The sequence below is a fragment of the Chloroflexota bacterium genome (genome assembly GCA_016219275.1).
Taxonomy (GTDB): Bacteria; Chloroflexota; Anaerolineae; order UBA4142; family UBA4142; genus JACRBM01.
On sequence record JACRBM010000052.1, the window covers coordinates 1 to 57,671 of the forward strand.

Here is a 57,671-nt window from a genome sequence, read left to right on the forward strand (position 1 = left end):
ACAGCCTCGCTCCGCCCACAAAAGGATGCGGGCGGACATGTGCTTTTATTAAGCCGGACACAGTTCTGGAGAGTACCGCGCGTCTACTTTGCAAACCCAGGAGTGTCTTAACGAACATTCACGAAAACTCACAGATACGGTGAAATAAAAAACCTGGGAGGTTGTGACCTTCCAGGTTTTGATTTATGCCGCTTGATCGAGCGAGCGCTCTTTGAGATAGCCGTCTACTTCGGCGCGCGCTTTTTGGAACGCTTTGATCAATCCGTCGTCCGCGCCCTTGTACGAGCCAACCGTGCGCTTGGCGCACGCCGCGCAACCCATCAGCGCCTTGTAGCGATCGGGGTTGCAATCGAGGCAATCACATTGACGAATCATCATCAACGAAAACGCCAGACTATCGGGATGATCCTCCGGCAAAATGGCGACGCGTTTGACGAGTTCGCGCCATTTGCCATTGCGAACGCTCGAAAGCGTTCCAACACTTTTATGCGGAAACAAAATCTCGGCACGCATAAAATCCTTCCTTTCTATTTTTGTGCGAAAACTTTTCGCGATAATTCAAATCCGGCGGCAAGCAAGCATACCCCCGATTCTGTTTGGTCCGTCATCTGTCTCGCGCGATCCGAAAATCGCGCGGTCACGATTGCGTTGCGCGGTGTTGCCGCGCGTCGGCATCGTCACTGCGACGGGAATCAACTGCGGTCCCCGTCGTAAACGACGGGGCTAAGCGAGCCAATCCCACCCGCCTTGCTCCCGATTGGACATTCACCCAGCCGCCGCCGTCTCCGACGACGCTGGTAGGCTCTTACCCCACCGTTTCAGCCCTTACCGCACGCGAACGCGCGGCGGGAATACTTGCTGTTGCAGTTGTCGTCACGCGCCCTCGCTTGCTCCTTCCCTGTCGAAGACAGGAGAGGTTGGGTGGGGGTGTGTGCCCTCACTTGCTGTTTCGTGAGGCAATCTCGTTCGATCAAGATCGAACTGGGAGTCGGGAAGTTCCTCTCATTTGTAAATGAGCGACGGACTGCTTGCTTGCCGAGCAAGAAAAAATGAGCCGGCAGGGAATCGAACCCTGAACCCACAGCTTAAAAGGCTGTTGCTCTGCCAATTGAGCTACCGGCCCACCTCATACTTACAAAATATTAACACCCGTCGGGCAAGAAAAAAGGCGTGAATCAAAGTGCTTCACGCCTCAATGGGTGAAGACAAATTTCAAAGTTTACTCGCTCAACATTTGTTGTTTCATATCCACTCGAATGCGTCGCTATATTACCACAGGTCAACCGCGCTTGTCAAGCGTTTTTTCAGAAAAATTTCCAAATGATTGAATTCGCCACGTCTCGCCAAAAACTCTTGTTATCGGCTCTGAACGCGGCTGACATATCGCTATCAATGTCAATGCGTTCGTCAATCATCATCGAAGCAAACCACCGGCAAGCGCAATGGCTGGCGAGGGGAACACTCCGAGCGCGATCACGAGCGCGAGCGCGATGACGAGCGCGAGCGTCACGAGCGGCGCAACACGCACCGCACCCCACCCTTCCGCCGGCTCGCTCATGTACATCTGCACGACCGGGCGCAAATAAAAGTACGCCGAAATCAAACTATTGAGCACGCCGACGACCGCGAGCCACGCATAATTATTTTGCACCGCCGCGCCGAAAATCAAAAACTTGCCGACGAAACCACCGAACGGCGGAAAGCCCGCGAGCGACAACATGAACATCGCCATCGCCGCGGCGATGAAGGGATGCGACCGCGCCGCGCCGGCAAATTCGGACACGTTGAGTCGTTCGCGTGCGCCGTCGCTCAACGCGATGACCGCGCCGAACGCACCCAGGTTCGTCGCCGTGTACGCAAGCAGGTAGAACAACGCGGACGACGCGCCGCTTTCACCCATCGCGACGAGCGCGATCAAAATATAACCGGCGTGCGCGATGCTCGAGTACGCGAGCATTCGCTTGATGTTCGATTGCAGCAACGCCGCGACATTGCCGAGCGTCATCGTCAGCACCGCGATGACCGCGAGCACCGTGCGCCAATCCGCGGCGAATGCGGGCAACGCGACGAGGAACGCGCGAAAGAACGCGCCGAACGCCGCCGCTTTGACCGCGACGCTCATGAACGCGGTCACGGTCGTCGGCGCGCCTTCGTACACATCCGGCGTCCACCAGTGGAACGGCACGAGCGCAACCTTGAACGCGAATCCGACGAGGATCAATCCCGCGCCGAGCAACAACAAATCGCTGACGCCACTTTTGGCAATCTGTGCGAGATTCGTCGAGCCAGTCGCGCCGAACACCATCGCGATGCCGTACAAGAAAAACGCGGACGAGAACGCGCCGAGCAAAAAGTACTTGAGACCGGCTTCAAGCGAACTTTTGTTTTCGCGTTTGAACGCGGCGAGTAAGTAGAGCGGCAGAGACAACAATTCGAGCGCAAGGAAAATAACGATGAGGTCAGTCGCGGTCGCCATCAAAATCATGCCGCTGACCGAAAAGAGCAAGAGCGCATAGTACTCGCCCTGCGCGAACTGATCCATCGCGAGCAAGATGCTAATCGCCGCGCCAATGAGAATCGTCAGCGTGAGGAACACGCCAAAGTTGTCCGCGACGACCATATTGCGGAACGCGCTCGTATTCGCGCCCCACAATCCCCACGCGACAATCGCCGCGATGCCAAGCCCCAGCAAACTCAAATAGCCGAGCACACGTTTTTGCCCGGACGCGGTGAACAGCTCGCCAAGCAAAACAATAATCGCGGTGAGGACGACGACGAGCGCCGGCGCAATGATACGAAAATTCAGTTCGGGAATCGTGAGCGACACAAATCACCTTTGAGTTTCGCAGAGAAGCAGAGGTGCGGGGGAGCAGGGGCGATTATTCTCCCCTGCTCCTCTGCACCCTTGCACCCTTGCGCTATCATTTCAGCATTCCTAGCAAATTTGAGACACTTGCCTGCATCGGATCCAAGAACGTCTTGGGATACATGCCGATCCAAACGATAAAGACGACGAGCGCGGCAAGCAACGCGATTTCGCGCGGCGACAAATCTTGCAGCGATTTATTTTCGTCGTGTGTGATCGGACCATTCATCGCGCGTTGGTACATCCACAGCAAATAGATCGCGGAGAGCACGACGCCGGTCGCGGCGAACGTCGCGTACCACACGTTCGCCTGGAACGCGCCGACGAGAATCAGAAACTCGCCGACGAATCCGTTCAAGCCGGGCAAGCCGACTGACGAGAACATGACGACGAGGAAGAACGCGGCGTAGATCGGCATCACCTTCGCCACACCGCCAAAGTCCGCGATGAGCCGCGTGTGCCGCCGTTCGTACAACATGCCGACAAGCAAGAACAGCGCGCCGGTCGAAAGACCGTGATTGACCATTTGTAAAATACCGCCGCTAATGCCTTGCGCGTTCAGCGCGAACAGACCCAGCATCACGAAACCCAGGTGCGACACGCTCGAAAACGCGACCAAGGACTTGATGTCTTTTTGCACGATGGACACAACCGCGCCGTAAATAATGCCGATGAGCGCGAGCACGATGATGTACGGCGCAAAACTTTTCGCGGCTTCGGGGAAAAGTGGCATGTTGAAACGGATAAATCCGTACGTCCCCATCTTCAACAAAACGCCAGCAAGAATCACGCTACCCGCGGTTGGCGCTTCGACGTGCGCGTCGGGCAGCCAGGTGTGGAAGGGCCACATCGGCACCTTGATCGCGAATGCGAGCGCGAACGCGAGAAACAGAATGGGTTGCAAGCCGAGCGGCACCGGCGTTTTCTGAATCGCGTCGAGCGCGAACGTGAGCGTGCCGGTCGCATCGCGATGTGCGAACGCGAGCACCAAGATCGCGACGAGCATCAGCGTCGAGCCGAACATCGTGAACAAGACAAATTTGATTGCGGCGTAGACGCGGCGTCCGTGTCCCCAAATGCCAATGAGCAACGCCATCGGGATGAGCGTGATCTCCCAGAACACGTAGAACAGGAACAGGTCGAGCGCAACGAACACGCCGATGATCGCGGCTTCGAGAATCAGGAACAGAACGTGGTACTCTTTGACGCGTTCGGTGATGCCGTTCCACGAGCCGCCGACCGCGATGACCATCAAGAACGTCGTCAGCACGACGAGCAAGATGCTCAACCCGTCCACGCCGACGTACCACGAAATTCCGAGTTGCGGAATCCACGCCGCGCGCTCGACGAATTGCATGTCCGAAATACTGCGAAAGGACGCGAATAACGCGACGCTTACTGCGAACGTGACGAGCGTGGTGACGAGCGCGATCCAGCGAACCGCGCGCTCATTGCCGCGCGGGACGAAGAGCAAAACCAACGCGCCGACGAGCGGAAGAAGGATGAGAAGGGAGAGATAGTTGAATGTCATAATCAATCAGTCGGTAACCAGTCTGGAGAACCAGTTTTGTTCATCTGCCAGCCAAATCGTTTTTTTGTCATGACGAGATTCATTTTCGCGATCCAAATCCCATTGGGATGGATTGGCGATGATGTATTCGCGAATACGATTCAAATCAAGTTCATCGCGAATAAGGTGTTCGTAATAATTGCGTTGTCAAATGGATACGCCCGCGCACATGCCGAATTTTATTGATTCGGCGCGTGGCAACCGATTTGAAATTGCCAACCATCGCGCCCAACGAACCGCGTTCGACACCGCGAGGTAGGGGCGAGGCATTGCCCAAAGGTGATTGTAAGGATAGGCAGGTTGCCATAGGCAAGGTTGATTCTTCAATCGAAATTGATTGCGGCAATGCCTCGCCCCTACCGAATTATCGCAACATCAACCACCCGATCACAATCACCGTACCAATCAACATCAGCAACGCGTATGCGCGCGCGTAACCGGTTTGCCAGCCACGCAGAACCTGGCTCAACGATGCAGTCGCGCGACCCAGCCCATTCGCAAAGCCGTCAATGATTTGTACGTCCACAAATTGCCACAACAACATCGCGAGCCGGCGACCCGGCTCGACAAAAATCGCGCTGTAGATTTCATCCACCCAGTACTTGTTCCACAGCAAATTGTAAACGCCGCCGAATTGTTTCGCGAGATTGACCGGAATTTCCGGCTTGACGATGTAGAACCAGTACGCCGTCGCGATGCCGATCAAGCCGACTGCGACCGACGCGCCCATCAACATCCACTCGGTTGACACGGACAGATGCAAATCGTGCGGCGCGAACACCGGCTCGAAATATCCTTCGAGTAAATTCGTGCCCATCACTTTCGGCATGCCGACAAAACCGCCAAGCACCGCAAGCGCCGCGAGAATCGCGAGCGGCGCGGTCATTGTCGCGGGCGATTCGTGCGGACCATGCCACGCGCTTTGCGCGCCATGACCGTGTTCGAGTTTACCACCCGGCTTCCATCGCGCCGATGTGCGGAATGTCAGGAAGAACGCGCGGAAAATGTAGAACGCGGTAAGTCCGGCTGTGATTAGACCGATCACCCACAATGCGATGTGCCCCGTGCCAAACGCGCTCGCAAGAATTTCGTCCTTGCTGAAAAAGCCGGAGAGCAATGGAAAACCGGCAATCGCCAACGCGCCCGCGCCAAACGTCGCGTACGTCCACGGCATCTTTTTCGACAAGCCGCCGAGTTGGCGCATATCAATCACGTTGTTCATCGCGTGCATCACACTGCCCGCCGCGAGGAACAGCAACGCTTTGAAGAACGCGTGCGTCATCAAGTGAAACACGCCCGCGCCGTACGCGCCGATGCCGACCGCGAGGAACATGTACCCGAGTTGCGAAATCGTCGAGTACGCGAGCACGCGTTTCAAGTCCATCTGTACGAGCGCGATCGTCGCCGCAAAGATCGCGGTGAGCGCACCCGTCCACGCCACAATCTCGGACGATATCGGTGCGAGTTCGAACAACGCGCTCGACCGCGCGACCATGTAAACACCCGCGGTGACCATCGTCGCCGCGTGGATGAGCGCGCTGACCGGCGTAGGACCTTCCATCGCGTCCGGCAACCAAACGTACAGCGGCAACTGCGCCGACTTGCCGACCGCGCCCGCGAACAGGAGCAAGGTAATGATGGTGATTGGTAATTGGTAATTGGGGAGGTGCGGGGCAAGCGAAAAAACATCGGCAAAGTTGAGCGTTCCAAATGTGACAAAGATCAACAACACACCCAGCCCGAAACCAAAATCGCCGATGCGCGTGGTGACGAATGCTTTTTTGCCCGCCGCCGCCGCGCTCGGTTTCGTGAACCAGAACGAGATGAGCAGGAACGAGCACAAGCCGACGAGTTCCCAGCCGACGTACATCAGCAAATAGTTGCTACCGAGAACCAGCATCAACATCGAGAACACGAACAGATTCAGGTACGTAAAGAATCGTCCGTAATTCTCATCGTGTTCCATGTAGCCCATCGAGTAGACGTGGATGAGAAAACCGACGCCGGTGACGACGAGGAGCATCAGCGCGGAGAGCGGGTCGAGCAGGAACGCGACATCAATCTTGAACTCGCCGACCGGAATCCACGAATAGACCGGCACATTGATGACGCGGTCGTGTTCGGGCAGCGCTTGCATCGCGAAAAACGCGAGGAGCGAGACGACGAACGACGCGCCAACCGCGCCAACCGCGATCACGCTGACAAGCCAGCGCGGCAGTTTGCGACTGAAGATTGCATTGATAGTTGCGCCCGCGAGTGGCAGTGCGGGCACGAGCCAGAGATAGTTGATCAAGTGGTTGATTCCTTATGTGGTCACTGTGAAATTCTATTACACTTTGATAAACTATGCATTGAAACCTATACCGATCAAAATCCTGTTCAAGGAAAAATCGTACTACTCATACGTTTGATCAAATCAATAGCGACTGAAATCACGGCAGGAATTAATGGTGATATGACAAGAGCAAAAAAACGCCTGGGAGCATCAGCATTGAATGGCCAAATAGGAAACTTATTTATCGTCTTTTGTGTTTCTTCAAGCTGTTTAATCTTCCTTAAATGTGGTTCCAATCGATCGGGATTCTCAGCACGAAGACTGATTAATTGATTGAAAACCTGAACATATTCTTTTGAAATATTTGTAAGTAAGTTGTTTCGATATTTTACCATTGCCACATGTGCTGACCAAAGTGGCAGGAAGAAAAATATTGGAGAAAGCACCAAGTATAGTATTAGAGCAATTACCGCCACGTAATCGCTAATACCGATTAATCGAAAAGCGTTCTGCGTGACAAAATTAGCAGAAAGTCCCAAACCTAGCATCCCAATCAGATACCCTAATTTTGCGACGAACTGCCCAACCGAGCCGAGTCCACCAGCATCATCCGGGCTAAACGGTTGAACAACAATTTCTTGATTTCTAAACAATGCATTCAAAACCAAGATGATCATTGCGAGATCAATTACAAACATCGTAATTGCATAAGCCGCAACAAAAAGAAAGGGAACGCGGATCCAAACAATTGTAGGACTAACAGTAACCCAGCTCGAAAATGTATTTTTTGCAAAAACTGTGAAGGTCAACACAAACCATACACAAAATATTACAGCGATAGACACCGAAGTAATAACTGTCCAAACTCCTTGGAAGCGTGTTTTACAATTATTTAGAATAGATTTGGTAAAGTTTGGGTTTGAAAAAACTTGTACTGTGACTAGTTCGCCAAACAAGGAGTCGCCCGCAGTTTGTATCCATCTGAAATAACCAATTACTACTGGAATCACGAGAAAATCGTTGAACCAAGCACCAGGCTCAGATCCAAGACCTTGGCTTTTCATGCTAGGAAACCATGCGTCTTGGTTTAGTGCTATTGAAATGTTGATAACGACATTGATTATTGACAACGACAAAACAACACCTATAGGCCCCAATCGAATTTGATCGAGGAATCTAGTAAGCCAATCGCCGTTACTTAACTTTGGAACCATATGCGATATCTCTTTCAGAAATCAGGACACTAATTGCAATATAGCGCAAAAATCCGACATGATACAATCGCATTTGCAATGCACACCTAGCTATACAACATCACCCAGTAACCCCTGTCACTTTCTCGCCACCATCCGCAACACCATCGGACTGGAATACGGAATCAGCCAGATGAACCAAACAACAACACTAAATTTGTGCAAGTCCTTGATCCATCGTTCGTCTTTTCTTGCCAACACGATGCCCAGGCGTCGCAGACCAGTCGGGTTACGGCAGATGCTCCAAATCATCCAAATCTTTGTGCCGACCACTTGCCTTCTTGTTCTGTTTCAATTTGGGCAGGCTGATCAAACTGACGCGAACGCCATCCAGCACAGCAACAACACGACTTGCATAACATTCATCGAAACTTACACCGGAAATGTTTGTGGTCAATTCGAGTCGTATCGGCGGAACACCCATCCGCACAATTTTATCTTGCAGAAACAGTTCCGGTGAAAGGTCGGGTGAACCAAATCCAAATTTACGCAAAACCGCGACCAATTTTTTGGCGTTCTCTGGATCGGAGGCGACAAAGACATCCAAGTCTTTGGTCGCGCGCGGGTAGCCGTGATAACCAACCGCGTACCCACCGATGACAAGGTACTTAACTTTTTTCGCGTTCAGCAACTTCAAGAACTCTTGAAAGTCGCTTGGTAGCGAGATTGCCATAGTTCATTCGCCGTAATTCTTCCATATAGCGCAAGCGCGCTTGCGGAGTTTGCGAATGCCAATAACGTTTGTCGTCGGAATCGTCAAAGTTGGACAAAACAGACCACGCGCGTTTATCAATCGTACGTTCAAGATTCGTTTTTGCTTTTTGTGTTCTAACTTTTTTCTTCATGCGTTAACACAACGTAATCTTATGCCGGCATGCCGCATCGCCCATCGCGCGGCAAGCGATCTCTTCGATCTTGAACTCTGCACTCTCTAAAACCGATTATGCTTTCGCCGCGCTATGTTTGCTCGGCTTGGAGACCTTGGTCAATTGAATGACTAGACGCAGGGCGTCGTTGACCGCTTTTTCATCAGGAAATGCTTTGGCAATGTCCGGTTCGAGCAAAACGAGATTCGTTCCCGCACGATAGCGCGCCGCGTATTTGCCGCGCACACTTCCTTTGAGCAATTCCCGCACGTCATATTCGGGACAGAGTTCATCGTCCTTCGATGCTCTGTTTTTTTTCTTCATCCTCTAACCCAACGTCACCTTATGCCGACACACCGCATCGCCCATCGCGTGGCAGGCAATCTCTTCGACCTTGAAGTCTTCGCAGTCCAGAATCCACGCGAGCAAACCGTGCAGGAACCCAGCCGTCGTGTAACACGCCGGCGTTCCGCTCTGCATCCCCATGCAATTGCCGCACGTCGCGTCTTCCCAGAAAAACGTGTTGCCCTCTTCACGCACGTGAATCGTCGTGCTCAACTGCTCGCTGTACGTCTTCGCCGCCGTGTCGAGCGTCAACTTGACCTTGCGATTCAGCGACAAGAACTTGGTCGCGACCTTGGTCGCGTTCGCCAGCATCGCGTTTTCCTCGATCGCGCTTTTCGCGCGCCCGCGTCCGACGCGATTCAAAATCGCGCGCGCGCCGCGTTTGCCGTAGAGATCGAACAACGCGCGATTGATCTGTCCCATGTACGCGAGTTCGTGCCCGCCATGTGCCGTATCACTATTTGGATAATTGTCAATGTACTGCGTGAGATTTGCCGAGCGTAACAACGGCGTCATACCTTGCTTGCCCACCACGTCCTCGACGCCCAGAAGGACGACGCGAAATGCCTTGTTCATTAGTTCTTTTTCTGCGAGCACCCCGAACCTTTCAGAACGCTTCTACTCCTCAGGATTCAGCGTAATGCGATATTTACATGCTGCTGCGCCTTTCGCGCAACATTCCACTTCTTCGATGGTTTCCGTGCCGCCCGTCGCGCGTTGCAAGACGCGATGCAGAAAACCGATCATCGCGAAACAAACCGGTGCGCTATTCTGCCAACCGATACAATATGGGCAATGCTCAACTTGGACGTACCACTGATCGCGATCTTTCGTCGTGCGTACAACGACATCCAATTGATCTTGCAACGCGCGCCCCGAGCGTTCGAGCACCATCGTCACACGTTGCGCGAGCGGCATCAGCTTCATCGCCGCGCGCGCGACGACGACCAATGCCGCGCTTTCTTCCAAACCGCGACTCGCCTGCGCGCGTCCCACACGTTGCATGATCGCACGCGCGCCGCGCGCACCGTAAATATCGAACAATGCCTGGGACACCTGGCTGAAATAACGGAGCAGGTACCCGTTACGTTCTTCTGTGCTCGGCGGATAGTTGCCGACGTACTGCGCCAGCCCGCTGCGTCGCAAAAGCATTTCCGTTCCGTGCGTGCCGATCACATCATCCAGACCCATCAAAAAAGTCCGGAACGCTTTGGCGGTCGCTTGCGGCTCTGCGCTTATCGTACTCAAATCGCGGCTAGCCCTTTAGCTCGTTGACCTGGTCGACGTCCACGTTGGCGCGCGAGCGGAACAACGCGACGATGATCGCAAGCCCTACCGCGACTTCGGCGGCGGCAACGGTCAGGACGAGAAACACGAACACCTGACCGTCGAGGTTTTGCAAATAGCGCGAGAACGCGACGAACGCGAGATTCGCCGCGTTGAGCATCAACTCGATACTCATAAACATGATGAGCGGATTGCGGCGCACGAGCACGCCGACCGCGCCGAGCGAAAACAAAATCGCGCTAAGAATGATGAAATGATTGACTGTCATTTTTTTGAGGTTGGAGGTTGGAAATTAGAAGTTGGAGATTGGAGGTTGGAAATTGGAAGTGAGACTCGTGCGTCTAATTTCCAATTTCCAATTTCCAATTTCTAACTTCTAGATTTTTTCGCCAGCACGACGACGCCGACAATCGCCGCAAGCAATAAAACCGATGTCAACTCGAACGGCAAGATGAAATCGGTGAACAACGCCGCCCCAATCGCTTCCACATTGCCGACCTGCGCGAGGTACTCGGGCGTGAATGTGCCGCGCGTCGTGGGCAACACCGCCGATGCGCCGGCGACGACCAATAGCAGGACGAGTGCAATACCGAACACGCCGGCGAGCGCGGGTTGTCGTTCGAGCGCGCCCGCGCCTTGATCCAAGCCCGGACTGAGCAACATGATCACGAACACGAACAGGATCAGAATCGCGCCGGCGTAAACCATCACTTGCGCGGCGGCGATGAACGGCGCGCTGAGCAAGACGTACAGCGCCGCGAGCGACACGAACACGACGGCGAGACTGAGCGCGCTGTGCACCGGGTTCCGCAGAGAAATCACGCCGAGCGCGGCAACAACCGCGAGAGCGGCAAACAGGTAAAAGACGATGGCATCCATTTATTTTTTCGCTTGATGAATTGCGTTCGCGATTTCGTTACAATGCGTCGTTTCGTGACTGTAAATGATGACGAGCAAATCCTTCAATTTCACTTCGCCGAAAACCGGATGCTCGCCCTGCAAATCCATTTGCGCTTGCGTTACGGTTTCCAAAAACGCGAGCATCTCGTTGAGCGTCACATCGAGTTCCGCGCGAATCTGCGCGAGCGTCTGCTCTTTGCGCTTGGCGACTTGGCGCGCGTTGTAGGTATCGTTGTCGTACCCTGCCGGCAATTTTGGATCTTCGCCGCGCGCTGCGCGTTGCGCGATGCCAAACATGCCGCGATTCGCGCCGGCGAGATGCGCGACTGCGTCCTTCACCGACCACTCTGACGTCACCGTGATCGCGATGGCTTGCTCGTCGGTCAGCGGCGCAAGCGTGCGCTCCAAGATCGTGTGGGCTTCTTTCAATTTGCTTACAAGGGGGTCGAGATCTTTCAGCATCGTCACTGAATCCTTTCGTAGCGCAAGTTTGAAACTCGCGTTACTTGCCGATCAACACCAACACAATTGCCGTCACCGCGATGTTGGCGAGCGCGAGCGGGAACAACACCTTCCAACCAAAGCGCATCAATTGATCGTAGCGAAAACGCGGCAACGTTCCACGAACCCACATGAACAAAAAGATGAACGCCATGATCTTGATGAACAACCAATGCACGCCAGGGAAAATGCCGAACGGACCTTGATAGCCGCCGAGAAACATCGTCGAAGCGATCGCGCTGACGGTGAGCATGTGAATGTACTCTGCCATGTAAAACAGCGCGAATTTCAGCGACGAGTACTCGGTCTGGTACCCGGCGACGAGTTCAGTCTCGGCTTCGGGTAGATCGAACGGCAAACGATTCGTTTCCGCGAACGCGCAGATCACATAGATCACGAACGCGACCGGTTGCACGAACACGAACCACCACGGATTTTGTTGCTCGACGATTTTCGAAAGACTGAGCGTTTGCGAAATCATCAACACGCCGACCAGCGACAAGCCGAGCGCGATTTCGTAACTGATCATCTGCGCGGTCGAGCGCAATCCGCCGAGCAAGGAGTATTTGTTGTTCGCGCCCCAGCCGCCGAGCACGACACCGTACACACTCAGCGAGCCAATCGCGAGCAAGTACAACACCGCCACGTTCACGTCCGCGATTTGGAAAACGACCTTGTATCCGAAAATTTCCGCCGGCGGATGGAGCGGAATGACCGCCCACGCGAGCAACGCCGTGCCGACCGCAATCGCCGGCGCGATGATGTAAACAACCTTGTCCGCCTGCGCGGGAATAAAGTCTTCTTTGAAAATCATCTTGACCGCGTCGGCAATCGGTTGGAGAACTGCGATCGGTCCGATGCGCCCCACGCGATTCGGTCCCACGCGCGATTGGATGTGCGCGACGACGTACCGCTCCATCAACGTGAGGTACGCAAACAGCGTCAACAATACGATGATGACGACGAGCGATTTGACGAGCGCCTCGATGATCAATATCAACAGTGGATCAAGCGTCACAACAACCTCATACTCCCGCCCCTGCGCAAGCGGAGGCGGGTTGGGGAGGGGGTCACATGTTCTTCAACTCTTCCAAAATTTCGTCCAGCTTTTCGATACTCAAGTCCTGGAAATGTTTCTCGCCGTCCACGAGCATCACCGGCGCGTGATCGCAACCACCCAGGCATTCCGCATCGCGCAGCGTGATCTTGCCGTCGGCGGTCGTTTGTCCGGCTTTGCAACCCAGTTTGTGCTCGATGTGTTCCAGCATTTCATCCGCGCCGCGCAACGCGCACGGCAAATCGGTGCAGAACATGACGGTGTGTTCGCCTTTGGGTTCGCGCGCGTACATCGTATAAAACGTCGCGACCGAACTGGCTTCAGTTCGCGAGACGCCGACAATCGCGGCGATGTCATCGAGCACCGCGTCCGGCAAATGCCCCACTTCGCGTTGCGCGAGGTGCAACGCCGGCATCAACGCCGAACGTTTATCCGGATATTTCGTTGTCAGTTTCAGAATCTCATTACGCGCTTTTTCAGAGAGCATTGCTTTCCTCGTTGATTTTCCAACTTCCAACTTCCAATATCTAATTTCCAAAATCTAATCCCAATCGAACCCGCCCTTGCGCCAGATGTAGAAATAACCGACGAGCAAGATTAAAATAAAAACTCCCATTTCAATCAAACCGAACAATTGGAGCTGGCGAAAGAGCACCGCCCAGGGATAAAAGAAAATAATCTCGATGTCAAACAGGATGAACAACACAGCGGTGAGGAAATACTTGATCGAAACACGCCGCTTGGCGGAACCGAACGGCGGCATACCTGATTCGTACGGCGCGTATTTTTCACGAGTTGGGCGCAATGGACCGACAAGACCGGAGAGGGTCAACGCGATCGCGGTGAACGCAATCACGACGACGACCATCACGAGGATCGGTAGGAAATCAATTGGCATGCGTGACCTATGATATCAGAGGGATTAGACAACTTCGTGAATCATATTACAAATCGCTATCTTTGTCAAAAAAATATCGCCTGGTCGAGCCATCGCGTCATGAGGCAGTGAGTTGTTGCGTGAACAACCAACTCACACATCGCACCCAGAAATTTACCCTGGTCGTTTGAAATCAGATGCGATTGTCCTATCCTGACCGGCTTGAATAAAGACGCGCATCTGTGCTATACTCTTGTGCGATTCAGGAGGAGAAGAAATGATTCAGCCCACTCTAGCGCGTATCCGGATTTTCGTACTTATTTTTTCGTTTGCGCTCGCGGCGGCAGTGACGGCGTGCAGTGCGGCAAAACCAACCGTCATCATCTCGTCGCCGCCCAGCGGCAGTCAGTACAACGAAGGCGACGAAATCAAAGTGCAATCCACCGCGACCGATTCGTCGGGCGTAGACCGCGTCGAGTTGATCGTGGACGGCATCCCCCTCCGCACCGATCCATCGCCCAGCCCGCAGGTATCGTTCACCGTGATTCAATCGTGGAAAGCGACCCAGGGTGCGCACGTCATCAGCGTACGCGCGTATAACAAATCCGGCGGCGTCAGCGATGTCGCCGCGATTTCGCTTAACGTCGCGCCGGCAACTGTCGCGCAAAGCAACACGCCAACACCGATTCCGTCTCTGCCTATCCCAACCGTGCCTCCTCCGCCAGTGCCCGGCATTACACCGACCGTCACGCCGACCGGCGCGCCGAGCGGTACGTGCGTCAACAACGCGGCGTTCATCGCAGACGTGACGATTCCGGATGGAATGACGATTGCCGCGGGGCAGACCTTCAACAAGACTTGGCGCTTGAGTAACAATGGCACGTGCACTTGGACCGCGTACGAATTTACCTTTGTCAGCGGCGAAGCGATGACGGCGGGGACGATTATCGCTGTGCCGAGTCTTGCGCCGGGCGGCACCGTAGATGTGACCGTGCCCATGACCGCACCCGCCGCGCCTGGTCCGCATTCCGGCAACTGGCGAATGCGCTCGAACACCGGCGCGACCTTTGGCACGACGGTGCGCGTTCTCATCAGCGTGCCCGGCGCGGTTGTTCCAACGGCTGTACCACCGACGAACACCCCGCCACCCTCCGGGTGTACCGGCGCACCGGTCATCGCGTCTTTCAGCGCGACCGCAACGACGATCACCGTCGGTAATTCAACGACACTGCAATGGGGCGCGGTGACGAACGCCGATTCCGTCGAAATTGACCATAGCATCGGCGGCGTAGCGAGTCCGGGCAATCTAGTCGTTTCGCCCGCGACGACAACGACGTACACGATGACCGCGCGTTGCGGTGCGACGACCGCCATTCGCCAAGTCACAATCACGGTGAATCCGCTTGCGCCTCCAGCCGCGCCAGCAATGACGTCACCCTCTGATGGTAAAGTCTTTCGCGTTTTTCCACGCGTTGCTTCATTTTCCTGGAATTCGGTTGCGTTTCCGGGTGGCGTCAGTTACACCATCGAAATCCAAAAGAACACCGGTTCTTGGGTGGCTCATGTGACCGCCGGCAGTCTCGGTGCGACCAACTACTCGATGGCGGCGTTTCCCGGCGATAACCAAGGGCGATGGCGCGTGTGGGCAACTAGCCCAACCGCCGGCGCGGGCACGAAAAGTGATTGGCGGTATTTTTCATTCAATACCAGCGCCAGTCAATATGCCGGAACTTGGCTAAATGACGATGCGGCAACCAGCGGCATCACGAAAGTCATTATCACTTCCGCCGGACAAACGCTGACGGTCCACCCGTACGGCAAATGCCACCCGAGCGACTGTGATTGGGGAACCGCCAACAAAACGCTCAACACATCGGTCGAGCCGATCACCGTTTCGGGATTTTCAAGCGCCGGAAGTAATAGCATCACCATTACGCTCAATAACGATGCCGGAACTAGTTTGCGCGTGGTCTACAACAACCTCGGCATAACCTATTATTTCCACAAATAATCGCCGGCGACCGATTGGCGCAAGGATTTTCATAGAAACTCTTTGATCTTTTTTCGCCCAAGGTATTGAAAACGCGCGAGATGTGTGCTATACTCTCGCGCGAAATTCTTAACGTTGTCCAAGTGGACGCAGGCTTGGAAAGGGGGTGACCACAGCCCAATTGATCAAATCCATCGCTTGGAGTAATCTTTGGCACTTGTGCGTTCAGTTTCCGTCCAAACATCCCCAAATCCCAAGGAGGATCCGATGAGCAATCCACTCGACCTTTTGCTAGGACTCGCTTCGCCTTTGCTACTCGCCGCGCCGAAAAAAGCCGCCGCGAAAAAAGCCGCGAAGAAACCAGCGAAAAAAGCCGCCGCGAAAAAAGCGGCGCCGAAGAAAAAAGTCGCGGCTAAAGCCAAAAAACCAGCCGCACCAGTCGCCGCCGTTGCGCCCGTTGCTCCCGCTGAACCTGCGCCGATGCCAGCCGCACCGGCTCCCGCGCCTGCTCCCGTCGCACCAGTCAAGCCGTGACCAAGTTGACCCGTTGCTTGTGGCAGGCGTTGCTCGTCGGCGCGACGCCGTTGGCATTGGCGGTCGTTAAGGGCAAAGCGCGAAAGAGCAAAAAGCCGGTAAAGGCAAAATCGCCCGCGCGTCGCGCAAAACCCGCGCGCCCTTCACGCAAACCCACACGCACAAAAACGCCGGCGCGACCCGTCAAAATCTCTGCCAAGCCACTGGCAAAGCGCGCACCCGTCGCGCCAGCAAAACCGACCGCGTCCAAACCAGCGCCGCCGGTAGTTACGCCATCGGCAAAAGACGAGTCGCTCCCCAAACCCATCGCGCCCAGTGGGCGCGCGATCTTGCTTTCGCCCGAGGGCGGCAAGTTTGCCGATAGCGTCAACCCGCGTTTCCGTTGGCTTTCCGTCGGCGGCGCGACGCGCTATCAAGTCGAGTGGAGCGACAAACCGGACTTGGAAGACAGTCACGCGATCACCTCGATCGCGACCGAAGCCTTTGTCCCGGTCGAAAAGCCGCTCGCCCTAGGCATTACCTACTTTTGGCGCGTGCGCGGCGGCAACGAAGGTGGTTGGGGACCGTGGTCGAGCACCGCTTCCTTCCGCGTCCTCGAATCCACCGAGTAAGCGTTTGCGCGCCGCCGCTCTTTGCGCGAGGCATTCATGTCGCGACATTGAATGCCTCGCGCTTTTTTTGCCCAAAAGAAATTCTTTACAAAAGATGCCAACTTGCCTATAATAGCGTCGCAAAAATTCCGGACCAAAATCAGAATCAGCGGAGGATGAACGAATGACGCGCATTCGTTGCCGCGATCGGCAATGCACTTTTAACAAGAGCGGATTGTGTACGGCGGACGAAATCGAATACGAGCCGGATGCCGGCTGTCTGACGATGGAACCACGCGAGGAGTCGGACGAAGAGGAACGCGATGAGTGGGAAGGCGCTGAAGGCGAAGACTGGGAAGAGGACGACGACTGGGAAGAAGACGAGGACGACTGGGAAGAAGACGAAGACGAAGAAGTCGAGCTTGAAGACGACGACTCGCCGCGCCCCGCCACCAAGAAAAAACCAGGACGCCGCTAGCATGAGCCAGCCGCGCGACGCGGGCATCGTAATCCGTCCGCTCAAAACCTGGGACGAATTCCTCGCCGCCGAAGAACTGCAACGCATCGTTTGGAAAATGTCGGATTGGCGCGATGCCGTGCCCGGCAATCTGTTGATCGCCGCGCAGAAAAACGGCGGACTCTCGCTTGGCGCGTTCGACGGCGACGCGCTCGTCGGGTTCACGTTCAGTTTTCTCGCGCGCGAAACCGCGCGCGGCATGAACCAGCTCAAACACCACTCGCACATGCTCGCCGTGTTGCCCGAGTACCAAGCGCGCAAGATCGGCGCGCGCCTCAAGTGGGCGCAACGCGAGCATGTCCTCGCCCAAGGCATTGACCTCATTACCTGGACGTACGATCCCCTGCTCGCGCTCAACGCGCGACTCAACCTCGTCCATCTCGGCGCGATTGCGTGCCAGTATCTACCGAACGCGTACGGCGAAATGACCGACGGCTTGAACGCCGGCTTGACCTCGGATCGTTTCCAAGTCGAATGGTGGCTCAACGCGCCGCGCGTGTGCGCGCGCCAAGACGCACCGCCGCCGCGCACCGATTGGCGCGACGCGCTCCACCACGCGCAACTGGTCTTTGATCTCGCGTTCGATGAAAACAACTTGCCGCGCATCGCGCACGTCAACGACTTGCGCGACGAGACCCTGCTCGTCGAAATCCCTGCCGACCTCGCCGCCGTGAAAGCGTTCGCGCTCGACCTCGCGCGCGAATGGCGCACACACACGCGCCAGGTTTTGCAAGATGCGTTTGCCGGCGACTGGGTCGCGACCGATTTTGTCACCAGCCGCGAAGGCGCACGCGCGGCGTATGTGCTTACCCGCGCCCACCGCGACCCGCAGGATTTGTGACCGCCCACGGGTCTGACGCGATTGACACCATCGCGACGCGCCCGTATAATCGTACCCACAGCATGCAGTCCTGACGCACGCGGGCGGACTCTTCGATAGGGCATTGGGCGACTGCCGCCGATGCCTTTTTTTGTTGACCTGTCCAAAACGAGAATCCGAAATGATTGCCGGTGATCCATCGCTTAAACAATTCGTGACGCTAACGCGTTGGCAACGCGTGATCGCGTTGGGCATTGGCGCGCTCGCCGCCGCCGCGCTCGCCGCGATCTTTGCGTTTCAACCTGCCGTCGAACCGCTCCATCTCGCCGCCGGTCAAGCCAGCCCGCAAACGATCCTCGCGCCGGACCGCCTCAGCTTTCCAAGCGAAATTCAAACGCGCGACGCGCACCTCAAGGCGCAAGCCCAGGTCAAAGATGTGTACGACGCGCCCGACGCGCGGCTGGCACGCGAACAAGTGCGCCTCGCCAGCCGGCTGTTCGATCACGTCGAATCCGTGCGCCTGGATTCGTACAACCCCTCCGATCGCAAGCTCGCGTGGATCGCGACCATCCCAGGTCTGGGCGTGCCATCGTCCATCGTCAGCCGCACCTTGATGCTCGACGATGCCGCGTATCGGCGCGTCGTCAACGAAACGCTCTACGTGCTCGATGTGACGATGCGCGAAGAAATTCGACCCGGCGACGTGCCGACCCAGACCGCCAAACTTGCTTCGCGCGTGAGTCTCGCATTGCCCACCGACCAAGCCGAGGCGGTGACGCAATGGGCAAAGAGCTTTATCATTCCGAATAGTTTCTACAACGCGCAAAAGACGGAAGAAGAACGCGCGCTCGCGCGCGCCCGCGTCGGCACGATCACGCGCACGCTCGAAAAAGGCGAAGCGATTGTGCGCCAAGGCGAAATCGTTACGCCGCTCGCGTTCGAGGCGATCTCCGAAACCGATTTGTTGAATACCACGACGACGCCGGCGGACTATCTCGGTCCCGCGGCGTTCGCGCTCATTCTCGTCGCGTTGCTTGCCATGTATCTCGCGCGTTTGCGTCCGGCAGTCATCAAACAAACGCGCGCGTTGTGGCTCATCGCGTTCTTGGTCGTGCTCTTTGCGCTCGTCGCGCGCATCGTCGCGCAAAATCCGACCTTGCTCTATCTCTACCCGGTCAGCGCCGCGGCGATGTTGTTAGCCGTCCTGGTGGATGCGCCCGTTGCGCTCGGCGCGGCATGGGCGCTCGCGTTGACCGTCGGTTTCTTTGCGCCCGAACCGTTTGCCGTCGCCGCGTACGCGCTCGCCGGCAGTACGATCGCCGCGCTCAGTCTGGGTCGCATCGAACGACTGCAAACGTTTTTGTGGAGCGGCGCGTACGTCGCGCTCACGAACGCCGCAGTGACTGCCGCGTTTCTCGTCATGGATCGCAATCTCAATTGGACGGAATGGAGCATCGCGTTGTTGTTCGCGCTCAGCAACGGCGCGCTGTCCGGTTTGTTCGCGCTCGGCAGTTTGTTTTTGCTGGGCAAACTCTTCGCCATCACGACGCCGCTCGAATTGATTGACCTGGCACGCCCCACGCATCCGTTGTTGCAAAAATTATTGATGCAAGCGCCTGGCACGTATCATCACAGTTTAATCGTGAGCCATCTCGCCGAGCAAGCCGCGCATCGCATCGGCGCGGACGCGTTGCTCGTGCGCGTCGGCGCGTACTATCACGATGTCGGCAAAACATTCGCGCCGCCCTCGTTCGTCGAGAATCAACTCGACGGCGTCAACATCCATACCACGCTCGAACCGCAAGCGAGCGCGTCGATGGTCATCAACCATGTGCAGAACGGCATCGCGCTCGCCAAAAAATACGGGTTGCCGGCGCGCATTCGCGATTTCATCCCGCAACATCACGGCACGACGCTAGCCGCCTATTTTTATCGCATGGCGCTTAAAGCGAACGGCGGCGCGACGATCAACGAGAACGATTATCGCTACCCCGGACCCAAACCGCAATCGCGCGAAGCCGCGATCTTGATGCTCGCCGACGGCGTCGAAGCGACTGCACGCGCGGAACGTCCGCACTCGGCGGAGCAAATTCGCGCGATCATTGACCGCATCGTCAACGAGCGTTTGCGCGATGGGCAACTCGATGAGAGCGACCTCACGCTGCGCGATATCGTTCAAGTCAAGGAAGCGTTCTTTGGCGTTTTGCAAGGATTGTTTCATCCGCGCGTCAAATATCCCGAACCCCCGCCGGAAAATATCGAGCAAACGCTGGATCGAGCATGACCAAGTAATTGGTAAATGATACATGGAAATTACGATTCGATTGCATCGGAAATTTTCATCGCGCGTGGATCGCGCACGCGTCAAGAAAATCGCGCGGAAAACGTTGCGCGCGGAAAAGGCGAATGCGGCATTGACGATCTACGTCACGACCAACGCCGAGATGCGCGCGCTCAATCGCGATTTCCACGCGACCGACGCGCCGACCGATGTCTTGTCGTTTCCGGCGGATGGGCGTTCTGTTGAACGTTCCTATATTGGCGACATCGCGATTTCGTACGATACCGCGCGCGTGCAGGCGCGCGACGCGGGCTGGCGCATCGCGGACGAACTCGATTTGCTCGCCGTGCACGGCATTCTGCATCTGCTCGGCTACGACGATCTGACGCCGCGCAAACGCGCGCGGATGTGGAAGCGCCAAAAAGCAATCCTGGGACGCGTGGCAGGCGATGAGTAACTCGATCACCATTCGAATCGCAACCTCCGCCGACAATGAGTTGCTCGCCGAAATCGGCGCGCAAACTTTTTACGCCACTTTCGCAGTGGACAATACGCCTGCCGATATGCAGGCGTATCTCGCCGCGTCATTCAGCCCGGACATTCAAGCCCGCGAGTTGGCAGACCCGCAATCCATTTTTCTGATTGCAGAAATTGATGGCGATACAGTGGGTTACGCGCAATTGCGCCAGAACCATATACCGTCCTGCGTCACCGGCGCGCGTCCGATTGAAATCGGACGACTCTACGCGCGGAAACAATGGCACGGGCGCGGCGTGGGCGCGGCGTTGATGCGCGCGTGTCTCGCGCACGCCACGCGACAAAATTCCGATACGCTCTGGCTCGACGTGTGGGAACACAATCCGCGCGCGATTGCGTTTTATCGCGCCTGGGGTTTTACCCAGGTCGGCACGCAGGCATTTCAACTCGGTGATGATCTGCAAAACGATTTCGTGATGCAAAGACCCGTCACCCCCACGGCTTTTCAAAAGTCGCTTGACTCACTTACAACCTAACCCCCTGCCCCCTTCCCTATAAGGGAAGGGGGCAGGGGGATGGGTCTGCAACTGACTTTTGAAAAACCGTGCCATCACCCCTAACTCGGACAAGCCGAAACCGAACAAGCCAATTTAGGACGCGGATTCACGCGGATTTTCGCGGATAAGAAAAATAATCCGCGTTCATCCGCGTTTATCCGCGTCCTAAGAATTCCTGTTTTTTGCTCAAGCAGTTCACTCGTAAAGCGCGATAAATCTTGCTCCACGGAGAACAACCATGAACTACAACGTCAACGAAATTCGTTCGCACTTTCCTTCGCTCCAATCGGGAGCGATTTTCTTCGACAACCCCGGCGGCACTCAGGTTCCGCAACCGGTGATTGACGCGGTGAGCGAGTACTACCAGACTGCGAACGCGAACACGCACGGCGCGTTTGCGACTTCGCAAAAGAGCGACGCGCTGCTCGCCGAGGCGCACGCCGCGCTCGCCGATTTTCTCAACGCGCATTCGCCAGACGAAATCGTGTTCGGCGCGAACATGACGACGCTCACGTTCAGCATTGCGCGCGCGCTCGGTCGCCTGCTCGACCCCGGCGACGAGATCATCATCACGCACCTCGATCACGACGCGGACATTTCGCCGTGGCTCGCACTCGAAGAACGCGGCGCGGTGATTCGCTGGGTGGACATTCACCCGGACGATTGCACGCTCGATATGAGCGAATTCGAAAAGCACCTCAGCACCAAAACAAAAATCGTCGCGGTCGGCGGCGCGTCGAATGCGGTCGGCACGATCAACGACTTGAGAACGATCATCCCGCTCGCGCACATGGCGGGCGCAATTGCGTTCGTGGATGCGGTGGCGTTTGCGCCGCACGCGCCGATTGACGTGCAGACGCTAGACTGCGATTTGCTCGCGTGTTCGGCGTATAAATTTTACGGACCGCACGTCGGTGTGTTGTACGGCAAGTACGATTTACTCGACGAACTGCAAGCGTACAAAGTTCGTCCCGCCGACAATCAACCACCGCACAAATTCGAGACCGGCACGTTGAATCACGAAGGCATTGCTGGGTCGCTCGCGGCGATCAACTATCTCGCGTCGGTCGGCGAAGAGTACGGCGGCGCGTTTACCGCGCAGTACAAATCATTCGCGGGACGACGATTACATCTCAAAACGGCGATGAGCGCGATCCGCGCGTACGAGATGGAGGTGTTCAAACGATTGATGCGCGGTCTGCGCGTATTGCCCGGCATTCAAATGTACGGCATCACCGATTTTGCGCGCTTTGATTATCGCACGCCGACGGTCGCGTTCACGCTCGACGGGCGCACGCCGCGCGAGATTGCCGAAATCCTGGGTCGGGAAAACATTTGCGTGTGGGACGGCAACTATTACGCGCTCGCGTTGATGGAGCGCCTGGGGCTTGAAGAACGCGGCGGCGCGGTGCGTGTGGGTCTGGGGCAATACAACACGGTGGAAGAAGTGGACACGTTTTTGGATGTGATGAGGAAAATGTGCGCCGCCAAATAATCCTCCTGATATTCGGCTTGCTCCTAGCCGCATGTAGTACACCTGATCCAATCAGCGATGCTGATGCCAAGTGGCAATCGAAGAAAACCACCAGCTATCGGATTGAGGTCCGCGAAGCAAGCTTTTGGCACATCCAAACAAATATCATCACAGTCAAGAATGACCAGGTCGTCAATCAAGCCGCAAGTTGCGACAAGGCGATTTTGGAAACGACGAAATGCCAGGTGCGTCCGATTCAGGCGAGCGAGTACACCGTGCTTGGCATGTTTGCGCGCGCGAAAAAGTACATGCAGGGCGACTCCGCGCCGTTCACCAAAATCACATACGACGAGACCTGGGGCTTTCCCAGTTTGATCGTCTACAACAACACCAGGGTCACCGATTCCGGCGTGTCGTATCAGGTGCTCAAATTCGAGACACTCCCGTGATAGTGCCGCGCCACGCTTGACCGATTCGTACTTTCGTTTTAGACTAGAGCCGCCGAAGAAATTCGCATGGCATTGTTTCGGTGGAACATGTCGCACGGGCGGCGCGCCTGTCGGCTAGCGCGCGAGCCGCTCGCGCAACAGTTTTTCCTTTCAGGGAGGTTCCTGATGGTACTTGCGATGAAAAAGTTGTTCACACCCGAAGAATATCTGGCGATGGAAGAGGTCGCCGATTACAAGAGCGAATATTTCCAGGGTGAAATCTTCGCGATGTCGGGCGGCTCGGCTGATCACAGCACAATCACCAGCAATTGCATTACTGGGTTGAACCTTGCCCTCAAGGCGAAACCGTGTCGCGTTTTTGAGAGCAACATGCGCTTGCTCGTCAGGCGACACGGACTGTACACGTACCCGGACGTGATGGTTGTGTGCGGCAAAGTGGAATTCGTCCCTGGGCGCAATGACACGCTCACCAATCCTGTCATCATTGTCGAAGTGCTATCGCCCTCCACGCGCGAGTACGATCGCGTAAAAAAATTCGCGCTCTACAAACCGCTCGATTCGTTGCGCGAGTATTTGCTCGTGGATTCGGAACAGATTCACGTGACGCACTTGCGCCGCGCTGATCCAGGATCAGCGTGGACAATCGAGATGTACGACGATCTCCAATCCATTCTGCATCTCGATTCGGTCGGATGCGATCTCGCGCTCGCGCAAATCTTCGACAAGGTTGAGTTTGAAACACAATAGAGACCTGGACAGTCTCGGATCAGTTGACCATCCGCGCATTCTCCTGTAGAATTGAAATAATACTGAACTCGAGAGATTTTATGGTCCAAGTCAAGAACGGCACTTTGAGAATTTCGTACGACAAAACCGCCGATGTTCTTTACCTTGCCTTTGGCAAACCCAAAGAGGGAATTGACGAGGAGGTCAGCGAAGGTGTTTTCGTCCGGCTGGATGAACGCACCCACCGCGCGATTGGCGTTACCATTGTTGATTTCGAAAAACGTTTTTCCCGCCCGGTCTCAAAAAGTGTGCCGATTGATCTCGCGCGCTTTTTGGCGCCTGCGTAATTTTTAATCGCACCTCGGAAAACGCCCCGCGTGCCGGGGTGTTTTCATTTGATCCTCCTTCCCGTCACTCAAGGAGCGCACATGTCCGACCCAGTTACCTTCAGCATTGCTGGAACTGCCACCGCCGCGATTGGCAAGACCGGCATCGTGGACACGATTCGCGATGCCGCCGTAGATTTTCTCGTCGAGCAAGCCAAATCGCTCGGCAAAGAAGAATTCACGAATCGCATCAAGGGCTTGCGTTCCGATGGCAAACTGCGCGCGCAGATTCAAGCCGCCACAGAACGCGCAGTCAAACGCTGGGCGGACGATTACCACGACCGCGACCTCACGCTTGCGCTTGCGCGAGACACGCAGTTTGTTTATCTCCAGCCAGACCCGAAGGGTTTTTAGAAACCCTTCGGGTCTTGATCGTCGGGGTGTGCGTCAAGTTTTTGGGTGGTGAAAAAACCGTGCGAAGGTTGAACGGCAATTATATTTGATATGTCATCAAAACCTTCGCAAGGTTGAGTGTTCCAAAATTTTGACGGACACCCTGATCGTCACGGCTTTTCAAAAGCCGCTTGACTCACTTGCCAACCTAACCCCCAACCCCCATCCCTATAAGAGAAGAGGGCAGGGGGATGGGTCTGCAAATGACTTTTGAAAAACCGTGCCTGATCGTCGCACCTGTTTGACTCCCCTCGCCAATAATGTTACACTGCGCCGAAATCATTTTTTGGAGGAACCTCAATGTCGAAACCCAAAGTATTCGTCAGCCGCCTCATTCCTGAAGAAGGGCTGGCAATGATGCGCGACCTGACCGAGATGACCGTGTGGGAAGGCGAACTGCCGCCGCCGCGCGAGGTGATGTTGCATCAAGCGCGCGAGTCGGATGGACTCGTCACTCTGCTCACCGATAAAGTGGACAGCGAGTTGATGGACGTGAATCCGCACCTCAAAGTCATTTCCAATTACGCGGTCGGCTTTGACAACATCAACATTCCCGCCGCCACCGAACGCGGCATTCCCATCGGCAACACACCCGGCGTCCTCACCGATACGACCGCCGATCTCGCGTTCACGTTGTTGATGGCAGTCGCGCGGCGCATTCAAGAGAGCATTGATTACGTGCGCGCGGGCAAATGGAAAACCTGGGGACCGAAATTATTGACGGGCGTGGATATTCACGGCGCGACACTTGGCATCGTTGGCTTTGGGCGGATTGGGCAAGGCATGGCGAAACGCGCGAGCGGCTTTGGAATGCGCGTGCTGTACTACGATGTCTATCGCCGCGAGGACTTGGAAAAATCAATGGGCGTGACGTTCGCCGATCTCGACACGTTGTATCGCGAATCCGATTTCGTTTCCGTGCACACCGATCTCAACGATACGACGCGGCACATGCTCAACGCAAGCGCGTTCGCGAAAATGAAAAAAACCGCGATCGTCATCAACACCGCGCGCGGTCCGATCATTGATCCGAACGATTTGTACGATGCACTCAAGAACGGCGTCATCGGTGGCGCGGGTCTCGACGTGACCGAACCCGAACCGCTCCCGATTGAGAGTCCGTTGTACTCGTTGCCGAATTGTCTCATCGTTCCGCACATCGCGAGCGCATCCGTCGCGACGCGCGCAAAGATGGCGCAGATGGCGGCGGCGAATCTCATCGCCGGTCTGCGCGGCGACAAACTGCCGACGTGCGTGAATCCGCAGGTGTACGAACGGGGAATTAGAAAGTAATTATTTCCCACGAAGGACACGAAGAAACACGAAGGTTTTATTTTTTCCTCTGCGCTCTCCGTGTGCTCTGTGGTAAGAACAATATGAGTAGCAACAGCCAAACCAGAAAGTGAGCCGACTATGGCACGTGTGATGGTACACAACCAAGAAATCGAATTGACCATCGCCCAAATCATCGAAGCGATTCGTCAACTCAAACCAGAAGAACAAAGCATCATTCGCCGCGCGTTGAATGATCGCGCGTGGTCTGAACGAACGGATGATTTGCTGACGCGCGTATGGGCGAAAGTTCAAGACACTCCAATCACCGAGGACGAAATCAATGCAGAAGTTGAAGCGGTTCGGCAGACGCTCCACACCGCGAGTCGTCATTGACACTAACTTGTTCGTGCGCGGCTTGATGAATGGTCCGGTGACGCGTCCCTTAATCGAAGCATGGAAACAAAAACGATTCACGCTCGTCACTTCGGAAGCGTTGTTGACTGAAATCGTCACCGTGCTCGCCCGCCCCAAATTCCGGCGCTACTTTGCGCTTGCCGATGTGACCGAATTAGTGCAACTCATTGTCGAGCAAGGCGAAATCGTCGAGCCGACAGTCCGGCTCCAACTCTGTCGCGATCCCAAAGACAATGTTTTTCTCGACATCGCCGTAACCGGACATTGCAACTTTCTCGTGACGGGGGACGATGACCTCAAAGGTGATGACGCGCTGAAATCAAAAATGCAAAACACCTACGGCGTTTCAATCCTCAGCGCACCTGAATTCATCCGCGCACTCGATGCACCCCAAGGGTGCTTGCCTTTTTGAAAACCAACTATGAATCGCCTCTGGACACCCTGGCGAATGGCGTATCTCAAACCGCCGAAAGAAACCAAGATGAGCGGCTGTATTTTTTGCGACAAGTTCAACGCCGACCGCGCGTGTGATCGCGATAATCTTTTGCTCGTGCGCGGACAACGCGCCGCGCTCGTGATGAACTTGTATCCGTACACGAACGGGCACTTGATGGTCGCGCCGTACACGCACACGGGCGAACTCGAATCGCTCGACGGCGAGACATTGAAAGAAATGATGTTGCTCGTGAGTCGCGGCATTCGCGCCTTGCGCCAGTACGCCAATCCGCACGGCTTTAACGTCGGCGCAAACCTGGGTCGCGTCGCCGGCGCGGGCGTCGAAGATCACGTTCACCTGCACATCGTCCCGCGCTGGAGCGGCGACACGAACTTTATGCCTGTGCTCGCGGACACGCGGATGATTCCGGAATTACTCCCTGACACCTACGACCGTTTGCTTAACGCATTGCTGGCTGATGAAAAAGAAGCGGGCTAGTCCCGCTTTTTTGTTGTGATATGGCGACCACAGATTACACAGATTACACAGGATTTTTTGAGACTGTAGCACGCTTCCGACATTTTTTGATTCACCACAGAGGCACAGAGCGCGCAGAGTTTTTTTATTTTTCTGTGCCCTCTGTGTTTCTGTGGTGAAAATCAAATGCTTTTCGGCAGCCATGCTACAGTGGCGATTTTTTCTGTGTAATCCGTGAAATCCGTGGTTCATCATCTTTCGACGTGTAGAATCAGAATTGAAATGAGAAAATCATCCTGGGATCGCGCACTCGATCTAATCAAACCCGGCGAGAGCATCGAAGATCAAAACCGCTGGCATCTCTACGGCGAAATCGCGTGGTACGGCGTTCTGTTTGGAATGATTCAAGCGTTCCTGCCGGTGTTCGTTCTCCGCTTGGGCGGCAGCGATGTGCACGTTGGATTGGTCACCGCGTTGCCTGCGCTCATCATCGCCGTGTTTTCAATGCCAGGCAGTTTGCTCGTCGAACGCGAGCGCAAGCCATTGTCGGCGTTGATTTTCAGCGCGTTGATCCAACGCAGCGGTTACCTCGCGATTGCGCTCGTCCCCTTTTTTTTCGTGACGCACCGCGCGGACCTTGTCATCGTACTCATCGGCTTGTTGAGTATTCCACTCGCCATCGCCGCGATCGGTTTCACCGCGATGTTCGCGCGCGCGGTGAAACCGGAGCGACGCGCCCACGTCGTCAGTATTCGCAACGTCTGGCTTGGCGTCTCAAGCACCGCAGTCGCGTTGCTCGGGGGACGCTTCCTCGACTGGGTTGTGTTTCCGCTCAACTTTCAAATTCTCTTCGCGATCGGTTTTCTCGCCGGCATGGTGGGCTTGTACCATCTGGCGCGTTTACATGTGCCGAATGAACCGTCCGTTGCGCCCACGCGCACGCGCTTGTCGTGGCGCGCGACGCTGACGATGGTGACCACGCAGCGCGCGTTCGCGCGCTATGCGATCACGCTCTTTATCTATCACTGGGGCTTGTTCTTCGCCGCGCCGCTCTTTACGATTTACTGGGTGCGTAACCTGGGCGCGAGCGATGGTTGGATCGGCATCATCAACATGGTCACGAACGCGACCACGATCATTGCGTTCCCGTTGTGGGGACGGGCGGCGACGCGCCAGGGCAATCGCCGCGTGTTGATTTTGACGAGCGCGGCGCTCGCGAGCATTCCGATCGTGACCGCGTTCGCGCCGTCGCTCGAAACGTTATTGTTCGTCGCGTTCTTGGGCGGCGTGATCGCGCCGGGCTTTTCGCTCGCGTTCTTTAACGGTCTGCTCGAAGCGTGTCCCGAACAACATCGCGCGACGTACGTCGGCGCGTTCAACGCGCTCATCAATGTCGCCGCGTTCCTCGCGCCGATTCTGTCGTCCTCGCTCACCGTGCTGTTCAGCGTACCGCTGTTGCTCGTCGTCGCCGGCGCAATGCGCTTGACCGGCGCGATATTGATCTGGCGCGGACGCGCGCTCGCGCCGTAAAAAATAATCGGGACGATACCTACATCGTCCCGACCACACAATCATTTTTTCGCACTTGTTTTATTCGCCGGTTTCTTGACTGCTTTCTTTACCGGTTTTTTCGCCAGCTTGGTCGCGATCGCTTTGATCGGCACGAACACCTCGGCGCGCAATACCTCGCCCGGCATACTCAGGTACACTTCGAGCGGCGCGCCATCATCGCGATACCCTTGCGCGCGCAACCAATCGTACACCTCGTTGTACGCCGCCGTAATGTTCGCCTCGCCTTGGTACACAATTGTCGCGGCGCTGAACTTTATAATATCCTTCACCTGCACATCGCCCGACGCTTGCGCGTCCGCCGAAACCGGCACGCACAATTCGCTCCGCAATTTCTCGACCGGCACCTTGGCGGGATCGTCGTAGTAAATCCCGAACGACGCGCCAGCCGGTAAAAGTTGATGTTCGCCCAGCCACGCGAACAACCTAGCAAACCCGCGCGGGATCGCTTCGTTGAACGGACCAACTTCGGTCACGTACGCCACACGCGTCTTGGGAAATTCCTTGATCTCTGGCATCGCTCCCTCCTCTAAAATTTTAGATTTTGGATTTTCGATTTTCCTTACCCATCACTCGAATCGTCTTTGGTCTCCGCGCCGATCAAGCGATCCACGAGCGTACTGCCCACGCCCGCGCACACATCGGTCGGCAAATAGTGAATGATCGAAGCGTCGAACAACACATTCGCCGATGCCGGAAAATCTTCGTCGCCGGCATAGTACACCGCGGCGACGCGCACACGCGGCAATGCGGTGAACGCGAATGCCGCATCGCCGAGTTGTAATTTTTCGCCGCCCAGTTGCTTCGCCGCGCGCTCGAACACACTGATGCGATTGTCAATCGCTTTGGCAAGCCGGTCGCCGCTGTACCCTTGGTACGCCTGATGATAAAACATCCCGCTGGGCAAATCGCGGAACGCCACCCACTTGCCTTCAAGCGGCGAACCGTCCGCGTTCAACAAATAGTACAGAAACATCGCGGTGCGATTCAAACCGCACACAAACCTGTCGGCTTCGCGGCGAACTTCCAAGTCGGGAAACGCAATCGTGTATGCCTCGCGAAAGAACGCCATCCGTAATCCGCCATCTGCTAATTCCCCGCCCGTCCGCACAGCGTACTCGCGCGGATCGCCGCCGCGTAATTTCTCGCGCATCGCCTCCACCTGGGCGATCATTTTTTCGCGCATCGGTGTTGTCACAAATTACTCCTCAACATTTGATTTTCGATCTACGCAATACGCAATACGAATTACGTGATGCGTGTCACGGCTCCAGCACCAACCGCGCCTTGGTCTGCGCGTCCACCTTTTCACGCGACCACGCGAGCGCGTGGTACTCGCCGCGCAACCAAGGGACGATCATATCGGTGTAATGCTCGCTCGCCGGATGCCCCGATTGACCGGGCAGATGCACCGCTCGCGAATTGTCCCAGTCCGCGAGATCAATGATCTGTCGCCACGACGGAAGAAAATGCGCCGAGTGAATCGGAAAGCCGGGCAGGTACGCGCCTTGCAGCACCGTGCTCGGATCGCCGCCGAGAGGACGCGGCGCGCGACTGAAAATTTTGTCGAGCGGCTTGACCGCGCCGAGCGCGTGATCCAAATGAATCTGATGCAAGTTGCCCCATGACCAGCGCGACAGGTCGTCGCCGTATTTTTGTCGCAGCGCGGCAATCGCATCGCCGAACGCCAGCGTGAGAAATTCCGCGCGCGTGCGCGTCTTGCCGGTTGCCGCGTCCGTGTACCACACGGACTGTTCCTGCTCCAACGTTCGCAAGAGCATCACCAACGCGCGATCATAAAAGAACGTGATCGGCGAAACAACCGGATGAAAGCCCATGCCGCAAAAATGATTCGTCAGCGTGTCGCCGAGTTTATCCGCCAAGAGTCGCCGCAACGCGAAATGTTCGACCGTCTTGCAGATGCCGCCCGCGACCGATTCGGCGGTGAGATGGTAATCCCAGGTTTTCAATTCGGCGAGTGCGCGCGTTTCAAATCTTGCCCTGAGCGGAGTCGAAGGGTCATCGCGCGGTTGCAACGTGAGCAGATGCGCGGTCAAGGTTTTCGCCGGCGCGCAGTATACATCGCGCTGGATGCGCGCGAAATCGTCCGGCGTCAGCTTTTCTTTTTCGCACAACAGCGTCGTGATGCGCGCCGCGCGATAGCCGTTCGAATAATCGCGCGTGAGCCAGTGCGGATAATCGTCGCCGACGACTTGATTGTTCGCGGTTGCGACGAAATGTTGCGGCGGATTGAACGCGTGCGGCAATTCTTCGTGTGGAATCCAGCCGATCCATTCGAACTCGCCCGTCCAGCCCGGCGACGGCACGAGACCCAGCCCTTGCGCGCGCACCGGGATTTTGCCGGGCTGATAAAAGCCGATGTTGCCGACGCGATCCGCAAAAACCATGTTTTGCGACGGCACCGTCCAATCGCGAATCGCGTGCGTGAATTCGTCCCAGGTGCTCGCCGCGTTGATTTTCAAGAACGCTTGGACAGTACCGCTCGGTTCGTTGCCGACCCAGCGCAACGCGAGCGGCGCGCTCTTGTCGTCGAGCGCGATAACGCGATTTAGAATCGGTCCGTGCCGCGTGATGACGACTTCTTCGACGTGCAGCTCGGCGCGACCCTTGACGCGAATTTCCTCGCGCACCATCGTCGCCGGTTCGTACTTGCCGCGATACTCAAACTCGCGCGGATTCGCCGGATTCGCTTTCTCAATGTACAAATCTTGCACGTCGGGGAACGCGTTCGTAAAGCCCCACGCGATTTCGCGATTGTGCCCGATGACGACGCCGGGCGCGCCGGCGAACGAAACGCCGGTCACGGCATAGTCCGGGGCGACGAGATGATTTTCGTACCACACGCCCGGCAGTGTGAGCGCCAAATGCGGATCGTTCGCGAGGAGCGGTTTGCCGGTGTGCGTCTTGACGCCGTCCACGACCCAGTTGTTGCTGCCGCCGCGAATTCCCAGCATCGGCAGATTTTTTGCGGCGTCGAACTGCGCGGTCATCGCGTCAGCCAGGTTACGGAAAATCGCGGAGGGCAAAATCGTCGGGTTCGTGCGCGGGTAATCCGTCTCGAGTTCCATCGCGCGTTCGACACCGAGTTTGCCGATGAACGCCGCGCGCAAAATTTCCGTGTCCCAGTTGCCCGACAAGCCCCAGCCCATAAACTTGGCGAACACGACCGCATCGAGCGCGCGCCACGGTTCCGGTTTGAATCCCAGCAACAAAAATTCCGGCGGCAAGCGCGAACCATTCTGTGCGAGAAACGCATTGACGCCGCGCGCATAGCATTCGAGTGCGTGACGCGTGTCGGCGTCCAACGCATCCCAATCGCGTTGCGCCGAACGCGCGAAGCCGAGCGTGCGAATCAAACGATCGCTGTCGAGCGCGAGCGCGCCAAAAATTTCCGCGAGCCGCCCGTACCCCACGCGGCGATTCAACTCCATCTGCCACAAGCGATCTTGCGCGTGCACGTACCCTTGCGCGAAAAAGAGGTCGTCACGATTCGCGGCGTAGAGATGCGGCACGCCCCACGCATCGCGCAACACCTCGACCGGCGCTTGCAAACCGGCGACGCGCAGTGTGCCGTTCGTTTGCGGCAACGACCGGCGATACACGAACACGACGACGAGGACGAACAGAACAAGCAGAGCCAGGACTAGACCCAGGATTTCAAGTAGCATCTTTGCTCCCATCGGTGATCTAAATCGCGCGACCTGATTATATCACAAATCATTTCACGTGGAGCAAGATTCCATCTTGCCAGATCGCCTCGCATCTCAAACATGGCAAGGTAGAATCTTGCGCTACTTATGTGGGGCAAGATTCCATCTTGCCGCAGCGAGCGCAGCGAAGCAATCCCCAAGTGGCTGGGGAATTGCTTCATCGCATCCTTCGACTACGCAGCAAAAACCGCTGCTCCGCTCAGGATGCTCCTCGCAATGACACAAGTGCGATTCTTGAAAAGCCCTGAGATTTCATCTTGCCCTACTTGACACGATACACACGCACGCCCGCGCGGTCGTACATCAATTCGTAGCGGGCTGGGTCGCTCGCGAACGCGTGATCGCTCAACAAACCGTTGCGCCAACCGAGATACACGTACGCGACTGGATGTTCCTCACCCGTTGCCGGTTCGACCGCGCGTTGGGCAAAGTACGGAATCCACGCGCCACCGTCGGCGGGAACGACGTAATCGCCGTACCACTGAAATGTGTTCACAAGAATGCGCGCATCCGTTGGGGTGTTCGCGCGAATCCAGGTCATCGCATCTTCGTCCGCCGGCGAGAACAAGACCGTCGTTGGGTTGATGATCGCGATCATGCCGCGCGCGCCAAAAATCGCGATGAGCGCGACGAGCCACGCCGATTTGAAATCGAGACGATGCGCGAGTTCGCCGACGAGCAACGCGACCGGCACGCACGCGATCAACACGAGGAACGCCGGCGCGATCAACGATTGAGCGACGAGTGCGACGCCGAGCGACGCGACGCACCACGCGAGAATCCGCCAAACCGGAGAAACCAGATTTCTTTGAGAAACCTGGTTTCTAATCGCCGCGAGCGCGCCAACCCCGGCAAGCGCCCACACTAAACTACCTTGCTGCGCGAACGCGACTTGAAACGCGACCGACAAATCAATCGGCACCGTGCCGGCGTTCTTTTCGAGAATCGAATCCCAGCCCAGACCGCGCGCGGACAAGTCGGCGACACGCGTCGCGAGGAACGCCAAGCCCACGAGCGCGACCGGCGCAAAGCGCATCAACGCACGTGGTCGCGGCGACGACCAGATCGCGACGAATGTCGCGTACACCGCGAGCAAACGAATCTGCGCGAACGCCAGTCCGGCAAGCATGATCGCCGCGAATAAAATCGCGCGCGTCGTCACGCGCGGTTGTTCGAGCAACTCGACGGCGGCGAGCAACGCAACCGGCAGCAGCGCGATGCCGAGCAAGAGTGGATAGCGTCCCCAGGTGATAAAATACGCCGGCGTCGGCGACAAGAACCACACGCACACCGCCGCGAATATCGCGGCAAGCGCGTTGCCAGTGATACGTTTGCACAGTGCAAACACCGCCAGTCCGGTTTGCGTGATGAGGATTTGCCCCAGGACGAGCATCGCTTCGGAGATCGAAACGCCGAACACCTGGACGAGCAACGCGGCAACGCTGTGAAAACCGAGATGATACACCGCGTCCGGCAAACGTCCGCGTGTGACGAGCGCGTGAATGTACTCGGCGTGCGTCGGCGAGTCCACCCACAACGGCGCGGCGAGATCGTGGATTTGCACCAAGCCGACCGCGAGCGAAAGCAACGCGAGCGCGGCGACGAGCCACACCTCGCGCGTGAATGCGAACGCGCGCGGCGCGCGACCCAGCCACGCCGCGACAAGCACAGCGAGCGGAAGCGCGAGCCACGGCGTCGTCACGCCGAGCCACGCGAAAAACACCGGCATCATCGCGAACAACGCGAGCGCAATCGTCATCGCCACAGCGAACGCGGTCACTGGGTTTGCTTCGCCCAAGCCACCGGCGAATAGAAACGCGCAACTCGGCAAAAGCAACAACACGAGCGCGAGCGCGAACGCGTTGCCGTGACGTTCGATTGCGCGCGTGAACAACGCCTGCATCGCGCCGGCGTCCGGCGAAAAATACGCGCGAAATGTGAGATCGCCGGTTGCGGGTTGCGCGTTGCGGAAGAATTGTCCATCCGCGTACGCGTCGTCGCGCGTCGCCCACAAACTCACAGAGCCGCGTTCAATCGCGCCGCGCGGAATCTCGAAGAAAAAGTAAAACGCGCGTTCTTGCGAATCAACAATCGGAGTAAAGACAAAGCGCGCGTACTCGTTGTGCCGCAGATCGCGCAAGAGCAAGGACGCGGATGCCAGGTCGGTCGCGTCGTCCGCGCGGCGACGTACGCGCAAAATGATGCGACCATCTGGTGCGGCGGAAAAATCGTCGGAGAGAATCGGACGAACGTGCAGCGCGCTCAAGCGTGGAAAATGAAACGTGAACGTTTGCCCCAGCGTGTTCGCATCATTCAAATCGCCGGCGGGCGCGTCGAGATTATCTTGGATGTTACGCGCATCGAACACGTCCGGCGAATTCGACACGACGAGCCACGCGAGCAGCGCGATGCCAAGAGCGCCGAAAAGCCAACGAGTGTTCATTGCGCGCGACATTATAGCAAATTACGCCGCGCTGTGCTATACTGAGCGCAATATTCACACAAGGAGGGGACGTGACGATGGAGTATCGTTTATTAGGACGCACCGGGGTATGCGTTTCGCCGCTGTGTCTCGGCGCGATGAACTTTGGCGCGCCGACGAACGCGGACGATTCGATCCAAATCATCAACCGCGCGTTGGACGCGGGCATCAATTTCATTGACACCGCGAATGTCTACAACGCCGGCGAGAGCGAACGCATCGTCGGGCGCGCGCTAGCCAAAAACGGCAAGCGCGATCAAGTCGTGCTCGCGACCAAGGTGCACGGCAAAATGGGCGAGGGTCCCAACGACCGCGGCGATTCGCGTTATCACATCATCAAGGCGTGCGAAGACTCGCTCACGCGATTGCAGACCGATCACATTGATCTGTATCAATTGCATCGTCCGCCGCAAAACATGCCGCAGGACGAAACGCTGCGCGCGTTCGACGATTTAATCCACGCGGGCAAAGTGCGTTACATCGGCTCTTCGACTTTTCCCGCGTGGATGGTGATGGAATCGCTCGCGATCAGCGAAAAACAAAACCTCGCGCGCTACATCAGCGAGCAACCGCCGTACAACTTGCTCGACCGCCGCATCGAGAATGAACTCGTGCCGCTGTGCCTCAAGTACAACATCGCGATTTTGCCATGGTCGCCCATTGCCGGCGGAATGCTCGCCGGTCGTTATCCGCCCGGCGAAGAGATTGCGTCGGACACACGCGCCGCGCGACCAAACAATCCCTTGCGCCCGCGCCTCTCAACCCTGGGACGCGATGTGTCTGCGCGCGTCGGCGAAATCGCGCAAGCGCGCGGGATGAGCGCGGCGCAACTCGCGTTGCTGTGGGTCAAGGATCAACCCGGCGTCACCGCGCCGATCATCGGACCGCGCACGCTCGAACATCTCGAATCGTTCTTGCCGGTGATGGAGATGGCGTTGAGCGATGCCGACCGGAAATTATTCGACGAGCTGGTACACCCTGGGAATGCCGTCGCCGATTTCCACAACACGAGCGATTGGATGAAGGCGCGGATTTTTTAACTCAATACGCAAGGGTCGCGCGATAGAAACCAGGTTTCTTCCCTTCGGGGAAACCTGGTTTCTTGATTGCCTCTTAACGAAGAGACCTGGAAGGTTCGCTTCGCGGAAACCTTCCAGGTCTTGTTCAGCATTCGCTATGTCCGCAACTGTAACACTTGCGGCACCCTTCCTCGTTCACAAACGAGGCGTGCCCGCATGATGGACACAAGTCGCCAATCTTGAACAACTGCAACTGTTTTGTATCCACGGGCGAATCCTCCGCAATACGCGGCTTGCCCAGGTCTTCGCTCAACGCTTGCGCGATGCCGTCGGGCAACGAGCGCACGCGTTGCAAACCAAATCCCATCGGTCGTCCACCGCCGATGCCGGACAACTGCTTGACCACTTCTTCGAGTCGTTCGGTCGGCGTGAGTGGCGACGGCAACCGCAACGCGAGCGACACTAGCCGCCCAATCGCTTCGCTCACTGCCGCGGTGTCGGACCCCGCTTTGCCGACGTTGCAAAACACTTCGAACGGTTCGCCGTTGCCGTTGCGATTCACCGTCACGTACGCGCCGCCGAGCGGAGTTTCGATCTTGTAGGTTTGTCCGATCAAGGTGTGTTCGCGCGGTTTCTTTTGCGCGACGACATAATCAGGCGTCGGCTCGACCTTGCCTTTCTTCAGCGCGGTCTCTTTCGTTTCGAGCACGACCTGGTCGCGCGTGCCGGCGACGTACACGGTGATGCCCTTGCAGCCGAGTTGCCACGCGAGGAAATATGCTTTCGCCACATCGTCCATCGTCGCGGTTTCCGAAAAGTTGATCGTCTTGGAAAGCGAGTTATCTACGAACGCTTGCATCGCGGCTTGCATGCGCACGTGTTCTTCGGGCGTAATGTCGCTCGCGACGACGAACGTGTCACGAATTTTCGCCGGCGCGAGGTCCACATCCTGGCACGTGCCGGTCAAACGGACGCGCTCGAAAATCTTTTTGCGCGTCACCTCATCTACCCGCGCCTCAATCAACGCGCGTTCAAACAGCGGACTGACGTAATCGAGTTCCAGGTCTTTACCCTGGTCGTTGACGTGGCGCGTGTACGCGAGCGCAAAGACCGGCTCGCAGCCATATGACTCGACGCCGGCGACGGTTGCAATCGTGCCGGTCGGCGCGACGGTCGTTTGCGCGGCATTGCGAATCCCGTGCGCGTGAATGCCCGCGACAATCGCGTCCCAGTCGAGCGCGGGGCGACCGAAATCGCGCGTGTACGGTTCGATGGAACGCGGCGGCGTCCACTGCAAATGATGCGGATCGTAAATCGAACCCTTGATCGCCGGGAACGCGCCACGCGTGCGCGCGAGTTCGATGCTCGTCTGCATCGTGTAATAACGAACGAACTCCATCACTTGCGCGGCAAATTCCTCGCCGGCGCGCGAGCCGTAGCGCACGCCGAGCCGGTACATCGCGTCGCCCAAGCCCATGATGCCCAGCCCGATGCGCCGCGCGCGATGCGCGGCTTGGGACAGCTCCGGCACAGCCGGCACGTACTTGTTCGCGTCCACCACATCGTCGAGAAAACGCGTCGAGGTTTCCACCGATGCATGCAGTTTCACCCAATCGAGTTGATCGTCCGGCGTGATGTGCTGCGCGAGATTGATCGAGCCGAGACAACAATTTTCGTACTCGCCAAGCCATTGTTCGCCGCAATTGTGGACGACTAGACCATTCGCGACGAACGAATGCGTCTCAGGTTGTTGCAAATCGTACACCATTTCGCGTCCGTCTGACTCGACCGCTTCGACCGTTGCCATGAACGACTCGACATATGGACCGCGCGTCATTCGGCTCAGATAATTTGCCAGTTTGGTCTGCTTGGCTTCAGTTAAAAATCCAATATCATTCGCAAAGCGAATCAGATTTGTTTTGCTGATCGCAAGATCGTGTTGGGGCTGATGATAGTACGCCTTCTTGCCGCCTTTGCCGTCCGGCATCAAACGGTAACCGCCCGCGCGACGCTGTTCGTAGATGCGACTGACGATGCCAAAATTCAACAAGAGTCGTTGCGTATCTTTTAACAACGGTAGGTGGCTCGAACTCAAACGCACCGAGCAACCTTTATCACCGCCATCATTCACTTGACCATCAGCGGTGAACAGAGCTTGCAAGAAGCCGCGCTGCATTTCTTCACAGCCGCCGAACACCGACGCCGGCACTTGTAATTTATTTTCCATCAGACCCTGTCGCGCCGCCCACTCCCTCAAACGCTCCGACGATACGCGCGCCTCGTCACGTGGCGCGATGTGTGTAACGCCCACCGGGTATGCGCGTCGCTGATCGGCGCGTTCAACGAGATTCGATACCGCGCGCGCGTACATCGGCGCCAATTCGCGCTTTTCTTCGCCGAAGAAAGACAACACCGCGCGAATCGCGTTAACCGTCCCATCACCGACGAGCCAACCCAGGATGCGTCCTTCATTGAGCGAACCTGTGTTGCCGAATCCGCCCCGACGATTCAGGATGTGAACACGATCTCCCGGGTTGAGATCGCACGCGGCGACCCAGCCACGTGCCGTCATCACGCGATGATTCGCGGTGAGACGAAGTTCGTACCCTTCGCGCGTCATCAAACGATACACGTCTCTGACGCCGGTCGCAAACATCGGTGATGAAGACATCAATGAGTCCATGCCAAAACGCCCATCTGTCGCAACGCGCATCGGCACATTTTGTTTCGCCAGTTCATCCGCGCGGCGCAAACCGTTCTCAGTGTAAACCAGCGTCTCACCAGTAATGCACGGATTCGTCGCTTCCAACTCGTACAGATGCGGCACAGGATTGCTGCGATTCGCCGCATCGAGAAATAACATCCCAGGTTCGCCGTTGTGATGCGCGTGCTTGACGATTTCATCGAACAATTCGCGCGCGCGCACCGTGCGCCACACTTTGCCATCGCGCGGATTGACCAGATCGAAATCGCTGTCGCTTTCGACGGCTTGCATAAACGCGTCGGTGATGCCAACCGAAATGTTGAAATTGCACACCGCGCCTTCATCGGTCTTGCACTTTATGAAATCGAAAATGTCCGGATGATCCACGCGAAGGACAGCCATATTGGCGCCCCTTCGCGTGCCGCCCTGAGCCACCTCGCCGAACGCGGTGTCGTACACGCGCAAAAAACCGACGGGACCCGTCGCCACACCCGCGCTCGTCGCAACGCGATCACCGCGCGGGCGCAAACGCGAAAACGAAAAACCGTTGCCGCCGCCAGTCTGTTGAATCAACGCCGCCGCGCGCAGCGTCGAAAAAATACCGCGCGAATCACGCCCCATGTCGTCCGTGATCGGCAGAACGAAACACGCCGCCAGTTGTCCCAGGGGTGTGCCCGCGCCGGTGAACGTGGGAGAGTTGGGGAAGAAACGCAGGTCGGTCAACAGTTCATAGTATCGTTCGCGCATCGCGGCGACATCGCCGCCGTAGAGTGATTCCGGTTCGGCGACCGTGCGCGCCACGCGGTCGAACATTTCTTCCGGCGTTTCCGCCGGTTTGCCATCCATACCGCGCCGCAGGTACCGCTTCTCGAGCACGACGCGCGCGTTCGGAGTAAGATTGATTGGACGGCGCGCGGGCGCGGACGACATGACGCGCACATTCGTATCGAGCGACTGGGTCATTCCAACTCCTTTTTGGAACATTGGGATTCGACGTACAGTTCGACGTGCAATGGTTCGTACAAAAAGCGAGAGCGGGCAAACCGCGTGAGGATTGCCCGCCCTCAGAGGTTTGCAGACGTTGATTAGACGACAACGAGGAAGTACGAAGAAGAAACAAGCATAGCAGTTACAGTCCCAAGCGCACTTGATTGCGCTCTTCCGCTTCGCGTTGTTTCCGCTCTTTGAGGCGTTGAATCTCGTTCGCGAGCGAATCGAGATCGGCAAAGCGGCGATACACCGACGCGAAACGAACGTACGCGACATCGTCGAGAATGCGGAGGCGTTCCATCACCATCTGCCCGATTTTCTGCGAGTCCACTTCGGGCTTGCCGAGCGCGTGCAATTGCATTTCGATTTCATCCACCATCGCTTCGATGGCTTCCATCGGCACGGGGCGTTTGGCGCATGCCTTGACGATGCCGCCCATCAATTTTTGGCGGTCGAATGCTTCGCGCCGCGCATCCTGTTTGATGACCATCAACCCGGTTTGCGCGATGCGCTCGTACGTGGTGTAGCGTTTGTTGCAGTGCAGGCACTGCCGGCGGCGGCGAATACTCTCGTCGGATTCGCGCGTGTCAATCACTTTGTTTTCGGGCTTGCCACAGTATGGACACTGCATAGGGACCTCTGCGAAGATAAAAATTGCACAAGAAACTGGAGTTTGATGCTGACTTGAGCAACGATTGTGCTAATCTAACCCCAACCGATTGTGTCGAACATCCGTACAACACCACTTGTTGTGCGGAGACAGTGTAGCACAAGTTGTTTTGTGACGCAATAGTCTTTCCTTAAAAAATACGCGTGGTTGCGAAATCTTAACGTCATGCTGGGTGTTGGGACTGGGTAGGAAAGGAATACTACTCCATTCGGGCGATCATGGCAAAAGAAACGTTCGCCAAAAAATTCGCCGATCAATTTCCGCGCAACAAAAAAAGCACACGGCGATGAACCGTGTGCTTGATTTTCGATGTGTGCCAGTTACGACTGCGCGCGACGACGCAGAAATGAGGGAATATCGAGTTCGTCCTCTTTGGCAGGAGGACGCGCCGCCATCATTGGGAATTCGATCGTTTTGCGGCCCGGCGCAACGACGACGTTACTCGCCGCTTGCCCCGAGCCAGTCTGCCGTTTCGCGTTGGTGCTAAATCCCGTCGCGATCACGGTCACTTGGACTTGGTCTTTCATTTCCGGATTGATCACCGCGCCAAAAATCAAATTTACATCGGGATCGGCAACGCGGCGCACGATTTCTGCGGCTTCGTACACATCGTGCAAAGTCAAGTCTTCGCCGCCAGTGACGTTGAATAACACGCCGCGCGCGCCATCAATTCGCACATCAAGCAACGGGCTTTGGATCGCCGCTTCGGCGGCGGCAATCGCGCGATTCTCGCCGGTCGCGCGCCCGATCGCCATCAACGCCGCGCCGCCCGCGCCCATGATCGTGCGCACGTCGGCGAAATCGAGATTGATGAGACCTGGGACGGTGATGAGTTCGCTGATGCCCTGAATGCCCTGCCGCAACACATCGTCCGCGACGCGGAACGCATTTTGCAGCGACACTTTTTTGTCCGCGACTTCGAGCAAGCGATCGTTCGGGATGATGATGAGCGTATCCACCGAATCCTTAAGTTTGTTCAACCCATCATCCGCCGCGCCGCGACGACGTGGACCCTCAAACGTAAAGGGCTTGGTCACGACGCCAATCGTCAACGCGCCGGCTTCCTTTGCGATGCGCGCGATGACCGGCGCGGCGCCGGTGCCCGTGCCACCGCCCATCCCCGCGGTGATGAAAACCATATCGGAACCGACGAGCGCGTCGTACAAATCTTCGGAAGATTCCTCCGCGGCTTTTTCGCCGATGCCTGGATCGCCGCCCGCGCCCAAGCCGCGCGTCAGTTTATCGCCGATGCGAATTTTCTGCGGCGCGCGCGAATGCATCAACGCCTGACCATCCGTGTTGACCGCGAGGAACGTCACGCCGTGCAAACCCTCGGAGATCATGCGGTTGACCGCGTTCGTGCCACCGCCGCCAACACCGATGACTTTGATGTCAGCGAAACTTTCCGCGCCGTTCCCTTTTTCCGGCAACATCGCTTTCGCCTCCTTGCGCGCGTCGTGCCCGCGCGATTCAACTGGCTTTTGGCTCGGCGACTGCCCTTTTACGTCAACCACAACGTTCTTTGGCGTACCCATAAGCACCCCCACATCTAGTGGCAAAAGCGGCAAAAAACACCGAGATTTTGTATAGGTGATGAGATTTTACCCCAACAAAACCCTTCTGTCAAGCCCCTTTTGCTAATTTTTCATTCTGGAAGCAAATGCTTTGTCCACCCAAACAGTCGCCCCAACGGATTGCCACCTTTGCTGTGTCCGTTGCGCGATGCTTTCACATTTGAATTTTGCAGCGACTCTTGCCAGCCCCACTGCAACAAACCGACCGAGGTCGCATACGCCGGCGCGGAAACGCGATCGGTGAAGCCCTCGAGATCGCGCGGCGCGCCGACGCGCACCGGCATTTGCAACGCTTCGCGCGCAATCGTCTTGATGCCGGCAAGTTCCGCCGTCCCGCCGCACAACACGACGCCCGCGGGCAACAAATTATCGTACCCCGAACGCTTGACCTCGGTAAGAATCATCTGACACATTTCATCCACTCGCGCGTGCACGATCTCCGCGATGTCGTGACGCGAGACGGTGCGCCTGCCCTCTTCGCCGAACGCGGCAACGTCAATCAATTCCGTATCCGCGATTTGATTCGGATCCGCGTGACCGTACATCACTTTCATTTCTTCCGCCGCGTCGAACGGCGTCCGCAAACCGACTGCGAGATCGTTCGTGATGTGAATGCCGCCCGTCGGCAAGATGACCGTGTGCCACACACTCCCGTCAATAAAAATCGCGATGTCGGTCGTGCCGCCGCCAATGTCCGCGAGCACCACACCCATTTCTTTTTCCGACGTCGTCAACGCGGCTTGCCCTGCCGCAATCGGTTCGAGCGCGAGGTCTATCACGCGCAGTCCCGCGCCTTCGACTGCCTTGACCAAATTTTGGATCGAGGAGATCGCGCCGGTCACGATATGCGCTTCGACCTCCAAACGAAAACCGATCATCCCCAACGGGTCTTTGATACCGTCCTGTCCATCGAGCATGTATCCGCGTGGAATCGCGTGAATGATTTCGCGATTCTGCGGGACCGCAATCGCTTCGGCGGCTTCCATCGCCCGCGCGATATCTTCAGACAGGATCCCGCGCCCGCCGTGAATCCCCGCCACGCCGCGCGAATTGGTGGACTGGATGTGCGCGCCCGCGATGCCGACGTACACCTCTGGGATCGCGATGCCCGCGACGCGCTCGGCTTGTTGCATCGCCCCCGCAATCGCGAGCGACGCTTCCTTCACATCCGTCACCACGCCCTTGCGAATTCCGCGCGAGGGTTCGACGCCGCAACCCAGGATGCGCGTCACACCCGCGTCGTTGATCTCGCCGATCAACGCACACGTTTTCGTCGTGCCAATATCCAGAGCCGCAATCGGTGTCGTCATAGTTCGCTCCACAATGACAACTGCCCAGTCCTGTCCAATATCAGTCACAGAGGAATTCTGGTTTTTCCCTTGTTTCCCTTATTTCCCTGTGGCAAGTCTGTGCAGTCACCAACATTAACAAATCACAAAAAACAGCCGGTCATCCATCACTGATAAAACGGATCGCCTTTTCCCAGGTCAATGAAATTCACGCGCTTGTTTTGCGCGATCAACGTCGCGACGAGCGCGCGATAGCGCGCGAGTTTGCCCGCCATTTCGCTCGCGTCGCCCAAATAGATTTTCCAGCCGCGCTCGTCGGTGAACGCCAGTCCGCGCGCGCGTGACCAGTCGAACGCGCGCGGCGCATCGCGCCACACCTGGCGCAACGCGCGCTGCGCCGCGAAGGCGTCGAGCGGCGCGCGTTTGCCGATCACCATCGCGCGGAAATCTAAATCACGTATCACCACCAATTCGGGACGCGGCGCACGCGCCAACATAATCATGCCATCATCCGCGACCCAGTAATTCTCGTTGCCGCGAATCCAAATCACTTCCGGTAGCCGCTCGACGATGTGAATCGTCACACGGTTCGGCAAGGCGGTGCCCACCTCGACCGCCTTCACTTCGGGCAAGGTCGCAACGTACGTCTGCACCTGGCTCGGCTCGATGAAAAAGATATTCCAGCCGACAATCCCGCTTGCCTTCTCGACCTCTTTGCGCGTGAGCGACCTCATCCCAGACACTTCAACATCGTACACATAAAACCAATCGGTGTTGAAGAACAATACGAGGAGCGCGGTCAACACCGTGATCAGCAACAAGGCGAACCACTTGACGCGCGGAACCTGGGTCAACACGCCTACCACCGGAAACGCACGCGGCGCGACGAGCGGCGCGGCAATTTGATAGCGCGTACGCGTATTCGTTCGGCGCGTTGGCGCGCGCCGGTTGTTTTGACGTTGAAGCGGTGTGGTTGGACTCATGTTGAGTTTATAGTCGGCAAATTGACACTGTAGTATTGCAACCGAAAATCAGTCTTAACGTAGACTGCGAAGCGAGCAAAGTGCGCTGAGGTCGCAGAGAAATTTTCTCCAACAACTCTGCGTTCTCTGCGCCTCTGCGGTAAATTTTCCGATCTTTCCGGCAACAATGTTCCAGTCTCGATAAATTACTCAATATTCCGATTTGGAACGTTTTTTGTCGGCGTGGCGTTCGAGCGCGAGTTGAATCAGGCGATCAATCAACTCGGGGTACGGCACGCCGCTCTTCTCCCACATGCGCGGGTACATCGAAACCGCCGTGAACCCCGGAATCGTATTGATTTCGTTTACAAAAATTCGGTTCGTCGCGCGCTCGATGAAAAAATCTACGCGCGCCATGCCGCTCGCGTCAATCGCTTTGAACGCGCGCACCGCCAAGCCCTGCACCGCGCGCGTCACATCCGGCGGCAAATCGGCGGGGACGATCAAATCGGTGCCGGCGGTCTCGTCATACTTGGCGGCATAATCGTAAAACTCGCGATGCGGCGCGACCTCGCCCGGCAGCGAAGCGATAGGCTCGTCATTGCCGAGCACGCTGCACTCGATCTCGCGCGCGTCTTGCGCGGCGCGTTCGGCGATGAGTTTGCGATCGTACTGCGCCGCGGTCGTCAGGGCTTGGGTCAGTTCGTCCCAGTTGTGCGCCTTGCTCACGCCGACGCTCGAACCCAGGTTCGCCGGTTTGATAAAGCACGGATAACCAAACTCGGCTTCGACGCGCCGAATCGTATCCTCGGGACGGAGTTCCCAGTCGCGGCGCAGAACGACCATCCAATCGAGAATCGGCAAATCCTCCGCGTGAAAGATGGCTTTCATCAACGCCTTGTCCATCCCGACCGCGCTCGCCGCGACGCCCGCGCCGACGTACGGAATATCCGCGAGTTCGAGCAAACCCTGCACCGTGCCATCCTCGCCCATCGGTCCGTGAATGAGCGGAAACGCAACATCAATCGCGCCGAGCGGCGACGCCTCGGTCGTCGTCGGCACGAGCGATTTACCATTGAGCGCGACCGTTTCGTCGTTCACTGCTTCGCCGGATTTGAGCAAGAGCGATGGACTCGCCGCGATGAGTTGCGCCAGCGCCTTGTCGCCCGCGAGCCAGCGTCCCTGTTTAGTGACGCCGATCATCACGACATCGTATTTCTCGTGGTCTATCGCGCGCGCAACACCTTGCGCCGATGCGAGCGAAACTTCATGCTCGCCGGACCTGCCGCCAAAGATGATGCCGACCCGAATTTTCTTTGCCATTTCTGATTTTCGATTTGCGATTTGCGATTTTTGATTTGGCGCGCGGAGCAATCGAAAATCAAAAATCGCAAATCGCAAATATCATCCTACGCCAACGATCTCTATCTCTAACTCTAACTCTATCCCAAACACATCGCGCACCTTGCCGCGCACGAGTTCGATCAATTGCAGAACATCGCCTGCCGTCGCGCCGCCATGATTCACAAAAAAGTTTGCGTGCACGCGTGACACTTCGAGATTGCCGATGCGCGTGCCCTTGAGTCCGGCTTGCTCGATCAATCGCCCCGCGTAATCACCGGGCGGGTTCTTGAACATCGAGCCGACACTCGCTTCGGTCGGCTGCGAACGACGACGACGTTCGGTGTACTCGTTCATCCGCGCGACGCACGCGGCTGGGTCGTCGTGTTTCATCTCGAAATCCGCGCGCAGCACGATTTCATCGCGCCCGCGTTTGAACCGGCTCGAACGGTACTCGAACGCGCAATCCGTCTTGGGTAACTCGCGCATCGCGCCCGCCGCGTCGAGAATCGTGACGTGCACAAGGTTGTCCGCGATGCAACCGCCATGCGCGCCGGCGTTCCCGACAATCGCGCCGCCGAACGTGCCCGGCACGCCAATCGCCCACTCGAATCCCGACCATCCTTGCCGCGCGAGACGATTCGCAACACCAGGGAGCGACGCGCCGCTTTCGATGCGCAGAATCGTGCGTTCTGAATTTGTAACATCCAGCGAAAAATTCGCGCAGTGATTTTCGATCACGAGTCCGCGAATGCCGCCATCGCGTACCAGAATGTTTGAGCCATTGCCCAGGATGAAAATCGGAACATTATTTTGCCGCGCGAGTTTTACGAACGCGAACAACTCGTCCAGCGTTTTCGCTTCGGCGAGCAAATCGGCGGGACCGCCAACGCGAAACGTCGTGCGCGGCGCAAGCGGCGCTTTCACTTGCGCGCGTGCGCCCAGCGCCTCGCGCAGAGCGGCTAGGCGCGTTTCCATGGCATTTTCAACTTGAGACCACCGCCGTCACCGCCGCCACCTTTGCCACCTTTCTCGCCACCGCCGCCACCGCCACCGCCACCGCCACCGGTTTCACCGGGTTGTGGAACGAAAATGCGTTGCAACGCCAAGCCCATCCCAAACAGCCCCCACAGTGCGGCGAAATTGAGATTGCGGCTGTCTCCAAGATACGCGCCAAAATTAGCAAACCCTTCGATGACCCAAGCGATCGCGCCGGCGGCTTCGCCGGGATACAACACGAGCGCGACCAGGGTGATCTCGGCAATGGCGCGCCAGAACGCGTGCTTGCTGCGAAAGCCCTCACCGAAGAAAACCAAGAACAAGGTAAGGATTAAGAGTGTGACGAACGCCGACGTCGGATTTTTCAAAAAGTCGCGCACGCCCGACAAGATCGGCACACTCGAAATTGCCAGGATATTTTCTTCGATCCGCAAAACCAGGTAGACCAAAAAAATCGCAAAGAAATCGTCGAACCAGGCGCTGGAGCGTAACGCGTGGCGATAGTATCGAAACGCGAGCAATAAGATCAAAACGCCGAATAGAATCGCGAGCATCCACCCTTCGACCTTGACCGGTCCGGCAATCAGAATTACTTGATTCGGTTTGAATTCGACGCTTTGCGGAATGCGTGTTGCAACATCGTTGATCCATGTGTTGAGACCGGGAATGACGCTGAACGGTAATTTCGTTTTATCGAAGATGTCGGGCGCGCGAAAGAACGCGGCGATTTGGTTCAGCCAGTCTTGAATGAACATACTGGCGGTCAATGCGCCCCACCAAAAAACCCAACTCCGAAAATGGACGATATCAATCATAGCGTGCCCCCAGCTACGCGCTCGCCGATGCGGTATCCATCTCCCGCGCCGAGCGTGATTAGCACATCCCCCGCGCGCAGGTGCGCTTGCAAATACGCGACACATTCATCGTGGGTCGCGAGAAACCGCGCGTCGCGATGCGACATCCGCGCGACAATGTCCGCGCCGCTCACCCCGCGCGTTTCGCGTTCGCGCGCGGCGAAGATCTCGGTGACGATGACGTGGTCCGCGTCCGCAAACGCTTGCGCGAATTCGTCGAGCAGGGCTTGCGTGCGCGTGTACGTGTGCGGTTGAAATACCGCCCAGATATTTTTCCCGGCAAAACGTTGGCGCGCCGCGTTGAGCGTTGCGCGAATTTCGGTCGGATGATGCGCGTAATCGTCCACCATCGTCACACCGTTAAACTCGCCTTTGATTTCGAATCGTCGCGCCGCGCCGCGAAAATGACGCAAGGTTTGTTTCGCCGCGTTCAGATCCACGTCGACGAGATGCGCCACCGCGAGTGCCGCAAGCGCGTTCAGCACATTGTGCTTGCCCGGGATCCGCAAACGAAAATCGCCGATGCGTTCGCCGCGCAGCCAAACCGTGAAATCGCTCCCCCCATCCGCGTTGGATCGAATCGCGCTCGCGCTCCAATCGTTCTCCGCGTCGAAGCCGTAACGCACTGCCCATGCCCGCGCTCCCTCCAACTCGCGCGCGACGCGTTCCGAATCGCCGCACCCGATCACCCAGCCATAGACCGGGGTCAGCGCGATAAATTCACGAAACGCGCTCGTCACATCGTCCAGATCGCGAAACTTGTCCGGGTGGTCCATCTCGATGCTCGTGACAACAGAAATCGTCGGACGCAAACCCAGGAACGCGCGATCGTACTCGTCCGCCTCGACGACAAAATATTTGCCCTGCCCCGCGCGCGCATTGCCACCCAGCTCCGGCACGATGCCGCCGACAATCGCGTCCGGGTCGAGTCCGGCATCGGCGAGAATCACCGCGATCATCGCGGTCGTCGTCGTCTTGCCGTGCGTGCCCGCAATCGCAATCGTCGTTTTGCCGGCGGTGAGTTCCGGAAAAAAATCGTACCGTCGCGCGATGCGAATCCCGCGTCGCCGCGCGGCGATGATTTCCGGATTGTCCTCCGGCGCGGCGGATGTGGCGAGCACGAGATCCACCTCGCCGATATTTTCCGCGCGATGCCCGATGCTGATCCGCGCACCCAATCGCGCGAGTTCGTCCGTGATCGGCGATGCCTGCAAATCCGAGCCGGACACCACCTCGCCACGCGCGAGCAACACTCGCGCAATCGCGGACAAGCCGATGCCACCAATGCCAACGAGGTGAACGCGTTGGGTCATGGTTGCGATCCCGCGAATTGCGAATTGCGAATTGCGATTTCTCGCAACAAATCCGCCAGGTTCTCCGCCGCGCGTGGTTGCGCGAGCGCGTGCATCGCGTCGCGCATCGCGTTCAATTTTTCCGGTACCGCAAATAATTGTTTGAGCATTGGCAGTAATTCGTCTTTGAGCGCGGCATCGTTGATCTTGCGCGCCGCGCCGCGCGTCACGAGAAAATCGGCGTTGCGTTCTTGATGCAGTCCGGCGTACGGACCGGGGACGAGAATCGCCGGCAAGCCGAGCGCCGGAAATTCGCCGAGCGTCGCCGCGCCCGCGCGCGCCACCACGACATCCGCCGCGCCGAGCGCGTCCGGCACATCGTCGTCGAGATAGCCGAACGCGCGCACACGCTGACGCAACGCGTCCGGCAATTTCACGACCTGCTCGCCGACCCAGGATTCATCCGCGCGCCCGGTCAGGTGAATCACCTGCGCGATGCGCGCGAGAGCATCGAGATTCGCGACGACGGCTTGATTGATGTGATGTGCGCCGGAACTGCCACCAAAAATCGCGACGGTCGGCGCGTGCGCGTCGAGTTGGAATTTCGCGCGCGCCTGGTTTCGATTTACTTGAAAAAATGCCGAACGCACCGGATATCCGGTCACCACCGCCTTGCCGCGCGCGAAATGTTTTTCGACTTGCGGAAACGACACGGCGACACGCGTCGCCCAGCGCGCAGTCGCGCGAATCGCCCAGCCCGGTTCGAGATCGGGCAAATAGATCACGCTCGGAATTTTTTCCGCCGCACTCGCCCAAATCACCGGCGCACTGACGTAGCCGCCGGTCACAAACACCGCGTTCGGTTGAAACTCGCGGATGAATGCGCGCACCGTGCCGACGCTGCGATACATTCGCCACAAACTGCGCGCGGCAATCCAGGGCGACATGCCGCGCACCTGCCCAGTCTCCATCGCGCGAAACGGAATGCCCGTGCGTTCCGCCAAACGCGACTCGACGCTGTCGGCGCGACCCAGGTACATCAACTCAACGCGCGCGCGGTTCCGCATCGCGTCGGCGACGGTCAACGCGGGGTACACGTGTCCCCCCGTGCCGCCACCCGAAATCAAAAGACGCATTCGCTTCCTTCGATGTAGTTTCGCCGCGCGAAATGCTGAGCAACACACCGACCGCGACGAGTGTGGCTACCAACGACGAGCCGCCGTACGAAATGAACGGGAGCGGCACGCCGGTAAATGGGATGCTCGCGGTAACGACGGCGACATTCACGAACGCTTGAAAGATCAACCAGAACGTCAAACCCGACGCAAGCACTTGACCGAACGGATCCTTGGCGCGCGCGGCGATGCGAAAGCCGCGATACGCGAGCGCGAGAAACAGCGCGAGCACGGCGAGCGTACCGAGCAACCCAGTTTCTTCACCCAGCATCGCGAAAATACTATCGGTGTGCGCGGCAGGCACCCAGCCGTACTTGCCCAGCCCCGCGCCCAGCCCGCGTCCAACAAAACCGCCAGTGCCCAACGAGATCAAGGTCTCGGCGATTTGCAATCCTTCGTCGCCGAGCGACAGCGGGTCTTGCACAAACTTGATCCAGCGGTCGAACGCGTGCGGCATTTTGTAGACGATGACCGAGCCGGTCACGCCGCCCACGATCAACAGGAACGCGAATTGAACCAGGTCCGCCCCGGCGATGAAAAACATCGCGAGCGCGCAGAGCGCGATAATGATCGCGGTGCTCAGGTTCGGTTGCAACACGATCAATCCGCACGCGATCCCGACGATGACCGCGAACGGCAACAAGCCATACGTGATGTGACGCAATTTGTCGCCCTTGGACGACAACCATTTCGCGATGTAAACGATGATCGTGAATTTCGCGATTTCACCCGGCTGAATCGAGCCGTCGAACAACCAACGCCGCGAGCCGAACTTGGGATCGAGCGCGAGCAACGCGCCGAGCACGAGCAGCGTGACCGCCATCATCGGCAACGCGAGCTTGCCCCACAAATGATAATCGAGTTGGGAGAACACGATCAGCGCGACGAGACCGATGACCGCGAACAGACCTTGCTTCATCACCGCCGTCATCGGGTCGTTCCCCGCGCTGACGCGCGGACCGAAGGTGACGCTCCACACCATCACCAAGCCAACCGCGACAAGCGCGCCGACGATGCCGAACAGGACGAAATCTATTTTGAACATCGAACCGAGTGGTCGTGTGTTTGATTGTGCGGTCATTGATCCTCCAGTCGTCTGTCGTCTGTCGCCAGAAAACTGTCTACTGTTGACTGTTGACTATTTGTCTAAACTGCTCCCCGCGTTCAAACTCGTTCGCGAACATGCCGAAGCTCGCGCAGCCCGGCGAAAGCAGAACGACTTGTCCTTCTTGCGCGATTTCACGCGCGCGCGCAACCGCGCGTTCCAAATTGTCAAAACGTCCCGCGATGATTTCGTTCGATAACACACTCGCGAGTTGGTCTGTCGCACTGCCTTCGAGCAGAATTACCGCGCGCACTTTGCTCGCGATCACGCGCGCCAGCTCGTCGAACGCGAGCGATTTGCTCGCGCCGCCGGCGATGAGCACGATGCCCGTGGCGCTCGGCGCGAACGTTTCAATCGCGACGATGGTCGCCGCCGGTGCGGTTGCCGTCGTGTCGTTGATGTAACGCACGCCGTTCAACTCGCGCACGAACTCTTGGCGATGCGGCACACCGCGAAATTCGCGCAACGCGTCCGCGCACTGCTCCGGCGTCGCGCCGGCGAGCGATGCCAGCGCAATCGCGGTGAGCGCGTTCGCGAGGGTGTGCTCGCCGGGCATACGCAAATCGTTTACGCGCAGAACCTTGTGCGTCGCGCCGTCCCACTTCCACACGAGCCACTCACGCTCACGGCACGCGCTCCCAGCCACGCCCTTAAGGACGTGGCTAGAGCTTGTCCATACAAGCGTACCAAATCCGCGCGCGAGTTTTGTGGACGCTTTGTTGTCAAAGTTCAAAACGAGAAAATCGCCCGGCTGTTGATACTGAAAAATAATTCGTTTGGCATCCGCGTAATCGTCGAAATCGCGATAACGATTCAGGTGATCCGGAAAAATATTCGTGATCGCCGCGATGTGCGGGCTGATTTGATGCGGCGGAAATGCTTCGAGTTGCCACGACGACAGTTCGAGCACGACTGGCGTATCCGCGTCAATCTGGTCGAGCAATTCGAGCGCGCTCACGCGCAAGTTGCCGGCGACGACCGTTTTCGGATTCGCGCGTTTCAAAATTTCGCCGGTCATCAAGGTGGTTGTGGTTTTTCCCTTCGTTCCCGTAATTCCCACAATTTGCGCCGCGCCACGTGGCAACTTTTGCACAAACAACCCCATTTCCATTTCGACCGGGATGTTGTGCTCGCGCGCGAATTGTAACCATTTCGATTCGCGCGGCACGCCGGGATTGCGGACGATCAAATCGGCGTTGAGAAAATCCTGCTCGCGATGTTCGCCCAAAACAAAAGTAATTGGTAATTGGTCTAATGCCTTCAACGACGATTGCAATTCGTCCGCGCGTTTCAAATCGGTAACGGTTACGCGCGCGCCTTGTGTAACCAGCCACTTGGCGACACCCAACCCGCCACCGTGCACGCCGAGACCGAGAACGAGGACGCGTTTATTGAGCAGGTCAATCATCAACCCTACTCTTTTTTTGGCGACGCTGCAAACTTCTGGTTCAATAGGACGATTAGTTTTCTTCCTTTATCGCCATCTATGCTCACCGATGTACTTATCGGATGATAAATTCCAAAATCCTTGCGTAGAATTTCTGGACGAATCCCTTGGTCCAAATGTGGTGCAACGGCTTTCCAAGCAATTTGGAGTCTGTGCAAGTGGGTACCCTTCAACCGATCATCCGGATCGCCGGCAGTCAAAAGATGGTAGGTGTTAGGGTTTTCAACCTTGCCCCATCCAACCGCACCTTTACCCTTAGCGTAAGCTATAATCACATCACCCGCAACATAACTTTTCAGGATTTGCTCTCCCTCATCGCCGGCTTGATTGCTAAAACCCGTGCTAATCTGCCTTTTCCTGACCAACCATGCCCACCAATCATCTTGGGCAAAGCCAATATTATGCCAGAAATAACCTGGTTCACGTGCTTGGCTCTGGAAAGTCAGAGGGTATGCAAGTTCCGAAGAATGGTCAAACGCCACAGAGAAACTCAAGAAAAATTCGTTGTTGATTTCAAAAGGCGTGTACTCGATACAACGAAACGCGATACCACTTTTTGAGAGCCATTCACCCATTGAGAAAAGTGAACGGTCAAAGCTACGAGCCATTAGAATGACACGGCTATGACGGTTGATATTTTCTATCGGAATATTGCCGCCAAGAAATCTTCGAATATTTTCTTCCAATGATTGGTTTTTTTTCGCAAAGCGTGCAATGAAATTCTGTCCTTGATACGACGAGAAATCAGACAAATATTGAAGTGCCTGAGTTTCCACTCCGAGTGTCCCAACATCGCGCTTGATCTCTACTATGACGGCATTGCCAGCACGGTCTAGAGCCAAAATATCGGACCTCTTCTTCTCCCGTGTTTTGACTTGGTTACTGACCAAAAGTAACTCTTCCCCAAAAACAGAGGGCTCCAAAATAAGTTGATCTGAATCCTTCTGAGGAAGTAGGTATTTCTCTAATTCGAGTTCTTTTGGTATCCAACTCGATCTAAAGGATTCGAGATTTTGCGTTTCCTTATTGAGTTTGAATATCATAATAATTTGCCCTGTGAACAATCGCGATCCTCACCTCACCATCAAATACCCAACTGCAATCAACAACCCGACCGTCGCAACGCGTGAAAAATTTACCGGACGAATCACTGTGCCGAACAAACCGAAATGGTCAATGAGGATTCCCATTTTCAACTGCCCGATGATGCTGAGCACATTTAGATCATTCGCGGTTGTGTCCTCCTTGATGCGCCACAACTATCGCACTATCGCACTACCCCACTATCGCACTACCCCACTACAGCAACGCCAACGCAATCCCCAGCATTCCCGCGAGCAACGCCGCGAGCCAGAACCGTTGCACGACCTGGGTCTCGGACCAACCCAGCAACTCGAAATGCAAATGCAGCGGCGCCATTTTGAAAAAACGTTTGCCGTGCGTCCACTTGAAGTACGAAACCTGGATCATCACCGACAATGCTTCCGCGACAAACACCAGACCGATGAGCGGCAACAGCACCCACTGCCCAGTCATCAGCGCGACGACCGCAATCGTCGCACCGAGCGCCAGCGCGCCCATATCGCCCATAATCAGCTCGGCGGGATGAGCATTGTACCACAAAAACGCGAGCAATGCGCCGACGACCGTAAAGCAGAACACGACGAGGTACACCTGTCCCTGCAAAAACGCGACGACGCCGTAACATACAAACGCAATCGCGCTTGTCCACCCGGCGAGACTATCGAGACCATCGGTGAGATTCACCGCGTTCGAAAAACCGACGATGAAGAACATTGCAATCGGAACGTAGAACAGTCCGATGTCAATTTTTTCCGGGATGCCGGGAATCGCGATGCTTCGCAGATCGAGCACGAAATGCAACGCGAGCGCGACGACGAACGCGAATCCGACTTGCCACGCAAACTTGACGCGCCCGCGCATCCCATCGCCTTGGCGCTTGCCGCGAATTCCTTCGAGATCATCAATCGCGCCGAGAATGCCAAACAGCACCATTGTCGTCATCGGCACGAGTATCGAACGCCCGATGAACGTGTTGCCCAATAAATTCGCGATGTTTAGCGCGCCGGTAATCAGCACCACGGGAACGAGCACCATAATCCCGCCCATCGTCGGTGTGCCGGTTTTCACTTGATGCTTGGTCGGCTCGTCAATTCGAATCTGCTTGCCGAGTTTGTACGCCTTGAGCGCCCGAATCAGCGGACCACCCCACACGACGGCGATGAAAAACGAAATGGTGCCGAGAGTCAATGCCCATGCCATCAGTGTTTTCCCGCGTACCCATTTTCCGGTTTCGCCAGCGCCGCGACAATCGCTTCCATCGCCGCGCCGCGCGAACCTTTAATCAAAATCAGATCGCCTTCGCGCGCGACCTGGCGCACGAGTTGAATCGCGTGCGCGTTATCGTCCGCAAAGAACACGCGATCGGACGACATGCCGGATTCGCGCGCCGCTTCGCCAATCCACTTGCCGCGTGCGCCGACCGCAATCAACACATCCACGATTTGCGCCGCGCGTCCGCCAACAATTTCGTGACCGCGCTTTTCCATTTCGCCGAGTTCGAGCATATCGCCGAGCACCGCGATTTTGCGTCCGCTCAACTCGGCGAGCAGGTTCAATGCGGCAAGCGACGACGCCGGACTTGCGTTGTACGAATCGTCGAGCAGTGTCGTACCGTTTTCGCCCGGCACCGCGATCAAACGCAACTGCGCCGCGACATCGCCCAGCCCGCGCACGATGTCATCCCAGGACATTTCTTCCGCGATGCCAACGCACGCCGCCGCGAGCGCGGTGTGAACGCTGTGCCGACCCAGGAGCGGCACGCGCACATGCAAAACCTCGTCGCGGTGATGCAACGCGAACGCGATGCCTTCTAGTCCCTGGCTTTCAATCTCGTCCGCCCACACATCGCAACGCGGATTCAAACCATAACAGATCACGCGCGCACGTGTGTGTTCGCGCATCGCGATAACGCGTTCGTCATCGCCGTTCAAAATCGCGACGCCATTTTCCGGCAACGCCTCAACCAGTTCGGCTTTCGCGCGCGCGATGTTTTCGAGACTGCCCAGGCGTTCGAGGTGCGACGGACCGACGTTCGTCACGACGCCAATGCGCGGCTGTGCAATCGCGCACAACTCGCGAATCTCGCCAATCGCGTACATCCCCATTTCGAGCACCGCGCGTGTGTACGATTCGTCGAACTGCAACAAGGTCAACGGCAAACCGATTTCGTTATTCAGATTGCCTTCGCTCTTGAGTGTCTGGAAACGTTGCCGCAACACCGCGGCGATCAATTCCTTGGTCGAACTTTTGCCGACACTTCCCGTCACGCCGACGACCTGGCATTGCGCGAACTGCTTGCGCCAAAACGCGGCGAGCTGTTGCAGCGCGCCCAAACTCGACGGCGCAATGAAAACGGCGGGGACGAGGGGCGTGGGGCTAGGTTGCAACCCGGCAGCACCGATTTGATTGAGATCATACAAGTGCACACTCGGACCTAGCCCCAGCCCCGCGGCGCGCGCTTCGGCGAACACCGCCGCCGCGCCGCGCGCCAACGCATCACCGATGAAATCGTGACCGTCGCGCGTTTCACCTTTGAGCGCGACAAACAACGAACCAGCCCGCGCCTGCCGCGAATCCACGACCACGTGCGGAATCGCGATTCGCTGCGCGCCCTCTGGTCGCATGTTCAACAATGCCTGGAAAATATCGGCAAGTGTTAGCACTGTTCACTGTTCACTGTTGCCTAACTATTTGCCCAACCGCACCGCGTCCGGCGGCAGACCCACCAACGCGACCAACTGCTTGGCTACTTCGGCGAACACCGGCGACGCAACTTGCGAACCCCATTCGGAGGTTTGCGGGCGATCCAGCTTCACGAGAATCACAAACCTGGGATCATCTGCCGGCAAGTAACCTGCGAACGACGCGACCGTCCCGGTTTTTTCGTACCCGCCGATGCCGGAAATTTGCGACGTCCCCGTTTTCCCCGCGACGCGATACCCCGGCACAAGCGCCTTGTTCGACGATTCCGCGAGAATCGAGTCCGCGAGAATGCGCGTGACGATCTGCGCAGTCTCCGGGCGAATCACCTGGCGCACCGATTGCGATTGAACCACGTTGCGGCGACCGGACGATTCGCGCGCTTCTTTGACGATGTACGGGCGCATCAATTTGCCTTGATTCGCCACCGCCGCCATCGCGCGCGCCATTTGCAGCGGCGTCGCCGAAATTCCTTGCCCGAACGCATTCGTCGCGAGTTCGACATCGCGCCAGATGCCGTCGCCCGGCGATTTGACATCGCCCGCCAGTTCGGGCATCAGTTCGATGCGCGTGATCGAGCCAAAACCAAAATCGCGGACGTATTGATAAAAGCGTTCCGCACCCATCCCGACGCTCATCTTGACCGCTTCGACGTTGAGCGAGTGGCGCATCACGTCCGTCAAGGTTACGCGACCGTACGCCTTCTTGTCGTGATTCTCGATGTGCGCGCCGCCGAAATCAATATAACCGATATCCTCAAAGACCGTCGCCGGCGTCACCGTGCGCGCATCCAACGCCGCGGCGAGCGTGATGACCTTGAACACCGACCCAGGTTCGTACAACGCGCTCACCGTGGTGTTCTTGTATCGGTCTTGATTCGCCGGTTCATAGTACGCGTTCAGATCGGCGGAGGGCAACACGGCGAGCGCGAGCACCGCGCCGGTCTTGGGGTCGAGCACGATGATCGAACCGCTCGCCGCGCGCGTCGCACGCAGCGCGTTCGCCAGTTCCATTTCGACGATGCGCTGCATCGTCGCGTCAATCGTCAAGGTAATATCCGCGCCATCTTCTGCCGCGATGTTCGCCGGCACG

Annotated in this window: 56 protein-coding genes, 1 tRNA gene and 1 other RNA gene (1 of these 58 running past the window's edge); 19 read left to right on the forward strand and 39 right to left on the reverse strand. The window is 57.1% G+C overall.

All coding sequences use genetic code 11. The features are described 5' to 3' along the window. Nucleotides 1-183: 183 nt before the first annotated feature. The 18 genes from HY868_13075 to HY868_13160 all read right to left on the reverse strand — a co-directional run bounded on the left by HY868_13075 (nucleotide 184) and on the right by HY868_13160 (nucleotide 13,818). Complete coding sequence (locus HY868_13075) at nucleotides 184-513, reverse strand: hypothetical protein (protein MBI5303062.1); 330 nt, start codon at nucleotides 511-513, stop codon at nucleotides 184-186. 54 nt (nucleotides 514-567) lie between these two features. Further along, nucleotides 568-1,035: RNase P RNA component class A (gene rnpB / locus HY868_13080), an RNA gene on the reverse strand. A 15-nt stretch (nucleotides 1,036-1,050) separates the two neighbouring features. Next, nucleotides 1,051-1,123, reverse strand: a tRNA-Lys gene (locus HY868_13085). 291 nt (nucleotides 1,124-1,414) lie between these two features. Further along, on the reverse strand, nucleotides 1,415-2,827 hold the full coding sequence (locus HY868_13090) for an NADH-quinone oxidoreductase subunit N (protein ID MBI5303063.1): 1,413 nt from the start codon (nucleotides 2,825-2,827) through the stop codon (nucleotides 1,415-1,417). A 94-nt stretch (nucleotides 2,828-2,921) separates the two neighbouring features. Then, nucleotides 2,922-4,397 (reverse strand): NADH-quinone oxidoreductase subunit M, encoded by a 1,476-nt coding sequence (locus HY868_13095; GenBank protein MBI5303064.1) that lies wholly within the window; start codon nucleotides 4,395-4,397, stop codon nucleotides 2,922-2,924. A gap of 403 nt (nucleotides 4,398-4,800) precedes the next feature. Next, nucleotides 4,801-6,729: an NADH-quinone oxidoreductase subunit L gene (nuoL, locus tag HY868_13100; GenBank protein MBI5303065.1), complete on the reverse strand. Its 1,929-nt coding sequence runs from the start codon at nucleotides 6,727-6,729 to the stop codon at nucleotides 4,801-4,803. Nucleotides 6,730-6,815: 86 nt separating this feature from the next. Next, on the reverse strand, nucleotides 6,816-7,925 hold the full coding sequence (locus HY868_13105) for a hypothetical protein (GenBank protein MBI5303066.1): 1,110 nt from the start codon (nucleotides 7,923-7,925) through the stop codon (nucleotides 6,816-6,818). A 268-nt stretch (nucleotides 7,926-8,193) separates the two neighbouring features. After that, on the reverse strand, nucleotides 8,194-8,637 hold the full coding sequence (locus HY868_13110; protein MBI5303067.1) for a nucleotidyltransferase: 444 nt from the start codon (nucleotides 8,635-8,637) through the stop codon (nucleotides 8,194-8,196). Beyond that, the gene (locus tag HY868_13115; GenBank protein MBI5303068.1) at nucleotides 8,573-8,809 is read right to left on the reverse strand and encodes a hypothetical protein; all 237 of its coding nucleotides are present in this window, start codon (nucleotides 8,807-8,809) and stop codon (nucleotides 8,573-8,575) included. Before HY868_13115 ends, HY868_13110 begins: the two co-directional genes overlap by 65 nt. Before the next feature lie 96 nt (nucleotides 8,810-8,905). Beyond that, nucleotides 8,906-9,154 (reverse strand): hypothetical protein, encoded by a 249-nt coding sequence (locus HY868_13120; GenBank protein MBI5303069.1) that lies wholly within the window; start codon nucleotides 9,152-9,154, stop codon nucleotides 8,906-8,908. Between the two features lie 3 nt (nucleotides 9,155-9,157). Next, the gene (locus HY868_13125) at nucleotides 9,158-9,751 is read right to left on the reverse strand and encodes a hypothetical protein (GenBank protein MBI5303070.1); all 594 of its coding nucleotides are present in this window, start codon (nucleotides 9,749-9,751) and stop codon (nucleotides 9,158-9,160) included. A gap of 42 nt (nucleotides 9,752-9,793) precedes the next feature. Continuing rightward, nucleotides 9,794-10,423 (reverse strand): hypothetical protein, encoded by a 630-nt coding sequence (locus HY868_13130; protein MBI5303071.1) that lies wholly within the window; start codon nucleotides 10,421-10,423, stop codon nucleotides 9,794-9,796. Between the two features lie 7 nt (nucleotides 10,424-10,430). After that, nucleotides 10,431-10,730, reverse strand: coding sequence for an NADH-quinone oxidoreductase subunit NuoK (nuoK, locus tag HY868_13135; GenBank protein ID MBI5303072.1), 300 nt, complete (start codon nucleotides 10,728-10,730; stop codon nucleotides 10,431-10,433). 101 nt (nucleotides 10,731-10,831) lie between these two features. Continuing rightward, nucleotides 10,832-11,341 carry an NADH-quinone oxidoreductase subunit J gene (locus HY868_13140; protein MBI5303073.1) on the reverse strand — a complete coding sequence of 170 codons (510 nt, stop codon included), beginning with the start codon at nucleotides 11,339-11,341 and terminating at the stop codon, nucleotides 10,832-10,834. Further along, nucleotides 11,342-11,824, reverse strand: coding sequence for a DinB family protein (locus tag HY868_13145; protein ID MBI5303074.1), 483 nt, complete (start codon nucleotides 11,822-11,824; stop codon nucleotides 11,342-11,344). A 40-nt stretch (nucleotides 11,825-11,864) separates the two neighbouring features. Continuing rightward, the gene (nuoH, locus tag HY868_13150) at nucleotides 11,865-12,866 is read right to left on the reverse strand and encodes an NADH-quinone oxidoreductase subunit NuoH (protein ID MBI5303075.1); all 1,002 of its coding nucleotides are present in this window, start codon (nucleotides 12,864-12,866) and stop codon (nucleotides 11,865-11,867) included. 67 nt (nucleotides 12,867-12,933) lie between these two features. Beyond that, nucleotides 12,934-13,407, reverse strand: a complete 474-nt coding sequence (gene nuoE / locus HY868_13155) for an NADH-quinone oxidoreductase subunit NuoE (protein MBI5303076.1) — start codon at nucleotides 13,405-13,407, stop codon at nucleotides 12,934-12,936. A 54-nt stretch (nucleotides 13,408-13,461) separates the two neighbouring features. Continuing rightward, on the reverse strand, nucleotides 13,462-13,818 hold the full coding sequence (locus HY868_13160) for an NADH-quinone oxidoreductase subunit A (protein MBI5303077.1): 357 nt from the start codon (nucleotides 13,816-13,818) through the stop codon (nucleotides 13,462-13,464). A gap of 256 nt (nucleotides 13,819-14,074) precedes the next feature. Here HY868_13160 and HY868_13165 point away from each other — a divergent pair, with 256 nt between their 5' ends. The 18 genes from HY868_13165 (at nucleotide 14,075) to HY868_13250 (ending at nucleotide 29,123) form a co-directional block, all read left to right on the forward strand. Further along, the gene (locus tag HY868_13165) at nucleotides 14,075-15,808 is read left to right on the forward strand and encodes a hypothetical protein (GenBank protein ID MBI5303078.1); all 1,734 of its coding nucleotides are present in this window, start codon (nucleotides 14,075-14,077) and stop codon (nucleotides 15,806-15,808) included. 246 nt (nucleotides 15,809-16,054) lie between these two features. After that, nucleotides 16,055-16,321: a hypothetical protein gene (locus tag HY868_13170; GenBank protein ID MBI5303079.1), complete on the forward strand. Its 267-nt coding sequence runs from the start codon at nucleotides 16,055-16,057 to the stop codon at nucleotides 16,319-16,321. Then, nucleotides 16,318-16,932, forward strand: a complete 615-nt coding sequence (locus tag HY868_13175) for a hypothetical protein (protein MBI5303080.1) — start codon at nucleotides 16,318-16,320, stop codon at nucleotides 16,930-16,932. The genes HY868_13170 and HY868_13175 overlap by 4 nt, the downstream gene beginning before the upstream one ends. Nucleotides 16,933-17,095: 163 nt before the next feature. Continuing rightward, nucleotides 17,096-17,389, forward strand: a complete 294-nt coding sequence (locus HY868_13180) for a hypothetical protein (protein ID MBI5303081.1) — start codon at nucleotides 17,096-17,098, stop codon at nucleotides 17,387-17,389. 1 nt (nucleotide 17,390) lies between these two features. Beyond that, a complete protein-coding gene (locus tag HY868_13185; GenBank protein MBI5303082.1) occupies nucleotides 17,391-18,269 on the forward strand; it encodes a hypothetical protein in 879 nt (292 codons plus the stop codon). 160 nt (nucleotides 18,270-18,429) lie between these two features. Beyond that, a complete protein-coding gene (locus HY868_13190) occupies nucleotides 18,430-20,532 on the forward strand; it encodes an HDIG domain-containing protein (GenBank protein ID MBI5303083.1) in 2,103 nt (700 codons plus the stop codon). 22 nt (nucleotides 20,533-20,554) lie between these two features. After that, the gene (gene ybeY / locus HY868_13195; GenBank protein ID MBI5303084.1) at nucleotides 20,555-20,986 is read left to right on the forward strand and encodes an rRNA maturation RNase YbeY; all 432 of its coding nucleotides are present in this window, start codon (nucleotides 20,555-20,557) and stop codon (nucleotides 20,984-20,986) included. Further along, nucleotides 20,979-21,542, forward strand: coding sequence for a GNAT family N-acetyltransferase (locus HY868_13200; protein MBI5303085.1), 564 nt, complete (start codon nucleotides 20,979-20,981; stop codon nucleotides 21,540-21,542). Before ybeY ends, HY868_13200 begins: the two co-directional genes overlap by 8 nt. 259 nt (nucleotides 21,543-21,801) lie before the next feature. Beyond that, nucleotides 21,802-23,058 (forward strand): cysteine desulfurase-like protein, encoded by a 1,257-nt coding sequence (locus HY868_13205; protein MBI5303086.1) that lies wholly within the window; start codon nucleotides 21,802-21,804, stop codon nucleotides 23,056-23,058. Further along, nucleotides 23,043-23,486: a hypothetical protein gene (locus HY868_13210; protein ID MBI5303087.1), complete on the forward strand. Its 444-nt coding sequence runs from the start codon at nucleotides 23,043-23,045 to the stop codon at nucleotides 23,484-23,486. The genes HY868_13205 and HY868_13210 overlap by 16 nt, the downstream gene beginning before the upstream one ends. Nucleotides 23,487-23,651: 165 nt before the next feature. Beyond that, nucleotides 23,652-24,233, forward strand: a complete 582-nt coding sequence (locus HY868_13215) for a Uma2 family endonuclease (protein ID MBI5303088.1) — start codon at nucleotides 23,652-23,654, stop codon at nucleotides 24,231-24,233. Nucleotides 24,234-24,256: 23 nt separating this feature from the next. After that, entirely contained in the window at nucleotides 24,257-24,559 is a 303-nt protein-coding gene (locus HY868_13220) for a DUF2283 domain-containing protein (GenBank protein MBI5303089.1), read from the forward strand. 81 nt (nucleotides 24,560-24,640) lie between these two features. Then, a complete protein-coding gene (locus tag HY868_13225) occupies nucleotides 24,641-24,952 on the forward strand; it encodes a hypothetical protein (GenBank protein ID MBI5303090.1) in 312 nt (103 codons plus the stop codon). Between the two features lie 339 nt (nucleotides 24,953-25,291). Then, entirely contained in the window at nucleotides 25,292-26,284 is a 993-nt protein-coding gene (locus tag HY868_13230) for a D-glycerate dehydrogenase (protein MBI5303091.1), read from the forward strand. Between the two features lie 120 nt (nucleotides 26,285-26,404). Continuing rightward, nucleotides 26,405-26,659, forward strand: coding sequence for a hypothetical protein (locus HY868_13235; protein ID MBI5303092.1), 255 nt, complete (start codon nucleotides 26,405-26,407; stop codon nucleotides 26,657-26,659). Beyond that, the gene (locus HY868_13240; GenBank protein MBI5303093.1) at nucleotides 26,607-27,092 is read left to right on the forward strand and encodes a putative toxin-antitoxin system toxin component, PIN family; all 486 of its coding nucleotides are present in this window, start codon (nucleotides 26,607-26,609) and stop codon (nucleotides 27,090-27,092) included. Before HY868_13235 ends, HY868_13240 begins: the two co-directional genes overlap by 53 nt. 9 nt (nucleotides 27,093-27,101) lie before the next feature. After that, nucleotides 27,102-27,614, forward strand: a complete 513-nt coding sequence (locus HY868_13245) for an HIT domain-containing protein (protein ID MBI5303094.1) — start codon at nucleotides 27,102-27,104, stop codon at nucleotides 27,612-27,614. Nucleotides 27,615-27,875: 261 nt separating this feature from the next. Then, entirely contained in the window at nucleotides 27,876-29,123 is a 1,248-nt protein-coding gene (locus HY868_13250) for an MFS transporter (protein MBI5303095.1), read from the forward strand. A gap of 41 nt (nucleotides 29,124-29,164) precedes the next feature. Here the strand turns inward: HY868_13250 and HY868_13255 are convergent, their stop codons facing one another. The 4 genes from HY868_13255 to HY868_13270 form a co-directional block, all read right to left on the reverse strand. Then, nucleotides 29,165-29,680, reverse strand: a complete 516-nt coding sequence (locus HY868_13255; GenBank protein MBI5303096.1) for a GyrI-like domain-containing protein — start codon at nucleotides 29,678-29,680, stop codon at nucleotides 29,165-29,167. 44 nt (nucleotides 29,681-29,724) lie between these two features. Beyond that, nucleotides 29,725-30,360, reverse strand: a complete 636-nt coding sequence (locus HY868_13260) for a DUF3786 domain-containing protein (protein ID MBI5303097.1) — start codon at nucleotides 30,358-30,360, stop codon at nucleotides 29,725-29,727. 64 nt (nucleotides 30,361-30,424) lie between these two features. After that, entirely contained in the window at nucleotides 30,425-32,851 is a 2,427-nt protein-coding gene (locus HY868_13265; GenBank protein ID MBI5303098.1) for a penicillin acylase family protein, read from the reverse strand. 304 nt (nucleotides 32,852-33,155) lie between these two features. Further along, nucleotides 33,156-35,336 (reverse strand): hypothetical protein, encoded by a 2,181-nt coding sequence (locus HY868_13270; GenBank protein ID MBI5303099.1) that lies wholly within the window; start codon nucleotides 35,334-35,336, stop codon nucleotides 33,156-33,158. Between the two features lie 77 nt (nucleotides 35,337-35,413). On the opposite strand from HY868_13270, the gene HY868_13275 reads away from it, so the two are divergent. Then, nucleotides 35,414-36,415 carry an aldo/keto reductase gene (locus tag HY868_13275; protein ID MBI5303100.1) on the forward strand — a complete coding sequence of 334 codons (1,002 nt, stop codon included), beginning with the start codon at nucleotides 35,414-35,416 and terminating at the stop codon, nucleotides 36,413-36,415. Between the two features lie 124 nt (nucleotides 36,416-36,539). Here HY868_13275 and HY868_13280 read toward each other — a convergent pair whose 3' ends face one another. The 17 genes from HY868_13280 to HY868_13360 form a co-directional block, all read right to left on the reverse strand. Beyond that, entirely contained in the window at nucleotides 36,540-40,061 is a 3,522-nt protein-coding gene (locus tag HY868_13280; protein MBI5303101.1) for a ribonucleoside reductase class II, read from the reverse strand. Between the two features lie 166 nt (nucleotides 40,062-40,227). Continuing rightward, nucleotides 40,228-40,719 (reverse strand): transcriptional repressor NrdR, encoded by a 492-nt coding sequence (gene nrdR, locus HY868_13285; protein MBI5303102.1) that lies wholly within the window; start codon nucleotides 40,717-40,719, stop codon nucleotides 40,228-40,230. A gap of 359 nt (nucleotides 40,720-41,078) precedes the next feature. Next, nucleotides 41,079-42,191 carry a cell division protein FtsZ gene (gene ftsZ, locus HY868_13290; GenBank protein ID MBI5303103.1) on the reverse strand — a complete coding sequence of 371 codons (1,113 nt, stop codon included), beginning with the start codon at nucleotides 42,189-42,191 and terminating at the stop codon, nucleotides 41,079-41,081. A gap of 212 nt (nucleotides 42,192-42,403) precedes the next feature. Then, nucleotides 42,404-43,642, reverse strand: coding sequence for a cell division protein FtsA (ftsA, locus tag HY868_13295; protein MBI5303104.1), 1,239 nt, complete (start codon nucleotides 43,640-43,642; stop codon nucleotides 42,404-42,406). A gap of 146 nt (nucleotides 43,643-43,788) precedes the next feature. Beyond that, nucleotides 43,789-44,604, reverse strand: a complete 816-nt coding sequence (locus HY868_13300) for an FtsQ-type POTRA domain-containing protein (protein MBI5303105.1) — start codon at nucleotides 44,602-44,604, stop codon at nucleotides 43,789-43,791. 189 nt (nucleotides 44,605-44,793) lie between these two features. Beyond that, nucleotides 44,794-45,906 carry a D-alanine--D-alanine ligase gene (locus tag HY868_13305; protein MBI5303106.1) on the reverse strand — a complete coding sequence of 371 codons (1,113 nt, stop codon included), beginning with the start codon at nucleotides 45,904-45,906 and terminating at the stop codon, nucleotides 44,794-44,796. 81 nt (nucleotides 45,907-45,987) lie between these two features. Then, on the reverse strand, nucleotides 45,988-46,902 hold the full coding sequence (gene murB, locus HY868_13310; GenBank protein ID MBI5303107.1) for a UDP-N-acetylmuramate dehydrogenase: 915 nt from the start codon (nucleotides 46,900-46,902) through the stop codon (nucleotides 45,988-45,990). Further along, nucleotides 46,887-47,738: a hypothetical protein gene (locus tag HY868_13315; GenBank protein ID MBI5303108.1), complete on the reverse strand. Its 852-nt coding sequence runs from the start codon at nucleotides 47,736-47,738 to the stop codon at nucleotides 46,887-46,889. Before HY868_13315 ends, murB begins: the two co-directional genes overlap by 16 nt. Then, nucleotides 47,735-49,090 carry a UDP-N-acetylmuramate--L-alanine ligase gene (gene murC / locus HY868_13320; GenBank protein ID MBI5303109.1) on the reverse strand — a complete coding sequence of 452 codons (1,356 nt, stop codon included), beginning with the start codon at nucleotides 49,088-49,090 and terminating at the stop codon, nucleotides 47,735-47,737. The genes HY868_13315 and murC overlap by 4 nt, the downstream gene beginning before the upstream one ends. After that, nucleotides 49,087-50,205, reverse strand: a complete 1,119-nt coding sequence (murG, locus tag HY868_13325; protein ID MBI5303110.1) for an undecaprenyldiphospho-muramoylpentapeptide beta-N-acetylglucosaminyltransferase — start codon at nucleotides 50,203-50,205, stop codon at nucleotides 49,087-49,089. The genes murC and murG overlap by 4 nt, the downstream gene beginning before the upstream one ends. Then, nucleotides 50,114-51,325 carry a cell division protein FtsW gene (locus HY868_13330; GenBank protein ID MBI5303111.1) on the reverse strand — a complete coding sequence of 404 codons (1,212 nt, stop codon included), beginning with the start codon at nucleotides 51,323-51,325 and terminating at the stop codon, nucleotides 50,114-50,116. The genes murG and HY868_13330 overlap by 92 nt, the downstream gene beginning before the upstream one ends. 40 nt (nucleotides 51,326-51,365) lie before the next feature. Then, on the reverse strand, nucleotides 51,366-52,757 hold the full coding sequence (gene murD / locus HY868_13335; GenBank protein MBI5303112.1) for a UDP-N-acetylmuramoyl-L-alanine--D-glutamate ligase: 1,392 nt from the start codon (nucleotides 52,755-52,757) through the stop codon (nucleotides 51,366-51,368). A 5-nt stretch (nucleotides 52,758-52,762) separates the two neighbouring features. Beyond that, nucleotides 52,763-53,860: a hypothetical protein gene (locus tag HY868_13340; protein MBI5303113.1), complete on the reverse strand. Its 1,098-nt coding sequence runs from the start codon at nucleotides 53,858-53,860 to the stop codon at nucleotides 52,763-52,765. A gap of 9 nt (nucleotides 53,861-53,869) precedes the next feature. Further along, complete coding sequence (locus HY868_13345; GenBank protein MBI5303114.1) at nucleotides 53,870-54,055, reverse strand: DMT family transporter; 186 nt, start codon at nucleotides 54,053-54,055, stop codon at nucleotides 53,870-53,872. Nucleotides 54,056-54,095: 40 nt separating this feature from the next. After that, complete coding sequence (locus HY868_13350; protein ID MBI5303115.1) at nucleotides 54,096-55,079, reverse strand: phospho-N-acetylmuramoyl-pentapeptide-transferase; 984 nt, start codon at nucleotides 55,077-55,079, stop codon at nucleotides 54,096-54,098. Further along, complete coding sequence (locus tag HY868_13355; GenBank protein ID MBI5303116.1) at nucleotides 55,079-56,542, reverse strand: UDP-N-acetylmuramoyl-tripeptide--D-alanyl-D-alanine ligase; 1,464 nt, start codon at nucleotides 56,540-56,542, stop codon at nucleotides 55,079-55,081. The genes HY868_13350 and HY868_13355 overlap by 1 nt, the downstream gene beginning before the upstream one ends. A 24-nt stretch (nucleotides 56,543-56,566) precedes the next feature. Next, nucleotides 56,567-57,671 carry the 3' portion of a penicillin-binding protein 2 gene (locus HY868_13360; protein ID MBI5303117.1) on the reverse strand. 626 nt of this gene lie beyond the right edge of the window, so only the last 1,105 of its 1,731 coding nucleotides appear in the window; its start codon lies off the right edge, out of view — the gene reads right to left on this strand; its stop codon occupies nucleotides 56,567-56,569.

Bases quoted from the DNA above. Each gene is read 5' to 3' on its own strand.
- HY868_13250 (MBI5303095.1), top strand. From the start codon at position 27,876: ATGAGAAAATCATCCTGGGATCGCGCACTCGATCTAATCAAACCCGGC.
- HY868_13270 (MBI5303099.1), bottom strand. From the start codon at position 35,336: ATGAACACTCGTTGGCTTTTCGGCGCTCTTGGCATCGCGCTGCTCGCG.
- HY868_13160 (MBI5303077.1), bottom strand. From the start codon at position 13,818: ATGCCAATTGATTTCCTACCGATCCTCGTGATGGTCGTCGTCGTGATT.
- HY868_13205 (MBI5303086.1), top strand. From the start codon at position 21,802: ATGAACTACAACGTCAACGAAATTCGTTCGCACTTTCCTTCGCTCCAA.
- nuoK (MBI5303072.1), bottom strand. From the start codon at position 10,730: ATGACAGTCAATCATTTCATCATTCTTAGCGCGATTTTGTTTTCGCTC.
- HY868_13225 (MBI5303090.1), top strand. From the start codon at position 24,641: ATGTCCGACCCAGTTACCTTCAGCATTGCTGGAACTGCCACCGCCGCG.
- nuoE (MBI5303076.1), bottom strand. From the start codon at position 13,407: ATGCTCTCTGAAAAAGCGCGTAATGAGATTCTGAAACTGACAACGAAA.
- HY868_13230 (MBI5303091.1), top strand. From the start codon at position 25,292: ATGTCGAAACCCAAAGTATTCGTCAGCCGCCTCATTCCTGAAGAAGGG.
- ftsA (MBI5303104.1), bottom strand. From the start codon at position 43,642: ATGACGACACCGATTGCGGCTCTGGATATTGGCACGACGAAAACGTGT.
- murB (MBI5303107.1), bottom strand. From the start codon at position 46,902: ATGGAAACGCGCCTAGCCGCTCTGCGCGAGGCGCTGGGCGCACGCGCG.
- HY868_13180 (MBI5303081.1), top strand. From the start codon at position 17,096: ATGACGCGCATTCGTTGCCGCGATCGGCAATGCACTTTTAACAAGAGC.
- HY868_13300 (MBI5303105.1), bottom strand. From the start codon at position 44,604: ATGAGTCCAACCACACCGCTTCAACGTCAAAACAACCGGCGCGCGCCA.
- murD (MBI5303112.1), bottom strand. From the start codon at position 52,757: ATGATTGACCTGCTCAATAAACGCGTCCTCGTTCTCGGTCTCGGCGTG.
- HY868_13105 (MBI5303066.1), bottom strand. From the start codon at position 7,925: ATGGTTCCAAAGTTAAGTAACGGCGATTGGCTTACTAGATTCCTCGAT.
- murC (MBI5303109.1), bottom strand. From the start codon at position 49,090: ATGACCCAACGCGTTCACCTCGTTGGCATTGGTGGCATCGGCTTGTCC.
- HY868_13170 (MBI5303079.1), top strand. From the start codon at position 16,055: ATGAGCAATCCACTCGACCTTTTGCTAGGACTCGCTTCGCCTTTGCTA.
- HY868_13095 (MBI5303064.1), bottom strand. From the start codon at position 4,397: ATGACATTCAACTATCTCTCCCTTCTCATCCTTCTTCCGCTCGTCGGC.
- HY868_13145 (MBI5303074.1), bottom strand. From the start codon at position 11,824: ATGCTGAAAGATCTCGACCCCCTTGTAAGCAAATTGAAAGAAGCCCAC.
- HY868_13255 (MBI5303096.1), bottom strand. From the start codon at position 29,680: ATGCCAGAGATCAAGGAATTTCCCAAGACGCGTGTGGCGTACGTGACC.
- HY868_13315 (MBI5303108.1), bottom strand. From the start codon at position 47,738: ATGATTGATATCGTCCATTTTCGGAGTTGGGTTTTTTGGTGGGGCGCA.
- HY868_13235 (MBI5303092.1), top strand. From the start codon at position 26,405: ATGGCACGTGTGATGGTACACAACCAAGAAATCGAATTGACCATCGCC.
- HY868_13125 (MBI5303070.1), bottom strand. From the start codon at position 9,751: ATGAACAAGGCATTTCGCGTCGTCCTTCTGGGCGTCGAGGACGTGGTG.
- HY868_13265 (MBI5303098.1), bottom strand. From the start codon at position 32,851: ATGCTACTTGAAATCCTGGGTCTAGTCCTGGCTCTGCTTGTTCTGTTC.
- HY868_13280 (MBI5303101.1), bottom strand. From the start codon at position 40,061: ATGACCCAGTCGCTCGATACGAATGTGCGCGTCATGTCGTCCGCGCCC.
- HY868_13120 (MBI5303069.1), bottom strand. From the start codon at position 9,154: ATGAAGAAAAAAAACAGAGCATCGAAGGACGATGAACTCTGTCCCGAA.
- HY868_13140 (MBI5303073.1), bottom strand. From the start codon at position 11,341: ATGGATGCCATCGTCTTTTACCTGTTTGCCGCTCTCGCGGTTGTTGCC.
- HY868_13245 (MBI5303094.1), top strand. From the start codon at position 27,102: ATGAATCGCCTCTGGACACCCTGGCGAATGGCGTATCTCAAACCGCCG.
- HY868_13075 (MBI5303062.1), bottom strand. From the start codon at position 513: ATGCGTGCCGAGATTTTGTTTCCGCATAAAAGTGTTGGAACGCTTTCG.
- HY868_13305 (MBI5303106.1), bottom strand. From the start codon at position 45,906: ATGGCAAAGAAAATTCGGGTCGGCATCATCTTTGGCGGCAGGTCCGGC.
- HY868_13165 (MBI5303078.1), top strand. From the start codon at position 14,075: ATGATTCAGCCCACTCTAGCGCGTATCCGGATTTTCGTACTTATTTTT.
- HY868_13185 (MBI5303082.1), top strand. From the start codon at position 17,391: ATGAGCCAGCCGCGCGACGCGGGCATCGTAATCCGTCCGCTCAAAACC.
- HY868_13200 (MBI5303085.1), top strand. From the start codon at position 20,979: ATGAGTAACTCGATCACCATTCGAATCGCAACCTCCGCCGACAATGAG.
- HY868_13215 (MBI5303088.1), top strand. From the start codon at position 23,652: ATGGTACTTGCGATGAAAAAGTTGTTCACACCCGAAGAATATCTGGCG.
- HY868_13240 (MBI5303093.1), top strand. From the start codon at position 26,607: ATGCAGAAGTTGAAGCGGTTCGGCAGACGCTCCACACCGCGAGTCGTC.
- murG (MBI5303110.1), bottom strand. From the start codon at position 50,205: ATGCGTCTTTTGATTTCGGGTGGCGGCACGGGGGGACACGTGTACCCC.
- ybeY (MBI5303084.1), top strand. From the start codon at position 20,555: ATGGAAATTACGATTCGATTGCATCGGAAATTTTCATCGCGCGTGGAT.
- HY868_13330 (MBI5303111.1), bottom strand. From the start codon at position 51,325: ATGACCGCACAATCAAACACACGACCACTCGGTTCGATGTTCAAAATA.
- HY868_13190 (MBI5303083.1), top strand. From the start codon at position 18,430: ATGATTGCCGGTGATCCATCGCTTAAACAATTCGTGACGCTAACGCGT.
- HY868_13110 (MBI5303067.1), bottom strand. From the start codon at position 8,637: ATGGCAATCTCGCTACCAAGCGACTTTCAAGAGTTCTTGAAGTTGCTG.
- HY868_13115 (MBI5303068.1), bottom strand. From the start codon at position 8,809: ATGAAGAAAAAAGTTAGAACACAAAAAGCAAAAACGAATCTTGAACGT.
- HY868_13275 (MBI5303100.1), top strand. From the start codon at position 35,414: ATGGAGTATCGTTTATTAGGACGCACCGGGGTATGCGTTTCGCCGCTG.
- HY868_13350 (MBI5303115.1), bottom strand. From the start codon at position 55,079: ATGGCATGGGCATTGACTCTCGGCACCATTTCGTTTTTCATCGCCGTC.
- ftsZ (MBI5303103.1), bottom strand. From the start codon at position 42,191: ATGTTGCCGGAAAAAGGGAACGGCGCGGAAAGTTTCGCTGACATCAAA.
- nrdR (MBI5303102.1), bottom strand. From the start codon at position 40,719: ATGCAGTGTCCATACTGTGGCAAGCCCGAAAACAAAGTGATTGACACG.